This window comes from Nesterenkonia sp. K-15-9-6, from assembly GCF_052656005.1.
In genome coordinates this window covers 1-56,631 of sequence record NZ_JBQYEY010000016.1, presented here as the reverse complement: position 1 = coordinate 56,631, position 56,631 = coordinate 1, and the positions used below count along the sequence as shown (strand labels likewise).

General features: G+C 70.3%; 54 protein-coding genes (1 of these 54 only partly in view). 39 read left to right on the top strand and 15 right to left on the bottom strand.

The annotated features are described in order from the left end of the window. The 4 genes from SD455_RS11125 to SD455_RS11110 all read left to right on the top strand — a co-directional run. Positions 1–91, top strand: the end of a protein-coding gene (locus SD455_RS11125; protein ID WP_445508130.1) for a GNAT family N-acetyltransferase. 938 nt of this gene lie to the left of the window's left edge; only the last 91 of its 1,029 coding nucleotides appear in the window; the start codon falls outside the window, past its left edge; it ends in the stop codon at positions 89–91. Between the two features lie 65 nt (positions 92–156). Further along, entirely contained in the window at positions 157–342 is a 186-nt protein-coding gene (locus SD455_RS11120) for a hypothetical protein (RefSeq protein ID WP_445508129.1), read from the top strand. 71 nt (positions 343–413) lie between these two features. Further along, positions 414–1,136, top strand: coding sequence for a TIGR03085 family metal-binding protein (locus SD455_RS11115; RefSeq protein WP_445508128.1), 723 nt, complete (start codon positions 414–416; stop codon positions 1,134–1,136). 135 nt (positions 1,137–1,271) lie between these two features. Further along, on the top strand, positions 1,272–1,421 hold the full coding sequence (locus SD455_RS11110) for a hypothetical protein (RefSeq protein ID WP_445508127.1): 150 nt from the start codon (positions 1,272–1,274) through the stop codon (positions 1,419–1,421). 79 nt (positions 1,422–1,500) lie between these two features. Here SD455_RS11110 and SD455_RS11105 read toward each other — a convergent pair whose 3' ends face one another. Beyond that, positions 1,501–3,672 (bottom strand): RecQ family ATP-dependent DNA helicase, encoded by a 2,172-nt coding sequence (locus SD455_RS11105; protein ID WP_445508151.1) that lies wholly within the window; start codon positions 3,670–3,672, stop codon positions 1,501–1,503. Between the two features lie 215 nt (positions 3,673–3,887). On the opposite strand from SD455_RS11105, the gene SD455_RS11100 reads away from it, so the two are divergent. From SD455_RS11100 to SD455_RS11080, 5 genes are all read left to right on the top strand, one after another. Beyond that, positions 3,888–5,426, top strand: a complete 1,539-nt coding sequence (locus SD455_RS11100; RefSeq protein ID WP_445508126.1) for a TIGR01777 family oxidoreductase — start codon at positions 3,888–3,890, stop codon at positions 5,424–5,426. 68 nt (positions 5,427–5,494) lie between these two features. After that, the gene (locus tag SD455_RS11095) at positions 5,495–6,289 is read left to right on the top strand and encodes an isocitrate lyase/PEP mutase family protein (protein ID WP_445508125.1); all 795 of its coding nucleotides are present in this window, start codon (positions 5,495–5,497) and stop codon (positions 6,287–6,289) included. Between the two features lie 180 nt (positions 6,290–6,469). Then, positions 6,470–7,768: a M16 family metallopeptidase gene (locus tag SD455_RS11090; RefSeq protein ID WP_311024422.1), complete on the top strand. Its 1,299-nt coding sequence runs from the start codon at positions 6,470–6,472 to the stop codon at positions 7,766–7,768. Between the two features lie 83 nt (positions 7,769–7,851). Then, entirely contained in the window at positions 7,852–8,367 is a 516-nt protein-coding gene (locus tag SD455_RS11085; protein WP_445508124.1) for a PH domain-containing protein, read from the top strand. Further along, positions 8,364–8,960: a hypothetical protein gene (locus SD455_RS11080; RefSeq protein WP_445508123.1), complete on the top strand. Its 597-nt coding sequence runs from the start codon at positions 8,364–8,366 to the stop codon at positions 8,958–8,960. The genes SD455_RS11085 and SD455_RS11080 overlap by 4 nt, the downstream gene beginning before the upstream one ends. A 120-nt stretch (positions 8,961–9,080) precedes the next feature. Here SD455_RS11080 and SD455_RS11075 read toward each other — a convergent pair whose 3' ends face one another. Together SD455_RS11075 and moaA are read right to left on the bottom strand one after the other, a co-directional pair. Further along, complete coding sequence (locus SD455_RS11075; protein WP_344683603.1) at positions 9,081–9,419, bottom strand: MoaD/ThiS family protein; 339 nt, start codon at positions 9,417–9,419, stop codon at positions 9,081–9,083. Between the two features lie 4 nt (positions 9,420–9,423). Then, the gene (moaA, locus tag SD455_RS11070; RefSeq protein WP_445508150.1) at positions 9,424–10,506 is read right to left on the bottom strand and encodes a GTP 3',8-cyclase MoaA; all 1,083 of its coding nucleotides are present in this window, start codon (positions 10,504–10,506) and stop codon (positions 9,424–9,426) included. Between the two features lie 282 nt (positions 10,507–10,788). Here moaA and SD455_RS11065 point away from each other — a divergent pair, with 282 nt between their 5' ends. The 5 genes from SD455_RS11065 to SD455_RS11045 all read left to right on the top strand — a co-directional run bounded on the left by SD455_RS11065 (position 10,789) and on the right by SD455_RS11045 (position 15,748). Next, a complete protein-coding gene (locus tag SD455_RS11065) occupies positions 10,789–12,225 on the top strand; it encodes a molybdopterin molybdotransferase MoeA (protein WP_445508122.1) in 1,437 nt (478 codons plus the stop codon). Next, positions 12,222–12,740: a cyclic pyranopterin monophosphate synthase MoaC gene (moaC, locus tag SD455_RS11060; RefSeq protein WP_445508121.1), complete on the top strand. Its 519-nt coding sequence runs from the start codon at positions 12,222–12,224 to the stop codon at positions 12,738–12,740. The genes SD455_RS11065 and moaC overlap by 4 nt, the downstream gene beginning before the upstream one ends. After that, positions 12,733–13,293, top strand: coding sequence for a MogA/MoaB family molybdenum cofactor biosynthesis protein (locus SD455_RS11055; protein ID WP_344683598.1), 561 nt, complete (start codon positions 12,733–12,735; stop codon positions 13,291–13,293). Before moaC ends, SD455_RS11055 begins: the two co-directional genes overlap by 8 nt. Positions 13,294–13,342: 49 nt before the next feature. Next, entirely contained in the window at positions 13,343–13,774 is a 432-nt protein-coding gene (locus SD455_RS11050; protein ID WP_445508149.1) for a molybdenum cofactor biosynthesis protein MoaE, read from the top strand. 150 nt (positions 13,775–13,924) lie between these two features. Then, positions 13,925–15,748 (top strand): gamma-glutamyltransferase family protein, encoded by a 1,824-nt coding sequence (locus tag SD455_RS11045; protein ID WP_445508120.1) that lies wholly within the window; start codon positions 13,925–13,927, stop codon positions 15,746–15,748. 30 nt (positions 15,749–15,778) lie between these two features. On the opposite strand, the gene SD455_RS11040 is transcribed toward SD455_RS11045, so the two are convergent. From SD455_RS11040 to SD455_RS11025, 4 genes are all read right to left on the bottom strand, one after another. Beyond that, the gene (locus SD455_RS11040) at positions 15,779–17,104 is read right to left on the bottom strand and encodes a hypothetical protein (RefSeq protein WP_445508119.1); all 1,326 of its coding nucleotides are present in this window, start codon (positions 17,102–17,104) and stop codon (positions 15,779–15,781) included. Between the two features lie 10 nt (positions 17,105–17,114). Next, entirely contained in the window at positions 17,115–17,564 is a 450-nt protein-coding gene (locus tag SD455_RS11035; RefSeq protein WP_445508118.1) for a hypothetical protein, read from the bottom strand. A gap of 6 nt (positions 17,565–17,570) precedes the next feature. Beyond that, positions 17,571–18,332, bottom strand: a complete 762-nt coding sequence (dapB, locus tag SD455_RS11030; protein ID WP_445508117.1) for a 4-hydroxy-tetrahydrodipicolinate reductase — start codon at positions 18,330–18,332, stop codon at positions 17,571–17,573. An 85-nt stretch (positions 18,333–18,417) separates the two neighbouring features. Next, on the bottom strand, positions 18,418–19,656 hold the full coding sequence (locus SD455_RS11025; RefSeq protein ID WP_445508116.1) for a heparan-alpha-glucosaminide N-acetyltransferase domain-containing protein: 1,239 nt from the start codon (positions 19,654–19,656) through the stop codon (positions 18,418–18,420). A gap of 19 nt (positions 19,657–19,675) precedes the next feature. On the opposite strand from SD455_RS11025, the gene dapA reads away from it, so the two are divergent. The 13 genes from dapA (at position 19,676) to dapF (ending at position 34,748) form a co-directional block, all read left to right on the top strand. After that, positions 19,676–20,638 (top strand): 4-hydroxy-tetrahydrodipicolinate synthase, encoded by a 963-nt coding sequence (gene dapA / locus SD455_RS11020; RefSeq protein WP_083277424.1) that lies wholly within the window; start codon positions 19,676–19,678, stop codon positions 20,636–20,638. Positions 20,639–20,804: 166 nt separating this feature from the next. After that, complete coding sequence (locus SD455_RS11015) at positions 20,805–22,439, top strand: ribonuclease J (RefSeq protein ID WP_070159488.1); 1,635 nt, start codon at positions 20,805–20,807, stop codon at positions 22,437–22,439. Between the two features lie 125 nt (positions 22,440–22,564). After that, positions 22,565–25,738: a DNA translocase FtsK 4TM domain-containing protein gene (locus SD455_RS11010; protein WP_445508115.1), complete on the top strand. Its 3,174-nt coding sequence runs from the start codon at positions 22,565–22,567 to the stop codon at positions 25,736–25,738. Positions 25,739–25,792: 54 nt separating this feature from the next. Further along, entirely contained in the window at positions 25,793–26,416 is a 624-nt protein-coding gene (pgsA, locus tag SD455_RS11005) for a CDP-diacylglycerol--glycerol-3-phosphate 3-phosphatidyltransferase (protein WP_311023791.1), read from the top strand. A 20-nt stretch (positions 26,417–26,436) separates the two neighbouring features. Further along, the gene (locus tag SD455_RS11000) at positions 26,437–27,210 is read left to right on the top strand and encodes a CinA family protein (RefSeq protein ID WP_445508114.1); all 774 of its coding nucleotides are present in this window, start codon (positions 26,437–26,439) and stop codon (positions 27,208–27,210) included. Positions 27,211–27,346: 136 nt separating this feature from the next. After that, the gene (locus SD455_RS10995) at positions 27,347–27,793 is read left to right on the top strand and encodes a helix-turn-helix domain-containing protein (RefSeq protein ID WP_070159479.1); all 447 of its coding nucleotides are present in this window, start codon (positions 27,347–27,349) and stop codon (positions 27,791–27,793) included. Between the two features lie 107 nt (positions 27,794–27,900). Beyond that, entirely contained in the window at positions 27,901–28,434 is a 534-nt protein-coding gene (locus SD455_RS10990; protein ID WP_070159477.1) for a MarR family winged helix-turn-helix transcriptional regulator, read from the top strand. Between the two features lie 165 nt (positions 28,435–28,599). Beyond that, positions 28,600–28,818: a DUF3046 domain-containing protein gene (locus SD455_RS10985; protein ID WP_070159475.1), complete on the top strand. Its 219-nt coding sequence runs from the start codon at positions 28,600–28,602 to the stop codon at positions 28,816–28,818. Positions 28,819–29,084: 266 nt separating this feature from the next. Beyond that, positions 29,085–30,134, top strand: a complete 1,050-nt coding sequence (gene recA, locus SD455_RS10980) for a recombinase RecA (protein ID WP_070159473.1) — start codon at positions 29,085–29,087, stop codon at positions 30,132–30,134. A 405-nt stretch (positions 30,135–30,539) separates the two neighbouring features. Then, complete coding sequence (locus SD455_RS10975) at positions 30,540–31,022, top strand: regulatory protein RecX (protein ID WP_237089923.1); 483 nt, start codon at positions 30,540–30,542, stop codon at positions 31,020–31,022. A gap of 152 nt (positions 31,023–31,174) precedes the next feature. Next, positions 31,175–32,755, top strand: a complete 1,581-nt coding sequence (gene miaB, locus SD455_RS10970; RefSeq protein ID WP_083277429.1) for a tRNA (N6-isopentenyl adenosine(37)-C2)-methylthiotransferase MiaB — start codon at positions 31,175–31,177, stop codon at positions 32,753–32,755. A gap of 4 nt (positions 32,756–32,759) precedes the next feature. Continuing rightward, the gene (gene miaA / locus SD455_RS10965; protein WP_445508113.1) at positions 32,760–33,710 is read left to right on the top strand and encodes a tRNA (adenosine(37)-N6)-dimethylallyltransferase MiaA; all 951 of its coding nucleotides are present in this window, start codon (positions 32,760–32,762) and stop codon (positions 33,708–33,710) included. Between the two features lie 87 nt (positions 33,711–33,797). Continuing rightward, positions 33,798–34,748 carry a diaminopimelate epimerase gene (dapF, locus tag SD455_RS10960; RefSeq protein ID WP_311023797.1) on the top strand — a complete coding sequence of 317 codons (951 nt, stop codon included), beginning with the start codon at positions 33,798–33,800 and terminating at the stop codon, positions 34,746–34,748. Positions 34,749–34,802: 54 nt separating this feature from the next. Here the strand turns inward: dapF and SD455_RS10955 are convergent, their stop codons facing one another. Then, on the bottom strand, positions 34,803–35,426 hold the full coding sequence (locus SD455_RS10955) for a class I SAM-dependent methyltransferase (protein WP_070159468.1): 624 nt from the start codon (positions 35,424–35,426) through the stop codon (positions 34,803–34,805). A gap of 528 nt (positions 35,427–35,954) precedes the next feature. On the opposite strand from SD455_RS10955, the gene hflX reads away from it, so the two are divergent. Further along, complete coding sequence (gene hflX / locus SD455_RS10950; RefSeq protein ID WP_445508112.1) at positions 35,955–37,667, top strand: GTPase HflX; 1,713 nt, start codon at positions 35,955–35,957, stop codon at positions 37,665–37,667. Beyond that, on the top strand, positions 37,664–39,712 hold the full coding sequence (locus SD455_RS10945; RefSeq protein ID WP_070159466.1) for an ATP-dependent DNA helicase: 2,049 nt from the start codon (positions 37,664–37,666) through the stop codon (positions 39,710–39,712). The genes hflX and SD455_RS10945 overlap by 4 nt, the downstream gene beginning before the upstream one ends. 140 nt (positions 39,713–39,852) lie before the next feature. Here SD455_RS10945 and lexA read toward each other — a convergent pair whose 3' ends face one another. Beyond that, positions 39,853–40,626: a transcriptional repressor LexA gene (lexA, locus tag SD455_RS10940; RefSeq protein ID WP_445508111.1), complete on the bottom strand. Its 774-nt coding sequence runs from the start codon at positions 40,624–40,626 to the stop codon at positions 39,853–39,855. A gap of 265 nt (positions 40,627–40,891) precedes the next feature. On the opposite strand from lexA, the gene SD455_RS10935 reads away from it, so the two are divergent. The 6 genes from SD455_RS10935 (at position 40,892) to SD455_RS10910 (ending at position 45,721) form a co-directional block, all read left to right on the top strand. After that, on the top strand, positions 40,892–41,287 hold the full coding sequence (locus SD455_RS10935) for a LysM peptidoglycan-binding domain-containing protein (RefSeq protein WP_170922561.1): 396 nt from the start codon (positions 40,892–40,894) through the stop codon (positions 41,285–41,287). A gap of 189 nt (positions 41,288–41,476) precedes the next feature. Beyond that, positions 41,477–42,622 (top strand): histidinol-phosphate transaminase, encoded by a 1,146-nt coding sequence (locus tag SD455_RS10930; RefSeq protein ID WP_396954318.1) that lies wholly within the window; start codon positions 41,477–41,479, stop codon positions 42,620–42,622. A 96-nt stretch (positions 42,623–42,718) separates the two neighbouring features. Then, positions 42,719–43,336, top strand: coding sequence for an imidazoleglycerol-phosphate dehydratase HisB (gene hisB / locus SD455_RS10925; RefSeq protein WP_445508110.1), 618 nt, complete (start codon positions 42,719–42,721; stop codon positions 43,334–43,336). Next, complete coding sequence (gene hisH / locus SD455_RS10920; RefSeq protein ID WP_311023804.1) at positions 43,336–43,974, top strand: imidazole glycerol phosphate synthase subunit HisH; 639 nt, start codon at positions 43,336–43,338, stop codon at positions 43,972–43,974. The genes hisB and hisH overlap by 1 nt, the downstream gene beginning before the upstream one ends. 77 nt (positions 43,975–44,051) lie before the next feature. Beyond that, entirely contained in the window at positions 44,052–44,813 is a 762-nt protein-coding gene (priA, locus tag SD455_RS10915; protein ID WP_311023805.1) for a bifunctional 1-(5-phosphoribosyl)-5-((5-phosphoribosylamino)methylideneamino)imidazole-4-carboxamide isomerase/phosphoribosylanthranilate isomerase PriA, read from the top strand. Further along, complete coding sequence (locus tag SD455_RS10910) at positions 44,810–45,721, top strand: SseB family protein (RefSeq protein WP_445508109.1); 912 nt, start codon at positions 44,810–44,812, stop codon at positions 45,719–45,721. Before priA ends, SD455_RS10910 begins: the two co-directional genes overlap by 4 nt. Positions 45,722–45,787: 66 nt before the next feature. On the opposite strand, the gene SD455_RS10905 is transcribed toward SD455_RS10910, so the two are convergent. The 4 genes from SD455_RS10905 to SD455_RS10890 form a co-directional block, all read right to left on the bottom strand. Beyond that, entirely contained in the window at positions 45,788–46,306 is a 519-nt protein-coding gene (locus tag SD455_RS10905) for a MarR family winged helix-turn-helix transcriptional regulator (protein WP_083277420.1), read from the bottom strand. A gap of 82 nt (positions 46,307–46,388) precedes the next feature. Then, complete coding sequence (locus tag SD455_RS10900) at positions 46,389–47,105, bottom strand: PepSY domain-containing protein (protein ID WP_445508108.1); 717 nt, start codon at positions 47,103–47,105, stop codon at positions 46,389–46,391. A gap of 190 nt (positions 47,106–47,295) precedes the next feature. Continuing rightward, positions 47,296–47,958, bottom strand: a complete 663-nt coding sequence (locus tag SD455_RS10895) for a PepSY domain-containing protein (protein ID WP_311023811.1) — start codon at positions 47,956–47,958, stop codon at positions 47,296–47,298. 71 nt (positions 47,959–48,029) lie between these two features. After that, positions 48,030–52,037, bottom strand: a complete 4,008-nt coding sequence (locus SD455_RS10890; RefSeq protein ID WP_445508107.1) for an FtsK/SpoIIIE domain-containing protein — start codon at positions 52,035–52,037, stop codon at positions 48,030–48,032. A 281-nt stretch (positions 52,038–52,318) separates the two neighbouring features. Here SD455_RS10890 and SD455_RS10885 point away from each other — a divergent pair, with 281 nt between their 5' ends. From SD455_RS10885 to SD455_RS10870, 4 genes are all read left to right on the top strand, one after another. Next, positions 52,319–53,545 (top strand): CpaF family protein, encoded by a 1,227-nt coding sequence (locus SD455_RS10885; RefSeq protein WP_445508106.1) that lies wholly within the window; start codon positions 52,319–52,321, stop codon positions 53,543–53,545. Next, on the top strand, positions 53,542–54,402 hold the full coding sequence (locus tag SD455_RS10880; RefSeq protein WP_311023815.1) for a type II secretion system F family protein: 861 nt from the start codon (positions 53,542–53,544) through the stop codon (positions 54,400–54,402). Before SD455_RS10885 ends, SD455_RS10880 begins: the two co-directional genes overlap by 4 nt. After that, the gene (locus SD455_RS10875; protein ID WP_070158665.1) at positions 54,399–55,340 is read left to right on the top strand and encodes a type II secretion system F family protein; all 942 of its coding nucleotides are present in this window, start codon (positions 54,399–54,401) and stop codon (positions 55,338–55,340) included. The genes SD455_RS10880 and SD455_RS10875 overlap by 4 nt, the downstream gene beginning before the upstream one ends. A gap of 135 nt (positions 55,341–55,475) precedes the next feature. After that, a complete protein-coding gene (locus SD455_RS10870; RefSeq protein WP_445508105.1) occupies positions 55,476–55,634 on the top strand; it encodes a hypothetical protein in 159 nt (52 codons plus the stop codon). Between the two features lie 169 nt (positions 55,635–55,803). Here the strand turns inward: SD455_RS10870 and SD455_RS10865 are convergent, their stop codons facing one another. Both SD455_RS10865 and SD455_RS10860 read right to left on the bottom strand, forming a co-directional pair. After that, complete coding sequence (locus SD455_RS10865; RefSeq protein WP_445508104.1) at positions 55,804–56,040, bottom strand: hypothetical protein; 237 nt, start codon at positions 56,038–56,040, stop codon at positions 55,804–55,806. After that, a complete protein-coding gene (locus SD455_RS10860; protein WP_322478070.1) occupies positions 56,037–56,201 on the bottom strand; it encodes a hypothetical protein in 165 nt (54 codons plus the stop codon). Before SD455_RS10860 ends, SD455_RS10865 begins: the two co-directional genes overlap by 4 nt. Positions 56,202–56,631 lie beyond the last annotated feature (430 nt).

Sequence of the window (56,631 nt, the reverse complement as noted above, 5' to 3'; positions counted from 1 at the left end):
CGCGGTCGGCCGGGTCACGGTGGGTGGGCAGCTGTGGGTCGCGCCCAAGGGTCACCCGGGAATGCCAGCGCCGCTGACCCGGCCCTGGTGAGCCGCCCGAGGCGTGGTGGATCGCCGGACGATAAGCTGATCGGCGACGGACGAAAGGAGGCGCTGATGCCGCGCACCACGCCGCTCGCCGCCGTCTGCGGGATCGCGGCGGCCCTGTTCAGCGTCGCTGCGGTCCTCGGATTTCTGGACGGCGCCGTGCTCACCGGGGCGCTGCAGACGCTGGGCGCCGCGCTGTTTGTGGCGTCGGGCGTCTTGGGCCACACCGCACATCGCTCCCGGTGCCCGGCCTAAGACAGATCTCCCGGACGTCACCGCGAAGAGTGACGCACCGATACGTACCCGCTGATCGACAGGAGCCCTGCATGCCCCGAACCTCCACCGCTGCAGCCGAACGTCAGGCCCTGGTCCGCGCCCTGCGGGAGAAGGGCCCGACCGCCGACACCCTCTGCGAGGGCTGGACCACCCACGACCTCGCCGTGCATGTGGCGGCCCGTGACGCGCGGCCCCACCTGGTGTTCGGCCAGGAGCTGCCGGTGGTCGGGGCCAAAGCCTTGGAGCAGTACCACCAGTTCGAGCAGATGAGCTTCGAGCAGCTGCTGGACCGCATCGCGGACGGCGTGCCCTCCTGGCATCCGGCACGGACGCGGGCGGTGGACGACGCGGTCAACACGGTGGAGTTCTTCGTCCACACCGAGGACGTGCTGCGCGCCGACGTCCGGGTGGCCTCCGAGATCACGCCGGGTGAGACCGGGGACGGCGGCACTGCTGACGTCGAACCTGGTGAGAGCGACGCCGCCTCCGACGACGCCGGTTCAGCCGGTGCGGGCACCGCCCTGCAGCCGCGCCGTCGCCGGGTCCCTGAGGAGGTCCAGCGGCGCCTGTGGCGGCAGGCCTCCCGGACCCTGTTCCTTGCCGCCGCGCGGAAGCACCGACGGCGGATCACATTCATCAGCCCCGGTCACGGATCGGTCACCCACGGGTCCTCCAAAGACCCGATGATCTCCTTGGAAGGCGCCCCGGGCGAGCTGATCCTCTGGGCCTTCGGCCGGGAGGATGCCGCCGACGTCGTGCTGCGTCGGCACTGAACCTGCTGGCCCGGCACGGCGATGCCCGGAGAGACGCGAACCGCAGCCCTGACACGTGGGAGAGGTGACGAGTTGTCCCGTACTGACGCCAAGAGCCCAGCGACACGGACATTCTGGGCGACCTGGCAGGCAGTCGTGGCAGTCCCCGGAGTTCTGCTGATCGGGTGGATGTTCGTCGCGCCCGAGGAGTCCCAGCCCACGGGAGGTCAGGCTCTCGGCGTCTGGTCGGCGATCTTCATCGTCGCCACGGTCGCCGGTCTCCTGCGGGCCCGGCGCACCCGGTGAGTCACCGCCAGGCGCACGGCGCTGACAGCCCCCGGGAGTGTTGGGCTCCCCTCACAGGGACCGCGCCCCGGTGACCCCGTCAGCCGCGCATGCCCAGGGCGAAGGGGAGCACCAGCTCGGCCCCGGCACCGCGCAGCTCCCGGGCCGCCACGGTGAGCGTCCACCGGGAGACCACCTCATCGTCCACCAGCAGCACCGCGGCCCCCTGCATCTGGGAGGCCATGTCCTGCGGGACCCGGAACCGGCCCAGCAGTCCCGAGAGCCGGAACGCGCTGTTGGCCTCCGGGGAGCTGGAGGGTCCGCCGTCCACCAGTTCCAAGGAGCCCGCGTAGGGGAGCCGCCCCACCTGGGCCACGCCCCGGGCCAGCGAGTCCACCAGACGCGGATGCCGCCGGGACGGCACGGACACCACCACGTCTGGGCGGCGTGACCAGTCCCATTCGGAGAGCACCCTCACCACGGCGCCAGCCAGCCGGTCCGGGACCTCGGCGTCCTCACCCTGGACGGCCTCCCGGACCGTCGGTCCCCAGCCCAGATCGGACAGCCGGGCCAGCGCCCGACCCTCCTCGGCCACCTCCCCGGGGCCCAACCGACCCTTCAGCGTGATGCCCAGGGCCGCCAGCCCGGTGGGCCACTGCTTCCGCGGAGCGATCTCGACCCCCACCCGGTCCATCGAGGCCCGCGCCTGCGAGACCGTGCTCTGATCCAGAGCGGTCGGGTACCAGGAACCCGCGCACGTGTCGCAGCGCCCACACGGCACGGCCGCGGAGTCATCGAGCGTGGCGGCCAGGAACACCATCCGGCACTGACCGGCCGGCAGCCGCTCATAGTCCAACATCGCCTGCTGCTCATCCCGGCGCAGCCGCAGGATCGTGTCATAGCGCTCGGCGTCGTACCGCCAGCCCGCACCCGTGGTCACCCAGCCGCCGCGCACCCGGTGCACCGCGCCGTCGACTTCCAACACCTTCAGCAGCAGCTCCAGAGGCGACCGGCGGATCTCCACCATCGCCTCCAGCCGACCCACCGAGAGCGGCTCGTCCGGATGTTCGGCCAATGCGGCCAGCACCGCATCCGCCCGCTCCTGCGTGGGCATGGAGGCCTGCGCGAAATGCTCCCAGATCCGCACATCCTCCCGGCCGGGCAGCAGCAGCACATCCGCGTTGTCCACGGCACGGCCCGCACGGCCGATCTGCTGGTAGTAGGACACCGGCGACGACGGCGCCCCCAGGTGCACCACGAAGCCCAGATCCGGCTTGTCGAAGCCCATCCCCAGCGCCGAGGTGGCGATCAGCGCCTTCACCTGGTTCTCCTTCAACGCGGCCTCCAGCTGCTGCCGCTCATCCGGGTCCGTCTGCCCGGTGTAGGCGGCCACCTCGTGGCCGTGCTCCCGCAGATGCCGTGTCAGGTCCTGAGCCTGAGAGACGGTGAGCGCATAGACGATCCCGCTTCCGGTCAGCGAGCCCAGATGCTGGGTCAGCCAGGCGATCCGCTGCTCGGAGTCCGGCAGCATCAGCACCCCCAGCCGCAGCGAATCCCGGCTCAGGCCGCCGCGCAGCACCATGACCTCCTTGCCGCTGGCATCCCCGGCCGGGCTGAGCTGGGCGGCGACGTCGTCCACCACCCGGGAGTTCGCCGTCGCCGTGGTGGCCAGCACCGGCACCGCCGCCGGGAGATTGCGCACGATCTCCCCGATCCTCCGATAGTCCGGGCGGAAGTCATGTCCCCAGTCGGAGATGCAGTGCGCCTCATCGATCACCAGCATCCCCAGCCGCTCCAGCAGCCCCGGAAGCACCTCATCCCGGAACCGCGGATTCGCCAGCCGCTCCGGGGAGATCAGCAGCACGTCCAGCTCATCGGCGACCAGCGCCTCCAGCACCGTGTCCCACTCGTGAGCATTGGCAGAGTTCACCGCCTGGGCCCGCACCCCAGCCCGCGTCGCCGCGGAGATCTGATCCCGCATCAGCGCGATCAGCGGGGAGACGATCAGGCTCACCCCGCGGCCCCGGCGGCGCAGCAGATGTGCGGCCAGGAAGTACACCGCAGACTTGCCCCAGCCGGTCTTCTGCACCACCAGCACCCGACGGCGCTGCTCCACCAGGGCGGCGATGGCCTCCAGCTGGCCGGGGCGGAAGTCCGAGTCTCGGCCGGTCAGAGCGGCCAGGCGCTCGCGGGCCTCGGTGTGGAAGGCCGCGTCCACGGAGACGCTGGACGGGGCCGGACCGACGCCGTCGTCGGGGTGGACAGGGGACATGGCGGGGTCTGTGCTCTGCGTGTTGCTCACGCCGTTCACTCTGCCACAGGGGCCTGACAGGCTCCCGGAGGGCCGAAACCCCGGCAACCGGGTGTGGGACTCGGCCGCCGTCGGGGCATCCCGAGGAAGGGGCGGGCAGTGGTAGATTCACCAAGACGGGGAGCCGCAGCGTCCCGCCGGTGCGCAGGCGGCACGTTCCAGTCCAGGGAGGCACGATGCCGCGCTTCGAGCAGGAGACCTACCTTCCCTTCGCCCGCGACGACGTCTTCGCCTGGTACACCCGCCCCGGCGCGCTGACCCGCCTGGTGCCGCCCTTCGCCGGCGAGGTCCTCGAAGAGCCCGTCGACGGACCCGTCGACGGGGCCATCTCCCGGCTGAGCCTCACCCTCCCCACCCTGCTGGGCACCGGCGCCGACGCCGCCGCGGGCATGCTGGGCACCGTGCTCCCCGGCAGGATCCCCCGCCGAGTGACCTGGGTGTCCCGCCACGAGGACTTCCGCCCGGGCCACGGCTTCACCGACGTGATGGTCTCCGGACCGATGCACAGCTGGCGGCACGAGCGCGAGTTCCACGACGACGGCCCCGGCACGGTCCTCCACGAGACCATCACCTACGAGATGCCCGCCGCGCCACGGCTGCCCGGACCCGTGCGACGCCGGATCCACCGGGTGTTCGAGGCCGAGCTGCGCCGCATCATCGACCACCGCGCGCACCAGAGCGTCCAAGACCTGGCCTTCCACCAGAGCACCGGCCACCTGGCCTCCCAGCAGCGCGAGCGCCGCTCCCACCTGGACTCCGACACCGAGGACGCTACTCCGGGCCCCCAGGTAGTCGCCGTCTCCGGCGCCTCCGGAATGATCGGTACCCAGGTGTGCGCGCTGCTCGGTGGAGCCGGGCTGGAGGTGCGGCGTCTCGTCCGCGGGGCCGGGACCGACCCCGACGATCCCGCCGAGATCCGCTGGGACCCCGACTCCGGTCTGCTGGATGAGGAGGCCTTGGCCGACGTCGACGTCGTCATCCACCTGGCCGGCCACCCTCTGGCGGCCCGCTTCACGGAGGAGCACAAGCGCAAGGTCCGAGCCTCCCGCGTGGACGGCACCACCCTGATCGCCGATGCGCTGGCCCGCCTGGAGGCCGCCCAGCCGCGCGGTCGGACGCTGATCAGCAGCTCGGCGATCGGCTGGTACGGGGCCACCCCGGATGACAGGACCCAGCAGGCCGAGACGCTCACCGAGGACCTGCGCTGCGGCACCGACTTCCTGGCCGAGGCCTGCCGGGCCTGGGAGGAGTCCGCCCGGCGCGCGGAGAGCTCCGGGGTGCGGGTGGTCACGGTGCGCACCGGCATCGTGCAGTCGCCCTCCGGGGGAGCCCTGCAACAGATGCTGCCGCTGTTCGCCGCCGGCCTGGGTGGCCCGCTGGGGACGTCACAGTGGCAGAGCTGGATCAGCCTGGACGACGTCGCCGCGCTCATCGTCCATCTCGCGCTGACCCCGGCGGCCCGCGGACCGGTCAACGCCGTGGCTCCGGAACCCGTCACGGCCCGCGACTACGCCCGGACTCTGGGTGCGGTGCTGCGGCGCCCCTCCGCGGTGCCTGTGCCCAGATTCGGGCCGAAGCTGCTGCTCGGTGCCCAGGGCGCTCGCGAGCTGGTCATGGCCGACCAGCGGGTCAGCGCGGACAAGGCGCTCGAGCTCGGCTACGCGTTCCGTCACCACACCCTGGCTGAAGCGCTGCGCCACGTGCTCGGACGCTGACCCACTGACCTCCCACTGACTACCCACAGACCCCAGACAGACACCAAACACACAGACAGGACCCCTCGATGACCGACCCCCGCACCGCACTCTCCGCCCGCGCCCAGACCCTGCTCGACCTCCACCACCAGGATGCTCCGGTGGTGCTGCCCACGGCCTGGGACGTCTGGTCCGCCCGGCAGATCGCCGACGCCGGCTTCTCCGCCTTGACCGTCGGCAGCCACCCGCTCGCCGACTCCCTGGGAGCGGGCGACGGGGAGCAGATGAGCCTGGCCCAGGCGCTGACGGCGATCGCCCGCATCACCGGCGCCGTGGACCTCCCCGTCTCCGCCGACCTGGAGTCCGGCTACGACACCCCGGCCGGTGAGCTGGTGGAGCGCACCCTGGAGGCCGGTGTGGCGGGCATCAACATCGAGGACATCGTGCACTCCCGCGGAGCCATGCGCACGGCCGAAGAGCATGCCGACTACATCGCCGCCATCCGGCAGGCCGCGGACGCCGCCGGGGTGCACTTGGTCATCAACGCCCGCACCGACGTCTACAAGCATGCCGGGGACTTCGCCGACCCGCTCGCGGAGACGTTGCACCGACTCGCCCTGCTGGAGCAGGCCGGCGCCGACAGTCTCTACCCGGTGGGCCTGCCGAGCGAGGACGTGCTCACCGCGATCCTGGATGCGGTGGACACCCCGGTCAACGTCACCGCGCACCCGCAGCGCGGCGCCATTCCGGACGGGCTCGGTCTGGAGCGGCTCACCGCGCTGGGCGTCTCCCGGGTCAGCTTCGGTCCGCTGCTGCAGGTCGTCCTCGGGGAACACGCCCAGCAGGTGCTCGCCGGCTGGGGCGGGCGCCCAGGGAACGACTGAGTACAGGGCAGGACTGAGCCCAGGACTGCACCGGCGGCCGGCGGGTCAGCCTGGTGCGGTGGGCGCGGGCGCCGTCGTCGTGAGTGCCGTTGGTACGGGCGCCTGCGTTACCCTGGCACCTTGCCGGGCGAGCTCGCCCGGCGTGCCGTGCCGACCACCCACCAGGAGCACTCCCACCCCATGCGCGTGACCATCGAACCCCGGACCGAAGGCATCCTGAACTCCGACGCCGGCTCCACCGTCCGGCGCACCGTGCTGCCCTCCGGCGTGCGGGTGCTCACCGAGGAGATGCCCGGGCAGCGGTCGGTGACCATCGGCTTCTGGATCGCCGTGGGCTCCCGGGACGAGGCCGGGCATCAGCACGGCTCCACCCACTTCCTGGAGCACCTGCTGTTCAAGGGCACCCCCAGCCGCTCCGCCCTGGACATCGCCGCCGCCTTCGACGCGGTCGGCGGCGAGTCCAACGCGATGACGGGCAAGGAGTCCACCTGCTACTACGCGCGGATCCTGGACGCGGACCTGCCCATGGCGGTGGAGGTGCTGACCGACATGGTCACCTCCGCCTCCCTGGACCCCCAGGAGATGGAGACCGAGCGCGGGGTGATCCTCGAGGAGCTGGCCATGGCGGAGGACGACCCCGACGACGTCGTCCACGAACGGTTCGCCGCCCAGGTCATGGACGGCCACGAGCTGGGCCGCCCCATCGGCGGCACGCCCGAGGACATCCGGGCCGCCACCCGGGAGGACGTCCACGCGCACTTCACCCGCTGGTACCGGCCCGACGAGCTGGTCATCACCGCCGCCGGCGGACTCGACCATGACGAGCTCTGCCGCATGGTCGACGCCGCCCTGGACGCCTCCGCCTGGGACACCAGCATCCGTCGGGACCCGGCGCCGCGCCGAGTGGGGCAGGACGTGGAGATCCCGGTCCGCGCCGGGGTCGAGGACCACGTCAAGCCGGTGGAGCAGGCGCAGGTGATCCTCGGCGGGCGGGGCCTCTCCGCCTCCGACGACGACCGCTTCGCCCTCTCCGTCATGCACGCGATCCTCGGCGGCGGCATGTCGTCCCGGCTGTTCCAGGAGATCCGCGAACGCCGCGGCCTGGCCTACTCCACCTACTCCTTCTCCGCGGCCTACACCGACGCCGGCTGCTACGGGCTCTACGCAGGCTGCCTGCCGGAGAAGGTGGACAGCGTCATCGACGTCATGGCCGCCGAGCTCGAGCGCATCGCCACCGAACCGGTCACCGAGGAGGAGCTGAACCGCGCCAAGGGACAGCTGCGCGGCGGCACCGTGCTCGGCATGGAGGAGACCTCCTCCCGGATGTCCCGGCTGGGCCGGGCCGAACTGGTCCGTGGCGAGTTCGTGGACGTCTCCCACACGTTGGCCCAGTTGGAGGCCGTCAGCGCCGAAGATGTGCGTCAGGTGGCGGCTCGGCTGGCAGACTCGCCGCGGGCCACCACCGTGGTGCGGCCCTGAGGTGACCGCTGAGGCGGTGACGTGCCGCGGGTCCGCTCCTACACTGGAGAGTCCCCGCAGCCGAGCACCGGAGAGGAGCGCAGATGACGGCGGACCGCCGCGGCGAGGAGACCCTCATCAGTGACGTCGGACTCTCCGGGCAGCAGCAGCTGATCGCCGGTCTGGCTGCCGTCGCAGTGGCGTTGCCGGCCCTGGCCTGGGGGTGGTCCACGGGCAGTGCGCTGCCCATTCTGGCCGGGATTCTGCTGGGCTGCCTGATCTTCGCCTGGTCCACGGTGCTGCGCGTGCGGCTGAGTGTGACGTCTTCGGGCCTGCGCCTGCGTGCCGGCGTCTGGTTCTCGGAGACCATCGGCTGGGACGCCGTCCGGCAGATCCGCACCGGCGGCCGCACGCGACTCACCGCGCCGCTGGGCCGGAGACGCAACGCCGGCGAGGATCAGTATGTGGTCGGTGGCCCCACCCTGCGCGTGGTCACCGATGACGGTGCCGCGGTGATCAGCGTGGAGGACCCGCGCGCCGCGATGCATGCGCTCAGCGCCCACTGGCCCGGAGAGCACACCTTGCGCACCGTTTCCCCCGAGCCGAGGAGAGCCCCATGAACCTCAAGCACAGCCTGACCCCCGATGAGACCGCCCCTCGCGCTCGGGCGGCCGAGGGTCGCGCGCGCCGTGGCCCTTCTGCGGCGGTGTGGGCATTGCCCGCCCTGGCCGCCCTGCTGCTGACCGGATGCGGCGGGGCAGGGGAGGACACTGATGATGACGCGCCGGAGGAGCCCGACTCCGACATCGCCCAGACGGATCTCGACGAGCCGACCGACGACGGCCAGGCCTCGGGCGACGACGGTGATGCTGACGACGGCGAGACCACCCTGCCGGAGCCCGAGGCGCGGCAGGTGGACGAGGCCCCCGAGCTGGTCGGCGAGGTGCAGGCCACCTGGGAGGACTACGAGGAGATCTCCGAGACCGAGCTGGAGGTCATGTTCTACTCCGGCAATCTGAGCTGCTACGGGGTCCGCTCCGTGGTGGAGGAGGATGCCGAGGAGGTCCGCATCGCCACGATCTCCGGCCGACTGCCCGAGGCGGAGGACCAGCCCTGCACGCAGGAGGCCGTCTATGTCTCCGTGGTGGTGGAGCTGGAGGAGCCGCTCGGTGACCGGGATGTGGTCGAGCTGCAGGACGTCGAGCTCCACTGATCGGGCTCGTGGGGCATCCGGGGGTCAGAAACCCGTACGCCGCGAAGCCCTGAGACGTGTCAGGCTCCCGGAGATGTGCGGGGAACTGACTCCTGGACGGGCACAGGCCTCGAGAGCGACTCAGCCGCCGGCGAACGGCGGCAGCACGTCGAGCTGATCGCCGGGGGCGAGCTCCCGATCGTTCGACGGTGCTCGGACTCCGTTGACCAGGAAGGAACAGCGCCGCAGCACGCGCCCGAGCTGCTCGCCATCACCTGAGGACGCGCTGGCGGGCAGCCGATCGAGCACCGTCCCCAGCGCAGCGGGCTGTTCCAGGGGCAGATGAAGCGTCTCGGCGCCGGCGGCCTCGGCGGCCGCGGCGAAGAGGCGCACCGTCAGCGTCGAGGCGGTGCGTTCTCCGGCGGTGCTCTCTTCGGCGCTGTCCACACGGGCGCGGCTCACCGGTGGGGTGCTGGTCATCGGGTCATCCTCCGATCGCGGACATCGAACGGTCCGGGCGGGTGAAGCTGTCCAGGTCGAAGCCGGGGCGGTCGGTGCCGTGCGCGGCTGGCTTGAGCCACATGGCCTCCGCCCAGCGCCGGGCGACGTCCTCATCACCGGCCGCGGGGTCGCGCAGCAGAGGGGCGAGGTCGAACTCCTCCCGGGAGAAAAGGCAACTCATCACCTTGCCCTCGGCGGTGATGCGGGTGCGTCGGCAGTCGGCGCAGAACGGCTCGGTCACCGAGGCGATCACCCCCACTCGTCCGAGGACGGTCCCGTCGAGGTCGAGCACGTCGAAGCGCTCGGCCGGAGCGCCGTTCCGGGGCAGGGCGTCGGCTCGCAGCTGGAACCTCTCGGAGAGCAGCGCGCGGGTCTCGGCGGCGGAGACGGTGCCCTCCCTACGCCAGTTCTGGTCGCCGTCGAGCGGCATCTGCTCGATGAAGCGCATCTCGAAGCCCTGCTCGAGGGCCCAGGCCAGCAGGTCAGGGGCTTCGTGGTCGTTGATCCCGCGCATCAGCACCGCATTGATCTTCAACGGGGTCAGCCCGGCCGCCGCGGCCCCCTCGACGCCGACCAGGACCTTGTCCAGCGAGTCCCGCCGAGTCAGCTGGGCGAAGGTCTCGCGATGCAGGGAGTCCAGGGAGACGTTGACCCGGTCCAGTCCGGCCCGGGCCAGCTCCTCGGCTTTGCGCTCCAGGCCGATCGCGTTGGTGGTCATGGCGATGGGCAGCTGCGGGTGGTCGGCACGGATCCCGGCGATGATGTCGACCAGATCTGCCCGAACCAGGGGCTCCCCGCCGGTGAGCCGCAGCTCCCGCACTCCGAGGGTGTCCACCCCGATGCGCACCAGGCGACGGATCTCCTCGGCGGTGAGGAGCTGATCGCGGGAGAGCCAGGGGAGTCCCTCGGCGGGCATGCAGTAGGTGCAGCGCAGATTGCACTTGTCGATCAGCGAGATCCGCAGATCGGTGGCGCGCCGTCCGAAGCTGTCCATGAGGCCGCGCGCAGGGTCGGCGGCCTCCGCGCCGGGCAGCGGTTCGCCGCGCCGAGACGGCAGACTCGGCATCCCCAGAGACACCGGCGCCGGAGCGGCCAGGGCAGGCACGGATCCGCCGTCGTCGGGCATCACGGTGGGGCCCAGCGCATCGGCGGCGTCGGGGGCGTCGGCGGCCAGTTCCTCCATGCCCTCCATGCTACGGGTCACAGTGTGTCGTACGCATTGCGGGATCCGCCCCGAGGCAGGCCGGGGAGCGGAGGCTGACGGCGAAACGTCCGCGCCATCGCGGTGAGACGTCCCCGCCATCGCGGGGAGACACCCGTGTCATCGCGGGGCACTAGACTCGCAGGCATGGCGCCCGCCCCCGCATCCTCCTCACCGTCACCCTCCTCACCCAGGCCCTCGTCACGGCCCACCACCGGGTCGGCGACCACCCGTGAGCGCGCCTCCGTCAGCGAGCATGTGGGCCGGCTGCGCACCGTGCTGTCCGCCGCCCTGCAGGACCCGGCGCGACACGGCGGGGAGTCCCTCCGCGTCACCGAACCCGGTCTGGTGGGCCGAGTCGCGGCTGCCGATGTCATCGCCGAGGCCCCGCTGCCGGGCTTCGACAACTCGCAGATGGACGGCTTCGCCGTGCGCTCCGCGGACCTCACCCCGGGCGAGGAACGGTCGCTGCCCCTGGCCGGCGTCGTCCCAGCCGGATCCGCGGCGCCGTCGCTGCCCGAGGGCGCGACGGCGGCGGCGGTGATGACCGGCGCGCCGCTCCCGGAGGGCGCCGACATCGTCATCCCCGTGGAGCTCACCACCGCCGGCAACTTCCAGGATCTGCTGCCGCAGTCAGACCCCGGAGCCTCCGGTCCGCCCAGCGGCTGGACTGCGAGGTCGGTGACGTTCACCGAGCTGACCGCCGAGGATCTCAGCCCGGGACGCTTCATCCGTCCCGCCGGATCGGACGTCGAAGCCGGCGAGACGGTGCTGCGCGCCGGTGAGGCCCTCACACCGGCCCGGCTCGGGCTGCTGGCCGCCCTGGGGCGGGCGACGGTGTCCGTCCGGCCCCGGACGCGCGCCCTCGTGCTCTCCACCGGGGACGAGGTCCGCCGACCGGGCAGCACGCTGCGGCCGGGCCAGCTGCATGATGCCAACACCCCGCTGCTGATGGCCGGATTGGAGAGCCTGGGAGTGGAGGCCCATGCGGCCTCGGCGGCCTCCGACGACGTCGCCACGTTCACCGATGTGGTCGAGGAGCTGATCAGTCAGTACGACCCCCAGCTGCTGGTCACCGCCGGCGGCATCAGCGCCGGCGCCTTCGAGGTGGTCCGCCAGTCCCTGGCCGACCGTGGCATCGAGTTCGGCTCCATCCGCCAGCAGCCCGGCGGCCCCCAAGGATGGGGGCTGATCCCCGCCGACGGGCGGCGACCCGCCGTCGCCGTGGTCTGCCTGCCTGGCAACCCGGTCAGTTGCGCGGTCAGCCTCGAGACCCTGCTCCGGCCGGCGCTCGCCAGCCTCGACGCTTCGTGTCCGCCGCCGCACAGGATCGCCGTCACCCTGGCGGAGGCGGTGGAGTCCCGTCCCGCGGTGACCCAGTACCGCCGCGCCGAGTTCTGCCCCGCCTCCACCGACGACGCCGCCCAGCCGCCGATGGTGCGCCTGGTGGGCGGGCCGAGCTCGCATCTGCTGGGGCATCTGGCACGCGCCGACGTGCTGGTGGAGCTCACCGAAGACGACACCCACGTGCCGGCAGGAGCTGAACGCCACGCCCTGCTGCTCACCGGAAGGAGACTGCCATGAGCCAGCCTGAGAGCTCATCCGCCGAGCCGTCCAGCACCGGACTGACCCATGTCCGCGAGGACGGCAGCGCCCACATGGTGGACGTCTCGGACAAGGACGTCACCGCCCGCACGGCGCGGGCCCAGGCGATCCTGCGCACCCGCGCAGAGGTGACCGCCCAGCTCGCCGACGGGGCGCTGCCCAAGGGGGATGCCTTGGCCACGGCCCGCATCGCCGGGATCATGGGAGCCAAGCGCACCCACGAGCTGGTGCCGCTGTGCCATCCGCTGCCGCTGAGCAAGGTCACCGTGGACCTCGACGTCGATCAGCCCGAATCCGGAGCCGTGCTGATCACCGCCGAGGTGCGTACCACCTCACGCACCGGGGTGGAGATGGAGGCGCTCACCGCCGTGTCTGTGGCAGGGCTGACCCTCTACGACATGATCAAGGCGCTGGACCGCGCCGCTGTGATCACCGACCAGCAGGTGATTCACAAATCCGGTGGACGACATGGAGAATGGACCAGACATGACTGACCATGAGCACCTCTCAGCGGCCACACCCGCCGAGGACGACCGCAGCCGCGAACGGATCATCGCCCCTGTGATCGTCTCCACCCGCGCCGCCCAGGGAGTGCGGGAGGACCACAGCGCGCCGATCATCGCCGAGTTCGCCGACTCCATCGGCTTCGGCTGTCGGCCGCCGGTGATCATCCCCGACGGCGAGGGGGTGCTCGCCGCGCTCTCCGAGCTGCTCGTCCAGGTGGCTCCAGCGGTGATCATCACCTCCGGCGGCACCGGGCTGACCTCTGACGATCTCACCCCGGAGTACACGCTGCCGCTGCTGGACAAGGAGATCCCCGGGATCATGGAGGCGGTGCGCGCCCATGGGCGGGCGCACAATCCGCTGGCGTCGCTGAGCAGGGGAGTGGCCGGCGTCGCGGAGGGCACCGTGGTGGTCAATCTGCCCGGCTCGCCCAAGGCCGTCCGGGAGGGCATGCAGGTGCTGGTGGACATCCTCCCGCACCTCTGTGACCAGGTGGCCGACCTGCGTCAGCACGACGAATGGGGAACTGACGGTGACCGCTGAGCCGCACGCCCCGCTGAGCCGCGAGGGCGCCCCGCACAACGCCGAGGCGCTGCCCGCCGAGGAGCGGGTGGTCCGCGCCGCCCTGAGCGCGCAGCCGCTGGACCCGCGTCAGGCTCACGACGAGGTCTGGGCCGCCACGGCGGGGGCGGTGGTGGACTTCTCCGGCATCGTGCGTGACCACGACGGCGGTCGCTCGGTGGACCGGCTGTCCTACACCGCCCACCCCAGTGCGGACGCGGTGCTGACCCGGGTGGCCCGGGACGTGGCCGCCGCGCATCCGAGCGTGCGGATCTGGGCCGCCCACCGGATCGGCGATCTGCGCATCGGAGACCACGCCCTCGTGGCCGCCGTCGCCTCTGCCCACCGTGCGGAGGCCTTCGCAGCCTGCGCGGAGCTGGTTGAGCAGATCAAAGCGGAGGTGCCGATCTGGAAGGAACAGTTCTTCGCCGACGGTGAGAAGGAATGGGTGGGGATCGCCTGAACCTCCGGGTGTGACGAGGTCCGGGTGTGACGAGCGGCCGCGGTCGCGCCCGATCCGATACTGTTGCGGTGGACAACCAAGGTCGTCCCGCCCGGGCTCCGCGCAGGAGCCGACAGGGCGGCCCCTGACGCCGAAAGGACCTGCTCGCCGATGAGCACCACGTTCACCCACGCCACGGCCGACACCACCCGCCCCACTCTGGAGGGGCGCTTCGGCATGTCGGCCTCCACCCACTGGCTCGCCACCGCCGCCGCTCAGGCCGTGCTGGAGCGCGGGGGCAACGCCTTCGACGCCGCCACTGCGGGCGCCTTCGTGCTGCACGTCGTCGAACCGCACCTCAACGGTCCGGGCGGGGACATGACCGGAGTCTTCGCCACGGCGGAGGAGCCGTCATCTCCGAGGATCCTCATGGGCCAGGGGCCGGCCCCTGCGGCGGCCACCATCGAGCACTACCGCGGGCTCGGTCTGGAGACCGTCCCGGGTGCCGGAGCCCTGGCCGCGGCCGTGCCCGGAGCCGTGGATGCATGGCTGGTGCTGCTCCGCGACCACGGCACCTGGGAGCTGTCCGAGGTCCTAGAGTTCGCGATCGACCTGGCCGAGCATGGCGCGCCGGTGCTGGACCGCATCGCCGCGACCATCCGCAGCGTGGCCGGCCTGTTCACCCAGCACTGGCCGACGTCGGCCGCCCTGTGGATGCCGGACGGCACCGTTCCGTCCGCCGGGACCCTGATGCGCAACCCGGAGTACGCCGGGGTGCTGCGGGGGCTGATCGCCGCCGGCGCCGACACCGGCGACCGCGCCGCCCAGATCGACGCCGCCCGCGCCGAATGGAAGACCGGACGGGTCGCGCAGAAGGCCGCAGCGTTCGCCGCCTCGCCGCACCGGCATTCCGACGGGGGAGAGCACGCCGGGGTCATCACGGCCGAGGACTTCGCCGCCTTCGACGCCGGCTACGAGGCACCGGCCACCGTGGAGTTCCGCGGCCACACGATCGCCAAGACCCCGGCGTGGGGGCAAGGGCCGGTGCTCCTGCAGGCGCTGAAGATCCTCGAGGCCTACGACGACACAGAGCTGGACCCCGGCACCGAGCGTGGAGCTCACCTCGTCCTGGAGGCACTCAAGCTCGCCCTGGCCGACCGGGACGCCCACTACGGACACGACGACGTGGACCTGGACCACCTGCTCTCGGCCGAGCATGCGGCCGCCCGGCGGGCGCTGATCGGCGAGACCGCCGCCGTCGACTTCCGTCCCGGAGACCTGCCCGGACGTGAGACCGTCCTGCCGCCCCTGCGCGAGGCCGGTGACATCACCGGAGGGCCGGCCGGCGTCGGCGAGCCCACCGTCAGCCGGGCGGGAGAACAGACGGTCGGCGCCGATGGGGCGAGCCGCGGCGACACCTGCCACATCGATGTGGTGGACCGCTGGGGCAACATGATCTCGGCGACCCCCTCCGGCGGCTGGCTGCAGTCCTCCCCGGCGATCCCCGGGCTGGGATTCTGCCTGGGCACCCGGCTGCAGATGACGTGGTTGGACGAGCGCTCGCCGTCCCGCCTCGAGCCGGGGCGGCGCCCCCGCACCACGCTGTCGCCGACGTTGGTCCTCACCGACGGACAGCCGGTCATGGCCATGGGCACACCCGGAGGGGACCAGCAGGACCAGTGGCAGCTGCCCCTGCTGCTGCGGCTGCTCATCGGCGGGCACACGCCTCAGCAGGCCATCGACGCGCCCAGCCTGCACACCACCTCCGCACCGGGGTCCTTCTGGCCGCGCACCTGGGAGCCGGGAGGCGCCGTCGTGGAAGACCGGCTCGGCGAGGAGGTCATCCGCGGACTGGAGCGACGCGGCCACCGGGTGACTCGCGCCGGCGAGTGGTCGCTGGGGAGGCTTTCCGTGGTCACCCGGGATCCGCAGACAGGCCGACTGGCGGCCGCGGCGAACCCGCGCGGCGCGCAGGGCTACGCGGCAGGTCGCTGACGGGTCTGGCGAGCGGAACGGACCAGCGCCTCAGCCCAGCATCAGCAGCGGCCAGGCGGTGAGTCGGGCGGTGGTCCAGAGCAGCACGATGCCTACGCAGGCCGCGGCGAGCACCACCCAGGTGCGGACCCGGGCCGGCGTGGGCGGCAGCACGGGGACGGGGCGCGGCAGCCCCGACTCGATCAGCACCGCACCGGTGGCGGCCCGATCGAGGTAGGTGACATGCTCCGCCCACCAGGGACGGTGGGGGTGCTTGGGGACATAGCGCACGCACACCACGGGCAGCTCGAGAGCGCCGGCTCCGGGGGAGGCGGACTCGTCCTGCTCCCTGGCGGCCTCCAGCCGGGCGGGGAACACCGTGCCCCAGGAGACGGGGTCCAGCAGGGACTTCACGTGCCAGATCCGACTCTGCGGGACCTGCCCGACGTCGTCCGGTCGCCGGCGCACCCAACGCACCACACTCGCTGTGATCAGCACGTACAGCAGCGCGACGACGAGCGCCACCACGTCCCCGCTGCGAGAGATCACCAGGTGGACCAGCGCCGGCCAGGCCAGGACCGCGGGCCACACCAGCAGGGTCGGCCAGCCGGAGGCGGCGACGATGCGGACGGTGTTGAGCTGGTGCTCCCCGGAGCCGAGCCAGACGCACCCGGCCGCCGTCGTCTGCAGTGCCACTCGCCTGCTGAGCTCCGCGCCTTGGGAATGTCCCACCAGGACCACACGATCGGCGCGGGCCGAGGCTTCCTCCACGATGCGCCGCAGTCGGGGCAGCACAGTCTCGTCCAGGGCCGCCGACCGGTACAGCCAGGCGTCGCCGATGACCTCGACCATCAGCGGGCGGAGACGACGCCGCCACGCCGGGATGAGCCCGGCCAGGGGCAGCAGCACCAGCAGGACCAGCGCCGCCGGCGGAACTGCGGCCAGCATGGCCGCTGAGGTCACCAGGGCGCCCACCCGGCGGCCCGCGGTGCGCAGCGGTCCCGCCACCGTCTGGGGCCGGGCCCCGTCGCCCGCCTCCCTCCAACGGTCGCCGCACCAGCCGCCGACGCCGCTGATCAGGGCGAAGGGTGCGACCTCCAGCAGCCACATCAGCACCGCCCAGAAATGTGGGGCTCGCGTCCCAGAGTCCCACCAGCCGTCGTAGAACTCGGCGATGAACGGCTCGCGTCCGGGAAGCTCCACGCGTGCCCGGTGGCTCAGCTCTGCTGGAGCGGCGGCGTCCACGGGCAGGTCGGTGAGGGTCCCACCGGCGGCCTCGGCGCCGCGGCGCGCAGAGTCGTGGGTCTGGGCGGCCAGATGACCGGACTCGTGGACCCCGATGCCGTGGACGCAGACGTAGGCGGTGGTGCTGGTCACCGGGCGAGCCTCAGCTGCGGGACTCGGACCGCTGCATCCGGATGGCCCGTCGCATCATCTTTCGTGCCCGGCTGCGATCTGAGGCGACGTCATAGGCCACCGAGAGTCGGAACCAGCTGCGCCAGTCCTCGGGGTTCGCCTCAGCCTCGGCGGCATAGCGGCCGAACTGCTCGTCGGCCTGCTGGCGGTTCGGCCGGCCACCGGGGGAGCGCTCCACCGTGTCCTCCGGCAGGCTGCCCTCCGCGTCGAGGATGCGCCCCAGCCGCTCGGAGCCGAGGCCGAAGAGCAGCTCACGGACCAGCACCCAGGCGCCCAGGGCGATGACCAGCACCGCGCCGACGCCGATGAGCTGCGCGGCGGTCTCCTCCGCGGTGAGCAGTCGCCAGGCGTTGTACCCGGCCGCGCCGAGGAAGATGATCAGCAGCAGGATGACCAGCGAGGTCCAGATCTTCGCCTTCACCGCGGCCTACAGCCCCAGGTCCAGGTAGCTGTCCAGGCCGTGGGTGAGCCCTGGTCGGGAGGCGACGGTGCGCAGCCCCAGCAGCACGCCCGGCATGAAGGACGCCCGGTCGAAGGAGTCGTGGCGGAAGGTCAGCTGTTCCCCGGCGGAGCCGAGCAGCACCTCCTGGTGGGCCACCAGCCCGCGCAGCCGCACCGCATGGACGTGGATGTCCTCCACCACGGCGCCGCGAGCGCCGTCGGGGTCCTTGACCGTGGCATCGGGGGAAGGTGCGACGCCGGCGTCGCGGCGGGCCCGCCCCATCAGCTCCGCGGTGCGCACCGCCGTGCCGGAGGGGGCGTCCACCTTGTCCGGGTGGTGCAGCTCGATGATCTCCGCCGACTCGAAGTACCGGGCCGCCTTGGCGGCGAATGCGGTGGCCAGCACCGAGCCCAGGGCGAAGTTCGGGGCGATCAGCACCCCGGTCTCCGGGCGCTGGGCGAGCAGCTCCTCCAGGCGGGACAGGCGCGGGGCGTCCCAGCCGGTGGCGCCCACCACGGCGTGGATGCCGTGCTCGACGGCGAAGCGGACGTTGTCCTCGGTGGCGTCGGGGACGCTGAGGTCCACGACATGGGTCGCACCGGCCTCGCGGATCTCCTCCAGTGCGTCGCCCCGGCCCAGCTGGGCGACCAGCTCCATGTCATCGGCTCCGTCGACCGCCTTCACCGCTTCGGTGCCCATGCGCCCTCGGGCACCGAGCACCGCCACACGCATCTCAGTTCGGCTCATGGACACCAGCGTATCGTCCACCAGCGACGTCGACGGCATGCGATGACGAGCCGTCCGGCGGCGGGTCTCAGGACACCCGTGCACCTCACGCGGGGCGGGGCCCTGCCGCCGCGGCTCCGGCCGCATGCGTGACCGCTTCCAAGGGGCCGCGCCGTCCCAGCGCGTGCTTCAGCAGCCCGCCGGCCAGGGCCAGGACCGTGAGCAGGACCATGATCACAGGCCCGCTGACCTCCGGGGAGTTCAGGGGGCCGTCGTCGTCCCGCCACAGGTGCAGCACCACCAGGTGCCCCACATACAGGGTCAGAGGCATCGCGCCGGCGCCCACCACGGGGGCGGCCAGAGCGCCGAGCCGATCCGTGACCAGCAGGCAGACGCCCAGCACCGCCAGGGAGGTGCCTACGGTGTGGAGCACGTCCAGGGAGCTGCCCGAATGCGGCGTGGCCAGCAGGTGCCAGCGGAGATCCTCGATGAGGGGCAGCAGCGTGCCGGTGAGCAGCTCGCCGCGCACCACCGGCTCCGGCATGCCGGTGGCCGCGGAGAGGTCCGGCACGATGTCGCTGACCACCAGCGTCACCCGTCCCACCAGGTAGGTGCCGGCGGCCAGCAGCGCGCCGACGACGGCGATCCGCACCGCCACCGCCGTCTCGGTGAGCCGCAGGCGGCCGATCGCCAGACCCGTGAACAGGTAGGCCGGCCAGATGATGAGCGGGTAGTAGCCCGACACCGCCAGATCCATCGCCAGCAGACCCGGCTGCGCCAGATCGCTGAACTCGGGGGAGTGCCACAGCCGCCAGGACTCCGCGAAATGGTCCAGCTCGGCGCTCAGCGCGAGGTAGACCAGCCGGTACGCCACCGGCGCCAGCACCACCCATATGGCGGCCAGCATCAGCAGCGGACGGGCCTGCAGCGCGAGGAACGGCAGCGCCAGGAGGAACAGCAGCCCGTAGTGGACCAGGATGATCGCCACCGAGGTCTCCAACATCGCCACAGCCAGACCGATCACCAGGATCAGCACGGCCCGGACCGCCACCGCCTTCCGGTTCCAGGTCATGCGTTCCCGCGTGCCCGGTCCCGCGGCTCCGCCGCAGAGCAGCGCCAGCCCGACCCCGGCCAGCAGGGCGAACAGGGCGGAGGGCCTGCCCGTGAACAGCCACCCCGCGACGGTCGGGTCACCGGTGAACTCATCGGTGGTGGAGAGCACGTGGACGGCCATCATGCCCAGCAGGGCCAGACATCGGGCCGAGTCGACCCCGGAGATGCGGGAGGGGGAGCGGAGGGCGCGGCGGCGACGCGGGGCCGAGCCGGCGGTGCTGGGGCTGTCCACAGACGGTAGGCTACGTGCTATGGCGAGCGACAACGAGCTGACACACGAGTTCGACCTTCACCTCACCGAGGGCGAGGTCAAGCACCCGGATCAGACCGATCCGCACTTCGGGCATCTCATCACCGCGATGGTCACCCCGTTCACTTCGGATGACCGCGTCGACTACGAGGCCTTCGAGGCGCTCGCCGTCAAGCTGGTGGAGGAGGGCAACGACTCGCTCGTGGTCTCCGGAACCACCGGGGAGACCTCCACGCTGGAGGACCATGAGAAGGAAGGCCTGGTCCGGGCGGCGAAGTCCGCCGTCGGGGACCGTGCCAAGGTCATCGCCGGCACCAGCACCAACCACACCTCGCATGACCTGGAGATGGCCCGGCGTGCCGAGCGGGCCGGGGCCGACGGCCAGCTCGTGGTCACCCCGTACTACAACAAGCCCAGCCAGGACGGCGTGCTCGCCCACTACGAGGCCGTCGCCAATGCCGCCGACCTGCCGCTGATGATCTACGACATCCCGGGCCGCTCCGGCATCGCCATCGAGACCGAGACGATCCTCAAGCTCGCCGAGCACCCGCACATCATGTCGCTCAAGGACGCGAAGAACGACATCACCGCGACCACCGAGGTGCTCACCAAGACCGAGCTGGAGGTCTACTCGGGCGACGACCAGAACGTCCTGGCCTGGATGGCCATGGGAGCGGTCGGCGTCGTCTCGGTGACCTCGCACGTCGCCAGCCCGCACTTCCGCCGGATGATCGACGCGGTGCTGAACTACGACCTCAAGGAGGCCCGCATCGTCCACGGCGAGCTGGGCCCGGTCATCCGCGCCATGATGACTCGTGTCCAAGGTGCGGTCTCCTCGAAGCTGGTCCTGGACTGGCTCGGCTTCCCCATCGCCCCCGACGTGCGGCTTCCGCTCGTACAGGCCAATGAGACCGAGAAGGAGCTGGTCCTGGCCGACCTCCGTGAGGCCGGCTGGAACCTCTGACCCACTCTCGCCACCGGGGCCGGTCTGAGGGACTGCCTAGGTGAGGAGGACCAGGAGCACGTAGGCTCGAAGGCACGCATATCGCAGACTTGACACCCGACCCAGGAGGTCCATCACCTTGGCAGCACAGCGCCTGATCACCCCGCCGAAGCTCAAGAAGGGCACGATGCGCATCGTGCCTCTCGGTGGTCTTGGAGAGGTCGGGCGCAACATGGCGGTGTTCGAGCTCGACGGCAAGATCCTCATCGTCGACTGCGGCGTCCTCTTCCCGGAGGAGGAGCAGCCCGGCGTGGACCTCATCCTGCCGGACTTCAGCTACATCGAGGACCGCCTGGACGACGTCGTCGGGCTGGTGCTCACCCACGGGCACGAGGACCACATCGGTGCGGTGCCCTACCTGCTGCGCAGGAAGCCGGACATCCCGCTGATCGGCTCCACCCTCACGCTGGCGCTGATCGAGGCGAAGCTCGCCGAGCATCGCATCAAGCCCTACACCCTGGCGGTCAAGGAGGGCGACGTCGAAGAGCTGGCGCCCTTCGAATGTGAGTTCGTCGCGGTCAACCACTCCATCCCTGACGCGCTGGCGGTGCACATCCGCACCGAAGCCGGCTCCGTGCTGCACACCGGCGACTTCAAGATGGACCAGCTGCCCCTGGACGGACGGATCACCGACCTGCGGCACTTCGCCAAGCTCGGCGAAGAGGGCGTGGACCTGTTCATGACGGACTCGACCAACGCCGACGTCCCGGGCTTCACCACGCCGGAGAAGGAGATCGGCCCCACCCTGGACCAGCTCTTCGGCACGTCCAGCCGGCGCATCATCGTGGCCTCCTTCTCCTCCCATGTCCACCGCGTCCAGCAGGTGCTCGACGCCGCCCACGCGCACAACCGCAAGGTGGCCTTCGTGGGGCGTTCGATGGTGCGCAACATGGGCATCGCCGCCAAGCTGGGCTACCTGGACGTGCCGGAGGGCATCCTGGTGGATATGAAGAAGGTGGACAGCTACCCCGACTCCGAGGTGGTCCTGATGTCCACAGGCTCGCAGGGCGAACCGATGGCGGCGCTCTCGCGCATGGCCAACGGCGACCACCAGATCCAGGTGGGGGAGGGCGACACCGTCATCCTCGCCTCCTCGCTGATCCCCGGCAACGAGAACGCGGTCTTCCGGGTCATCAACGGGCTGCTCAAGCTCGGCGCCGAAGTGGTGCACAAAGGCACCGCCAAGGTGCACGTCTCCGGCCACGCGTCGGCCGGTGAGCTGCTCTACTGCTACAACATCGTCCGGCCGAAGAACGTCATGCCGGTGCACGGCGAGACCCGGCACCTGATCGCCAACGGTCGGCTCGCGGAGTCGACCGGGATCGACCCCGAGCGGATCCTGCAGTGCGAGGACGGCACCGTCGTGGATCTGCGCGACGGCGTCGCCCGCATCACCGGGCAGATCGAATGCGGCTACGTCTACGTGGACGGCTCCTCCATCGGGGAGATCACCGACGCCGACCTGAAGGACCGCCGAACCCTCGGCGAAGAGGGATTCATCTCGGTGATCACGGTGGTGAACCGTCAGACCGGTCAGATCGTCTCCGGCCCGGACATCCATGCCCGCGGCGTGGCCGAGGAGGAGAAGGTCTTCAAGGACATCAAGGAGAAGATCGCCCGGGCGCTGACCGAGGCCATCCAGGACAACAAGGAGCACACCACCCATCAGCTCCAGCAGATCGTCCGGCGCACCATCGGCTCCTGGGTCAACCGGAAGCTGCGTCGCAAGCCGATGATCGTCCCGGTGGTCGTGGAGACCTGATCCCGACAGCGGCCGGCCGCCGGGTCGACGTCGGGGCTCCCGCCGTGGTCCCGGGGCCGGCCGATCTGGGCCCAAAGGTGTGGCCATCACCGTGATCCCGGCGCTTCCGGGGTAAGTTGGCGGGTATGGCGACACGTACTTCCCCCTCGCGCGCCGCCAGCACGGACGGACGCAAGAAGACATCCGGCACCGGCGCTGGCAGCCGCGCGAAGACGTCGAAGAAGAGCACCACGGCCCAGGACCCGGAGCGGGGCAACCTCGTGGCCTCCGCGCTGCGCGGCCTCTGGATGGCGTTCGCCACCCCGGTCGCCTCGGCGATCCGCGGCATCGGGCGCCAGGTGAAGATCCATCCGGAGGACCGACGCGACGGCGCGGCGCTGGTGTTCATCCTGCTGGCCCTCGTGACGGCCGTCGTGGACTGGTGGGGCGTGCGGCAGCACGACCACTGGACCATCGACATCGTCCACAACGGCACCGCCGGCACCTTCGGCTGGGCCTCGGCTCTGCTGCCGGTGGTGCTGCTCATCACCGCGGTCCGCTACATCCGTCACCCCCAGGAGCATGAGGGCAACAGCCGCGTCGCCATCGGGCTGACCCTGATCCTGTGTTCCTCTGCCGGGCTGGCGCACCTGGCCCACGGCATGCCGGCCCTCAACACAGCCTTCGAGAACATGCTCGCCTCGGGCGGCATCATCGGATACCTGGTGACCGTGCCCCTGGCCACCCTCATCACTCCTTACCCCGTGTGGGGGATCCTGTCTCTGACCCTTCTGGCGGGCATCCTGGTTCTCACCGACACTCCGCTGCGACGCATCCCCCAGCGGGTCGCCGTCGCCAAGGCCTATGTGGTGGGGGAGAAGCCCGAGCCCCTGCCGGAGACCAAGCCGCTGGAGGAGGACACCGCGGCCCCCGCGGCCGCGGAGAAGCCCGCTCGGAAGCCTCGGCGGTCCCGAGCTCAGCATGCCGCACCTGCCGACGCCGGCGCTGAGGACGTCTTCGAGGACAGCCCGGAGCCCGGGAAGAAGGGCCTGCTCGCCAAGATCCTCGGGGCCAAGGCGGAACCGGAGGAACCGACGCAGGAGTTCGGCTCAGCGGACCACGACCAGGCCGCACTCGCCGGCGAGGGCGCCTATGACAGCCCCGTGCTTGAGGAGGGGACGGAGGCCTCCGCACCGACGGTCCCACCCGGAGTGCGCCGCCCCACAGCCCAGGAACTGGCCATCCAGCGGGCCCGGGAGAAGGCCGCCGAGTCCGGCCAAGTGCCGGGCGCGACCAGCGCCGCGGACGTCGCCGGGAGCGCAGGAAGCGCTCACGCGGGCGCGTTCGAAGGGACTCCTGCCCAGCCGGACCCCCAGCCGTCGACACAGCCGGCCGCGACGGCCCGGCCCGCCGTCGTGCCCTCCGCCCCTGCGGAGACCCCCGCCCCGGTCAGTGACCTTCCGGTCCGCTCGGAGCAGCTGGAGCTCGCCGGTGATGTCACCTACACCCTGCCCGATCAGGGCATGCTGCCGTCCGGTCCGCCGCCGAAGGAGCACACCAGCGCCAATGACGAGATCGTCGACGCGCTGAACCAGACGTTCTCGCAGTTCAAGGTGGACGCCCAGGTCACCGGGTTCTCCCGGGGACCGACGGTGACCCGCTACGAGGTGGAGCTGACACCGGGCACCAAGGTGGAGAAGGTCACCTCCCTGGAGAAGAACATCTCCCTGGCGGTGGCCTCCAACGAGGTTCGCATCCTCAGCCCCATCCCGGGGAAGTCCGCGATCGGCATCGAGATCCCGAACAAGGACAAGGAGGTCGTCGCCCTCGGCGACGTCCTGCGCTCCAACGCCGCGCGTAAGACCGAGCACCCCATGATCATGGGCGTGGGCAAGGACATCGAGGGCGGCTATGTGGTGGCCAACCTCGCGAAGATGCCGCACCTGTTGGTCGCCGGCGCCACCGGGGCCGGAAAGTCGGCGTTCGTGAACTCCATGGTGACCTCCGTGCTCATGCGTGCCACTCCGGACGAGGTCCGGATGGTCATGGTGGACCCGAAGCGCGTGGAGCTCACCGCCTACGAGGGTGTGCCGCACCTGGTCACCCCCATCATCACGGATCCGAAGAAGGCCGCCGAGGCCCTGCAGTGGGTCGTCAAGGAGATGGACAACCGCTACGACGACCTCGCCCACTTCGGGTACAAGCACGTCGACGACTTCAACAAGGCGGTGCGCAACGGGAAGATTCAGCTGCCGCCGGACTCCAAGCGGGATCTGCGCCCCTACCCGTATCTGCTGGTGATCGTCGACGAGCTCGCCGACCTGATGATGGTCGCCCCGCGCGACGTCGAGGACTCGATCGTGCGCATCACCCAGCTGGCACGTGCCGCCGGCATCCACCTGGTGCTGGCCACCCAGCGGCCTTCGGTCAACGTGGTGACCGGACTCATCAAGGCCAACGTGCCGTCCCGCATGGCCTTCGCCACCTCCTCGGCCACGGACTCCCGCGTGGTGCTGGACTCGGTGGGAGCGGAGAAGCTGCTCGGCCAGGGTGACGCCCTGTTCCTGCCGATGGGCATGAACAAGCCGATGCGTGTGCAGGGTGCCTGGGTCAACGAGTCCGAGGTCCATGGGGTGGTCGAGCATGTGAAGTCGCAGCTGAAGGCGCAGTACCGCGAGGACGCGGTCGCCGCGATGGAGCCCAAGAAGCGGGAGATCGACGCCGACATCGGTGACGACCTCGACCTGCTGCTGCAGGCCACCGAGCTCGTGGTCACCACGCAGTTCGGCTCCACCTCGATGCTGCAGCGCAAGCTGCGCGTCGGATTCGCCAAGGCCGGACGCCTGATGGACCTCATGGAGTCCCGCGGGGTGGTCGGTCCCTCCGAAGGGTCGAAGGCTCGGGACGTGCTCGTCTCGCCGGAGGAGCTTCCCGGCGTACTGGCCACCATCCGCGGCGAGGACCCGCCCACGGCGGCGCCCTCGGAGGATGCGCCGGGCGCCTATGAGGGTGCCCCGGTGGATCTGGATCCCGCCTCCGGTGTGCCGACGGGAGCTCCTGCCCAGACCGGGCCCACTGAGGCGGCGCCGCAGGCGGAGCATCACGGCGGCGGGGGGCGCTCTGACGCGGTGCCGACCCGCCAGCCACGGGGCCAGGGGGCGCCGCCGTCGGGCGGTGCGACCATGTCCGGCATGAGTTCCGCGGACCTGATCGCTCGCGACCTGGCCGAGCGCACTGCTGCTCTGCCGGAGGCGAGGGACTATCATGACGGACACGACTCCACCGCCTCGGAGGACGCCTGGCAGCTCACCGGTCGATGAGCTGCTCAGACCGAGCCCCGGGCCGCGCCCTGACCCGCCGAGAAGAGGAGCCTCGTGAGCCCGTCCACCCCTGAACCGGCGAACGCCGCACAGCCTCCGCTGCTGAACATCGCCAATGTGCTCACCATGCTGCGCATCGCGTTGGTGCCGCTGTTCGTCTGGTTCCTGCTGCTGGATGCCGACGGCGGTGCCGCCGGCGGGATCGAGGCCACCAACGGGGGGTGGCGATGGGCCGCCGCCGGAGTGTTCGCCGTCGCGATGATCACGGACAAGATCGACGGCGACCTCGCCCGGGCGCGCAACCTGGTCACCGACTTCGGCAAGATCGCCGACCCGATCGCGGACAAGCTGCTCATCGGCGCGGGGCTCGTGATGCTCTCGATCCTCAGTGAGCTGCCCTGGTGGGTGACGATCGTGATTCTGGCCCGGGAGCTGGGCGTCACCGTGCTGCGCATGGTGGTCATCCGCTACGGTGTGATGCCGGCGTCCCGGGGTGGGAAGCTCAAGACGGTCCTGCAGTCGGCCGGTCTGCAGCTGATGCTGCTGCCGCTGGTGGTGATCGCCGGCTGGCTCTCCGACGTCGCGTTCTGGATCATGATGGCCGCGCTGGTCGTCACCGTGGTGACCGGCATCGACTATGTGTTCTCGGCCATCAGGCTGCGCCGTGAGGCCCGCTGATCCGCACAGGAGGCGTGACCATGGCAACAGGAGCTGAGCGCGGCCCCGGTGGTCCGGGGACTCGAGGCCCGGACCGCGCGCAGGAACCGGCACCGGTCCGAGAGCATCGGCCGGATCCCGCCGTGGCCCATGAACGGTGGGCCGATGACGGCCGGAGGGTCTCGGGTGGAGCGCGGCAGATCGCGGGAGAGGCGGAGCGGCGCACGGACCCGGTGGAGATCATCCAGCGCTGCGCGCATCGTGGTCTGACCGTGGCCACGGCTGAGTCGCTGACCGCCGGGTCGCTCGCGGCGCGCCTGGCCGATGTGCCCGGCGCCTCCGCCGCGCTGGTCGGCGGAGTCGTCGCCTACTGCAATCCGGTGAAGCACCAGCTGCTCGGCGTCGACGAGAATGTGCTCGAGGAGCGCGGGGCGGTCGATCCTGCCGTGGCCGCTGCGATGGCCCGAGGTGCGGCCGGGGCCACAGGGGCCGCGCTGGGCGTCGCGACGACCGGCGTCGCCGGGCCCGAGCCTCATGAGGGCAAGGACGTCGGCACCGTGTATGTGGGGCTGGCCTGCAGGAAGGGCGACGCTGAGCGGCTCGGGCTCCGCCTTCCGGAGTCCTGTGAACCCGACGAGGGCGGCTCCTGGGCTGCCGACGCCCCTGGTGCGGAGGAGTCCTGGATCGCCGGCTCCCTGCTGCTCGATCTCGACGGCGACCGGGCGGCCATCCGGGATGCGAGCGTCGAGGGGGCGCTGAAACTGGTGGAGGAGCTTCTGCTCTCCGAGCCGCCCGGATTCGGCGATCCCCGCTAGAGTGGGGAACAAAACCGGGCCCGACCGAGTTGTCGTCCGGTGAAGCGTCTGCATCGCACCGTTCCTGGTGAGGTCCAGCACCTGACCGAGGAGCAGACGCAGTGAGGGCCATCGGAGTCCACGAAGGAGAAAGCCCATGGTGAGACAGCCAGTCACCGTCAACGGCGTCACCCGTTGGAAAGACCTGGACGTCGACGCCGCCCCGGCCGCTGAGTCCAAGGAGGCCAAGGCTGTGGTCCTGCGTCAGGAGATCGGCGATGTCCTGCGCAGCATCCGCCAGGCCGAAGGCCGCACGCTGCGCGATGTCTCGCACGGCGCGCGGGTCTCGCTGGGCTACCTGTCCGAGGTCGAGCGCGGCCAGAAGGAGGCGTCGTCTGAGCTGTTGGCGTCGATCTGCGCCGCCTTGGACGTGCCGCTGTCGGCGATGCTTGGTCAGGTGGCCGAGCGGGTCGCCGTCGCGGAAGGGCTGCACGTGCCGGACACCGTGCCCACCGAGTTCCAGCGGGAGTTCGGTCACGGGGTGGTGCCCGACGGCATCCCCGAGGAGTTCACCCACGAGGAGTTCGCCCGCACCTGCGGCTGAGCCTCCCCTGACAGCCGAGAGGGCCGCCCCGCTCCGGGGCGGCCCTCTCGTGTCTTCTCGCGCGCCCGGGTCCGTGATCCGACTCTCCACCCCTTAGACTGAGGCGCATGGATACGCCCGACCGCCCTGCCCTGGTCCGAGAGCTGGAGCGGGAGTTCAACCGGCTCTTCGTACGACGCCGGTTCAACGCCCTGCAGCTGGCCCGACGGATCGACCCGGAGATCGAGCCCGCCTCCTACTCCGTGCTGGCCACCTTGCAGAACGAAGGCCCGGCCCGGATGACGTCGATCGCACGGTATCTGGGGATCGGCAAGCCGACGCTGTCCCGCCAGCTGACGACGCTGGTGTCCCGTGGATGGGTGAGCAAGGAGACCGATCCTGCCGACGGCCGGGCGCAGACCATCACGCTGACGTCCGAGGGTCGCCGCCGCCTGGAGGCCGCCCAGCAGGAGCGCGCCGAGCGCTACCTGACGATGCTCCAGTCCTGGAGCGAGGACGAGATTGAGACGCTGTACTCCCTGGTGGCCAAGCTCAACCGTACCTATGCGGAGCTGGACCCCACCGGTGCCGGAGCGTCCGCCGCCGCCAGTGCTGAGGAGTCGGAGGGCGACGACGTCGCGTCTCCCGCCTCCCCGGACTGATCGGATCCGGACTGCACTGTTCCGGATCGCACTGTTCCGGATTGCACTGTGCGGGGCTGTGCTGTGCCGAGCCACGGCCCCGCGGCTGCCGGGCTGGAGACGGGTGACGCCCATTCGACATGACATGACCTGACCGGCCACTGCGCCGACGGAGAGGACGCGCCCATGCGGCTGAGCAGATTCTGGTTCCTCATGGAGGAGGAGTTCGGCTCCGGCTATGCCCATGTGCTGGCCGGTTCGCTGGTGCTCAGCGACTATCAGAAGACGGCGCTGCAGGCCCTCGACGCCGGCGTCAGCCCTCGTGACGTGTGGGAGGCGGTCTGCGATCAGCAGGACGTGCCCGCCTCACGGCGCCTGGGCCGGGACCTTCCGCCCAAGCGCTGAGCGTGGTGCGCTCCCGAGGGTGACGCGCGGCGGCCTCCGGATGACCTCACAGCGAGGACCGACACGCGCGCCGGGTTCGAAGCTGTGTTCGATGCAGTGCGGTAGTGTTCTCCACAGAAGGTGCTGCAGACGACGAGCGCCACGCCCGGCCGTCCACAGGATGGCTTGACCGTCTCGGATGTGTCAGAGGTGGTGCGTAGTGTCAGAGAAGTCAGCACCGCACAGGTGCGAGTCCATCAGCACAGACGACGTCACAGAGGTGAACCATGGCAGTCAGCCCCGACCGGGAGAAGGCTCTCGAAGCCGCCCTGGCCCAGATCGACAAGCAGTACGGCAAGGGCTCGGTGATGCGCCTGGGGGACGAGACCCGGGCGCCGATCGAGACCATCTCCACCTCCTCCATCTCGATGGATGCCGCGCTCGGCATCGGGGGCTTCCCTCGCGGTCGTGTCGTGGAGATCTACGGTCCGGAATCCTCCGGAAAGACCACGGTCGCACTCCACGCGGTGGCCAATGCGCAGAAGAACGGCGGCATCGCGGCGTTCATCGACGCGGAGCATGCGCTGGACCCGACCTACGCGGCCAAGCTCGGAGTGGACACGGACGCGCTGCTGGTCTCCCAGCCGGACACCGGCGAGCAGGCGCTGGAGATCATGGACATGCTGGTCTCCTCCGGATCCCTGGACATCGTCGTCATCGACTCGGTGGCGGCGCTGGTGCCGCGCGCTGAGATCGAGGGTGAGATGGGGGACAGCCACGTCGGGCTCCAGGCCCGCCTGATGTCGCAGGCGCTGCGCAAGATCACCGGACGCCTGGCCCAGACGAAGACGACCGCGATCTTCATCAACCAGCTGCGTGAGAAGGTCGGAGTCTTCTTCGGCTCCCCGGAGACCACCTCAGGAGGCAAGGCGCTGAAGTTCTACGCCTCGGTCCGGGTGGACGTGCGCCGCATCGAGACCCTCAAGGAGGGCACCAATGCGGTGGGCAACCGGACGCGCGCCAAGATCGTGAAGAACAAGATGGCCCCGCCCTTCAAGCAGGCTGAGTTCGACATCCTCTACGGCGAGGGGATCTCTCGCGAAGGAGGCCTGATCGACGTCGGCGTGGAGAACGGACTGGTCAAGAAGTCCGGAGCCTGGTTCACCTACGACGGCGACCAGCTCGGTCAGGGCAAAGAGAAGGCGCGGCAGTTCCTCAAGGACAATCCGGATCTTGCCGATGAGATCGAGCGACGCATCAAGCAGAAGCTCGGCATCATCGCCCCGGACGCCGACGAGGACGGGCCGGCCCTGAAGGCCGTCGACGGTCCCGCCTGATCCTGGCCGATGAACGCCAGCCCGGACCCTGTCAGCCCACACCCTGCGAGCCCAGACCCCGCGAGCCCGGACCCGACCCGTGCCTCCCGTGAGGACACCATCGCGTCACTGCGGAAGGAGCTGACGCGCCTCGAGACGGGGGAGACGACCTCGACCCTCTTTCAGGAGGGGCCTGGCGACGCCCCCGTCTCGTCCGCGGACGTGTCCTCCGATGCTCCCGTCGCGCCGCGATGGCCCGATCAGGCGGGTTCGGCTCAGGCGGGTACGGCGGAGCCGACCCCGCCGGCAGCGTCATCCCCACCGGCGGAGACAACTCCGTCAGCAGAGACAACCCCGTCAGCAGAGCCCGTAGGCGCGATCGGCGGCGATGGTCCCAGAGACGATGACCACGAGCGGGCACGCGCTGTGGTGCTGCGCAAGCTCACCGGCTCGGCCAAGAGCCGCCACCAGCTCTCGGAGACTCTGCGAGAGAAGGGGTTCTCCGAGAGCGTCATCGGGGCGGTCCTGGACCGTCTCGAGGAGGTCCAGCTCATCGACGACGCCGCATTCGCACGCATGTGGGTGCGGACCAGGCATGAGACGCGCGGCCTCGGGCGTGCCGCCCTGCGGCGTGAGCTGAAGGATCGCGGCATCGCGGAGGCACTCGCCGAGGAGGCCCTCGAGCAGCTCAGTGTCGCGGACGAGGATGCGATGGCCCGGGAGCTGATCGGCAAGAGGCTGCGCGGGGTCGCTCTGCCTGCCGGCCATGACGCCGCCGCCCGGAAGGAGCGGGACCGTCAGACTCGTCGCCTCGTCTCGATGCTGGCTCGCCGAGGACACAGCCCCGGGGCGGCCTTCCAGCTGGTGCGTGAGGCACTGGAGGAGCACACTGCCGAGGGGATGTCCTGAAGGCGGCGCTCGTGTCTCGAGGGGCAGTGGCTGAGCCGCAGCACCGACGTCTGGCCGCAGCAGATTGCCTGGACGCGTAGAATTGACCGGCACCGCGGCTCAAGACCGCGCCCGAGTCCGAGACCGCCCCCGTGAGATCTGCGAGCGTGACCATGACCGAGACGACGTTGGACCGCACCGACCCCGCCCACCCGGCACGAGGCTCCGCAACGGCTTCTGCTGTGGATGCGGGCCTGGACCTGGCATCCCAGAGCCGCACCTATGAGGTCCGCACGTTCGGCTGCCAGATGAACGTCCATGACTCTGAGCGCATCTCCGGGCTGCTGGAGGATGCCGGCTACGTGGCGGCGGAAGAGGACGCCACCCCGGATCTGGTGGTCTTCAACACCTGTGCCGTGCGGGAGAACGCGGACAACAAACTCTATGGACACCTCGGCATGCTGCGCGGCACCAAGCGGGAGCACGCGGGCATGCAGATCGCCGTCGGCGGCTGTCTGGCGCAGAAGGACCAGAACACGGTGCTGGAGAAGGCGCCCTGGGTGGACGTCGTCTTCGGCACCCACAACATCGGCTCGCTGCCTACTCTGCTGGAGCGTTCGCGCCACAATCAGGACGCCGAGATCGAGATCCTCGAGTCGTTGGAGACCTTCCCCTCCACGTTGCCCACCAAGAGGGACGCCGTCTACTCCGGCTGGGTGTCGATCTCCGTGGGATGCAACAACACGTGCACGTTCTGCATCGTTCCCTCGCTGCGGGGGAAGGAACGTGACCGGCGCCCTGGCGACATCCTCGCCGAAGTCCAGGCGCTCGTCGCCGACGGCGCTGTGGAGGTCACCCTGCTGGGGCAGAACGTCAACACCTACGGAGTCGAGTTCGGAGACCGTGGGGCCTTTGCGAAGCTTCTGCGTGCCTGCGGTGACATCGACGGCCTGGAGCGGGTCCGGTTCACCAGCCCGCACCCGGCCTCCTTCACCGACGACGTCATCGAGGCCATGGCCGAGACTCCCAATGTGATGCCGCAGCTCCACATGCCCCTGCAGTCCGGTTCCGACACCGTGCTGAAGGCCATGCGACGGTCCTACCGCTCGACGAAGTTCCTGGGCATCCTCGACAAGGTGCGGGAGCGCATGCCCCATGCCTCGGTCACCACCGACATCATCGTGGGCTTCCCCGGGGAGACCGAGAAGGACTTCGAGGACACGCTGCGGGTGGTCGAGGCCTCTCGCTTCTCCTCGGCGTTCACCTTCCAGTACTCGCCGCGGCCGGGCACGCCGGCGGCGACCATGGAGGACCAGATCCCCAAGGCGGTCGTCCAGGAACGCTTCGAGCGACTCGTGGAGCTGCAGAATCGGATCACCGCGGAGGAGAACCAGCGCCAGATCGGCACCACGCAGGAGCTGCTGGTCACCGCCGACGCCGGGACCAAGGGGTCGGAGACCGGCCGCCTCTCGGGCCGCGCAGCGGACAACCGGCTGGTGCACTTCTCGGTCCCCGCAGGTGCCGAGTCGCCCCGCCCAGGGGACTTCGTCTCCGTGACGATCACCGACGCCGGATCCCACCACCTGCTCGCCGATCCCGCCTCCGCCCAGGAGTACCATCTGCGCCGGTCCCGGGCCGGCGACGCGTGGGATCGTGCGCAGGCAGAATCCTGCGGAGTCGGCACCACCCAGGTCGGAGGCGCCCAGCCCGGGGCTGTCTCCCTGGGCATGCCGACGCTGCGCTCGGACGGCTGAGCCGGTGGCGAGTTCCTCCCGTCCGCCGTTGATCGCTGTCGTTGGGGCGACCGCCACCGGGAAGTCCGCCCTCGGCGTGGAGCTCGCCCGTCGGCTCGACGGTGAGGTCATCAACGCCGACTCGATGCAGCTCTACCGCGGCATGGACATCGGCACCGCCAAGGTGACGGCGGACCAGCGGCGCGGAGTCCCCCACCACCTGCTCGACGTCCTCGACGTCACCGAGGAGGCCTCCGTGGCCGTCTATCGGGACCGGGCGCGGGAACTGGTCCGTGAGATCCGGTCGCGCGGCCGTACGCCCATCCTCGTCGGGGGCTCCGGACTCTACGTGCGCGCCGTCGTCGACGTCATCGAGTTTCCGCCCACCGAGCCGGGAGTGCGCAGCCGGCTCACCCAGCGGCTGGAGGACGAGGGTGCGGGCGCGCTGCGGGAGGAGCTGCGCCGGGCAGACCCGGAGTCGGCCGCCGTCATCAAGGACGACCGTCGGCTGGTGCGCGCGTTGGAGGTCGTCTCCATCACCGGGCGGACCTTCTCCTCCTTCATGCCGCGACGGATCCACGAGCCCACGGTGGAGCCGGTGGTCCAGCTGGGCCTCAGCCTTCCCCGGGAGACCTTGCAGTCCCGCATCGCGGCCCGCGTCGAGGAGATGGCCGCCCACGGTCTCCTCGAGGAGGTCCGGGCGCTGGAGGATCGAGGCCTCCGCGAGGGCCGCACCGCCTCGCGGGCCATCGGCTACCAGCAGTTCCTCGACGTGCTCGACGGCAGGATCAGCCAGGAGGAGGCGGTGGAGGACACCACCGTGGCCACCCGTCGTTTCGCCAAACGTCAGGACACCTGGTTCCGCGCCGATCCACGGATCCGCTGGCTTCCCGTGGACCTGGAGGCCGACGACGTCGCCGGATCCCTCGCCGACCAGGCTGAGCCCGCGCTGCGGGAAGGACCGGAGTCCTCCTGACGTTGTAGCCTGCAGCGCAGTTGCAGCCTGCAGCGCACCCGCCGCATCTCACCCCCCCCCCCCCACCCCTTCAGGAAGGCAGCCCCTGTGGCCCACCACCTCTCCGCCCTCGACGCGCTGCGTGGCGCCCCCTTCACCAAGGCCCACGCCACAGGCAACGACTTCGTGATGTTCGCGGACCCCGACGGCACGCGGCACATCACACCCGAGGTGGTGAAGGCCCTGTGCGACCGGCACCTGGGCGTCGGCGGCGACGGGCTCATCCGCGCCGTCCCGGTCCGGCACGTCGCGGAGGCGCGCGACATCGCTGCCGCTGATGAAGACCTCTCGGCGCATGGCGGCGAGGACCTGTGGTTCATGGACTACTGGAATGCCGACGGCACAGTGGCCGAGATGTGCGGCAACGGTGTGCGGGCGTTCGCTCATTTCCTGGTCTCCGAGGACCTCGTCCAGCTCGAGGAGGAGGAGCAGCTGCCGGTGGTGACGCGGGCCGGAGCGCGGACCGTACGACGTGTCCCGGAGGGCTATGCCATCGGCATGGGCATCTGGTCTTTCCTGGATCCCGAACTCGCCAGCTCCAACGCCTCCGACTCGTTGGTCATCGCCCAGGGGCTCACCGACCCGCGGCCCGCGCTGAGCATCTCGATGGGCAACCCGCACACGGTCGTCGCACTGTCCGCGGAGCAGGCGCTCGAGGACCTGGACCTGAACCAGGCGCCCCAGGTGGACCCGGTGCCGCCGGACGGGACCAATGTGGAGTTCGTCGTGCCGGCCGATCCTCTCGTCGTCGACGGCGAGGGACAGGTCCGCCTGCGCGTCCACGAGCGCGGCGTGGGAGAGACGCTGTCCTGCGGCACCGGTGCATGTGCGGCGGCCGCCGCCGTGCGGGTCTGGGCGGCCGAGGACGGCGTCGACACCTGGACCGTCCAGGTCCCCGGAGGGCGGCTGCGTGTGCGCTTCCTCTCCCGTGCCGACGGGGCGGAGGACGTGGAGCTCTCGGGCCCGGCAGAGAACGTCTACCGCGGCACCATCATCTGATCGTGCGGACTCGGGACGCGGGGGAGCGAGAAGGATGAGCGCTCACGGGAAGGCTCAGCCGCCGGTCCGCGTCACCCGCAGGAGGCGGAACCCCTTGTCCGTCTCTGGCCGGTCCGCGTCGAAGTCGTCGCCCACGGCGGCCAGCATCGAACGGATCCAGGTCAGCAGCGAATCGGCGCCGAGGTTCTTCTGCACGACCAGCCAGGCTTCGGCATCATCGGCCAGCCGGGGAAGCCACAGCTCCAGCAGTTCGTGCAGCACGGCCTTGCCCACCCTGATCGGGGGATTGGACCAGATGGTGTCGAACCGGACGCCCGCGGGCACCTGGTCAGGGGAGAGGACCTCCACGTTGTCCAGCCCGAGCCGCCGCGCGTTCTCCGCGCACAGCTCACGGGCCCGCTCGTTGACGTCCACAGCCCAGACGGCCGCCTCCGGCGAGCGGAGCGCCATCGTCAGGGCGATCGGCCCCCACCCGCAGCCGATGTCCAGCAGATGCCCTGCGGGAGCAGGGTCCGGGACGTGCTTGAGCAGTACGGCGGTGCCCTTGTCGATGCCCTCGGGAGAGAAGATGCCGCCGGCGGTGACCACCGAGACGGCACGGCCTGCCAGATCGACGTCGATCTCGCGCCGCTTCAGGGGGCCCGAGGGTGTGGAGGAGAAGTAGTGCTGTGAGCTCACCCGTCGATGCTATCTCCTGCACGGTCCAGGATTCGCTGTCCACCGTCAGAACCCGTAGAATGGAGCACCATGTGGATTATCTACCTCTGATGCTCCCGTGAGAGGCGGCCTGGCCGCCCACGGTCGAGCACGCGGACGACCCGGCACTCTGCGCTGACGCGGACAGTCGGCCCAGCCCGCGACCATCCGCCAGCATGATCATCCGCCCGGCCCCTCGGCGAGCTCCGTCGCGACGGCCCGGGACCACCACCTCTCGAATCCGCGCCCCACCAGCCGTCCCCGTGGTCGGCCCGCCGCAGGCGAACCCGCCGGGCGGCCCGGTCCGGGCGACCCTTCCACTGAGACGCCTCCACGACGACGGCTGCCCTGCGAAGCGACCAGGGCCTCGTCGTCCACAGATGGCACTGGTCGCTAGTGCCCCTGCACGGCCGCGCCGTAGGATGGAAGGACCCTCTGACGAGGGTGCGCCGGAGCCGAGATCCGGCATCGCGGGATCCGCCGCTGACCGGCGATCCCCTTGAGGAGACTATGACGAACACGCACCATGACAGCATCACACCCAGCACGGGCGACGAGGACCTGCAGCCCCAGGACCAGGCGGGCTCCGGCTCGGCGGCCGAGAGCGGGGACCAGGCATCCGTGGACGCCACCATCGAACGGATCCTGGCCGCCGACCAGGCACGCGCCGAGACGGTCGCCCGCTCGGGGCGGACCCGCTTCGTCGCCGACCCTGGGCATCGACGCGAGGACCAGGATGCGGAGCGGCGCCGCCGCTCCGTGCTGGAGGAACAGGCCCGTGAGCTCTCCGATCTGAGGACCGAGCACACCGGGGCCGACGGCGACCAGTTCGACCTGCTCGAGCGCCGGTCGCTGCGCCGCGTCGAGGGTCTCTCGACGGAGCTCGAAGACGTCACTGAGGTCGAGTATCGCCAGCTGCGCCTCGAACGCGTCGTGCTGGCAGGACTGTGGACTGAGGGCCCCATCGCCGAGGCGGAACACTCGCTGCGGGAGCTCGCCGCACTGGCGGAGACCGCCGGTTCCACCGTCCTGGACGGCTTCGTCCAGCGCCGCTCCACCCCGGACCCGGGGACATTCTTCGGCTCCGGCAAGGCAGAGGAGATCCGTCAGGCCGTCGCCGAACTGGGCGCGGACACCGTCGTCGTCGACTCCGAGCTCGCCCCCTCGCAGCGTCGTGGCCTCGAGGACATCGTCAAGGTCAAGGTCATCGACCGCACCGGCCTGATCCTGGACATCTTCGCCCAGCATGCCAAGTCTCGGGAGGGCAAGGCGCAGGTGGAGCTCGCCCAGCTGGAATACCTCCTGCCGCGTCTCCGCGGCTGGGGCGAGTCGATGTCCCGGCAGGCCGGTGGTCAGGTCGGCGGCGCCGGGGCCGGCATGGGCTCTCGCGGACCCGGTGAGACCAAGATCGAGCTGGACCGGCGCCGCATCAACACGCGCATGGCCAAGCTGCGCAAACAGATCGCTGGCATGAAGCCGGCCCGTGAGGCGAAGCGCGCCAATCGGAAGCGGCATGCCGTGCCGTCGGTGGCGATCGCCGGCTACACCAACGCCGGCAAGTCGTCCCTGCTGAACCGGCTCACCGATGCCGGCGTGATGGTGGAGAACGCCCTGTTCGCCACCCTGGACCCCACCACCCGCAAGGCCGTGACGCCGGACGGCATCGGCTACACGCTCTCGGACACGGTCGGGTTCGTGCGTCAGCTGCCCACTCAGCTGGTGGAGGCGTTCCGCTCCACGCTGGAGGAGGTCGCCGACGCCGACCTGATCCTCCACGTGGTCGATGCCTCGCATCCTGAGCCGGAGAGCCAGATCAGCGCGGTGCGCACCGTGCTTGCCGAGGTGGACGCCCACGAGGTCCCCGAGATCATCGTGCTGAACAAGGCAGACATGGCTGACGACGTCGTCGTCGACCGCATCCGACGGCGCGAGCCGCGGACCGTGCTGGTCTCGGCCCACACGGGTCAGGGCATCGATGAGCTGCGGCAGCTGATCAGCGAGTCGATCCCGCGGCCGGACGTGTCCCTGGAGCTGCTGGTGCCGTATGCAGCAGGAGACGTGGTCTCTCGACTGCATGAGGCGGATGCGGAGATTCTGAGCACCGAGTACCTGGCTGAGGGCACGCGCATGAGCGTGAAGGTGCGCCCGAGCCTCGCCGCGGAGCTGCAGGAGCATGTCATCGGCGGTGCCTCCGCGGCGACCGACGAGCCGGGCGCCGCGTGAGTCCGGAGGCGCCGACGACACAGTCCACCGGGCACCTGCGCTCCACGGAGCTGCTGGATCATGTGGTCTCCGCGATGGGCGGCGTGCACCGCGAAGGGCAGATGGACATGGCGCGGCACGTGAGCCACGCCCTGCGCCGGCGTCGTCACCTGCTCGTGCAGGCGGGCACCGGGACCGGCAAGTCGCTGGCCTACCTGGTGCCCGCTGTGGTGCACGCGTTGGAGGCGGACCGTCCGGTGCTGATCTCCACCGCGACGTTGGCGCTGCAGGCACAGATCATGGGCCGTGATCTGCCCCGACTGTTGGACCATCTGGGGGAGGAGCTGGAGGAGGAGGTCTCCATCGCCCTGGTCAAGGGACGGGCGAACTACCTGTGCCGGCACAAGCTGGACGGCGGGTTCCCCGACCAGGACGACGAGCAGGCGCTCTTCTCCTTCGGCGACGAGCCTGCCGTGGACTCCGTGCCGGAACCGGGTTCACGGCTGGGGCGTGAGATCGTGCGGCTGCGCGAATGGGCCGAAGAGACCTCCACGGGAGACCGAGACGACCTGCCTGAGGGCGTCTCGGACAAGGCGTGGCGTCAGGTCTCCGTCAATGCCGTCGACTGCATCGGTCCGCGGAAGTGCCCCATGGCGGCTGAGTGCTTCTCCGAGCTTGCGCGGGAGCAGGCTCAGGAGGCCGACATCGTGGTCACCAACCACGCCATGCTGGCCATCGACGCCTTCGAGGGGCTGCAGGTGCTGCCCGAGCACGACGCGGTGATCATCGATGAGGCCCATGAGCTGGCTGATCGCGTCACCTCGGCGGTCACAGCACAGCTCTCCGTCCAGATGATTCAGACGGCCGCGGCCACGCTGCGGCGTCACACCGCGCTCAGCGGCGAGGACCTGCAGGCGGCGGCCATCGCCGTCGACGCTGCCTTCCACGGCAAGGAGTCGGGGCTGCTGGCACGCGGCCTGGACGCCCAGCAGAGCCAGGCGTTGGAGATCACCCGCAACGCCGCCCGCACCGCGCTGTCTGACAGCAAGCCGTCCGGCGAGGCCGAGGCCGACACCGGACGCTCCACCGCACGGGCACGGGTCCAGGCGGTGCAGGAGACCGCTGAGCGCATGCTGAACTCCCGGGAGACGCCGGACGTCATCTGGCTGACCCGCCCGGGCAGCTTCAGCCCGGGCGTGGGATACCGCGAGGCAGACATCACGGAGCCGCCGATCCTGAACGTCGCACCGACGTCGGTGGCGGGTCGCCTGCGGGAGGGCCTCTTCGGAGAGCGCACGGTGGTGCTCACCTCCGCCACGCTGACCATCGGCGACAGCTTCGACCCGGTGGCGGGGTCACTCGGGCTGGGCGGGGAGAATGCCCCCGCCTGGGACGCCATCGACGTCGGCAGCCCTTTCGACTACCCGAAGCAGGGCGTGCTCTATGTGGCCAAGGACCTCCCCGCGCCGTCCTTGAAGACCGCTGATCGGCAGCGGGACGAGCTCGCCGGGCTCATCGAGGCGTCACGGGGCGCGACGCTGGCCCTGTTCTCCTCGCGCCGCGCCGCTGAAGAGGCCGCCGAGGAGCTGCGGGAACGCCTGGAGGTGCCGATTCTGTGTCAGGGTGACGCCACCATGTCGGCCCTGGTCCGCCAGTTCGCCGAGGATGAAGAGTCCTGTCTGTTCGGGACGATGAGCCTCTGGCAGGGGGTGGACGTCCCGGGCCGATCGTGCCGACTGGTGGCGATCGACCGCATCCCGTTCCCCCGACCCGACGATCCGCTGATGAGCGCCCGCACCCAGGAAGTGGCGCGCAACGGTGGAAACGGCTTCATGCAGGTCGCGGCCACGCACGCCGCCACCCGGCTGGCTCAGGGGGCTGGGCGACTGATCCGCAGCGCCGAGGACCGGGGCGTGCTGGCGATCCTGGACTCTCGCCTGGCCACCGCACGGTACGGCGGCTTCCTGAAGAAGTCCATGCCGGAGTTCTGGCCCACTGTCGACGGAGACGTCGCGCGAGGGGCACTGCGGCGGCTCGCCGGCCAGGGGCTCGATCCGAGCGCCTGACTGGCGTCCTCGTGCGCAGAAGGACACAGAAGGAGGTCGCCGACCGTACGGTCGGCGCCCCTCCTTCTGTGCGGGCCTGCCGGATGGTCTCCGGGCGGCGCTGGGGGCCGTGAGGGTGCCTGGTCTCGAGGCTGCGTGGCTCAGAGGCTCCGCAGTACGGTGACGACCTTGCCCATGATGGTGGCCTGATCCCCGAGGATCGGCTCATAGCTGCGGTTCTGCGGGAGCAGCCACTGATGCCCGTCGCGCCGCCGGAGAGTCTTCACGGTCGCCTCATCATCGAGCAGGGCGGCGACGATGTCTCCGTTCTCGGCCGTGTGCTGGCGACGCACCACCACCCAGTCGTCCTCGAAGATGCCGGCCTCGATCATCGAGTCGCCGCGTACCTGGAGCATGAACAGCTCACCTTCGCCGGTGAGCTGGCGAGGCAGCGGCATGACGTCCTCGACCTGCTGCTCGGCCAGGATGGGACCACCTGCAGCGATGCGACCGACCACCGGAATGTCGGTCGTCCGGCTGTCCGTCTGCTCGCGGTAGGCGTCGAGATCGACGACCGCACCGTCATCGGAGGCCTGACGTGCCGGGGAAGAGCTCGGGGGAGGGAACGCCGGCTCGTCCGCAGCGATGAGGCGGCCTGAGGAATCACGGATGACTTCCATGGCGCGCGGCTTGCCGGGCACCCGACGCAGGTAGCCCATCTGCTGCAGGCGGGCGAGCTGATGCGTCACAGAGGACAGCGAGGCGAGCCCGCAGGCGTCGCCGATCTCACGCATCGACGGGGGGTATCCACGCTCTGCGAGGGCCTCCTGGATGACGTCGACGATGCCGCGCTGCCGGTCGGTGAGCCGGGGCGCGGCGTCCCCCGGTGTCTCCGTCGGCTGGGAATCCTCGGCTGGTCGCTTGTCCACGGCCATCTCTCACGCCTCTCTCCGCAGGGTCTGGTCCCGTCGTCCGCTCGTCATGTCAGAGGGTCCTGGTGGAATCTCCTGCATGGACATCCGGTCGAACATCGCATCCGAAACTCGGTTCGAACATGTGTCTCAGGCTACGGGATCCGGACGGCCGAGACCAGCATATTCGAACGCATGTCTGGTGCCCGGTCGAACATCTGTGCTAGAAATAGAAAACATCTTCGAATCCATGCCGAGACGAGATTCCGCACGAGAGAGGTCCTTCCCCATGCGTCACTCGCACACCTCCTTCACCACCTCCGCGGCCGGACAGGCCTACGTCGCCTCTTCCGCCGGTGCACCAGGACGTCTCAACCTCACCCGGCGAGGCCGCCTGGTGATCCTCGGGGTTCCCGCGCTGACGCTGCTCGTCGCCGCCTTGGTGGGCGTGGCGCTCTTGGTGGGCAGCTTCGTCAACATGGCGCAGGCCACCAGCCATGGGGCGCCGGGAGTCGCCGCTGTCGAAGTCACGGTGGCACCCGGGGACACCCTCTGGAGCGTGGCCTCGGGCCTGGGTACCGGGGAGGACACCCAGGTGCTGATCACGCAGATCGCTGAGCTCAATGATCTGACCAGCTCCGAGATCCATCCCGGGCAGACGCTGTACGTTCCGGTGGCGGACTGAGGTCGCGCCCGGTGGACGCGTTCTGCTCCGGCGGAGATCACTCGCGGCTCCGTGGGCGATCAGAGCCGAGCGGGACGGAGCAGGTCGGAGCAGGACAGTGCGGGTCGGAGCAGGACAGAGATGACGCGGTGGGACGGGAGCGCCGTGACGGCGCCGCAGCGCCACGGCTCCGATGAGTAGGATAGACGCGTGATTCCTCCCCAGAACGGCGTCGGCGGATCCACGTCGACGGCCGGCCTCAGCAGATCAGAGCGCCTGGCGCGCCTGCCGCTCCGCGAGGAGCTGCGCGGCCAGGAGCCCTACGGCGCGCCGCAGCTGCCGGTGTGGGCCATGCTCAACGTCAACGAGACCACCTATGACGTCCCCGCTGATGTCGTGGACGCCATCACCAAGGAAGTCAGGCATGCGGCTCAGACGCTGAATCGATACCCGGATCGGGAGTTCACCCGTCTGCGGGAGAAGCTCGCCGAGTACCTGGCCCATGGGCTGACCGCCGAGCACATCTGGGCGGCCAACGGCTCCAATGAGATCATGCAGCACATCCTGCAGGCCTTCGCCGGTCCGGGTCGCTCCGTGATGGCCTTCCCTCCCACCTATTCGATGTACCCCCTCTATGCGCGAGGCACCTACAGCCGGTACATCGCAGGGACCCGGGGCGAGGACTTCACCCAGGGCGCGGAGGACGTGGCCCGGCAGATTCGAGAGCACCGGCCTGACGTGGTCATCCTCTGCTCGCCGAACAATCCCACGGGCACGGCGCTGGGGCTCGACGTCGTCGAGGCGGCCTACGATGCCGCCGTCGAGGGTGGCACCATGGTGGTCGTCGACGAGGCCTACGGTGAGTTCCGGCAGAGCGGCACTCCGTCCGCGCTGGAGCTCCTGCCCGGGCGTGAACGGCTCATCGTCTCCCGCACCATGTCCAAGGCCTTCGCCCTGGCCGGCGGGAGGCTGGGTTACCTGGCCGCGGCCGAGGAGGTCACCGACGCGCTGCGGCTGGTGCGCCTGCCCTACCACCTGTCGGCGATCACCCAGGCCGCGGCCGAGGCGGCCCTGGATCACAGCGAGGCGCTGATGGCCAATGTGGAGCGGATCAAGACTCAGCGTGATCGCATCGTCGACACGTTGACGCGGTACGGGCTCAGCCCCGCCCCGTCAGACGCGAACTTCGTGTTCTTCGGCGGGCTCGAGGACGAGAAGGCCGCGTGGCAGCATCTGCTGGACGACGGCATCCTCATCCGCGATGTCGGCATCCCCGGCCACCTGCGGGTCACCGCGGGCACCGAGGAGGAGACCACCGCCTTCCTGGAGTCCCTGGCTCGGCATCTCGGCCGCTGAGACTCCGCCCGAGGCCGCTGAACGCCGTGAAGGCCGGTGCGTAGACTGGTCCACGGCGTCATCAGACCCTTCACCCCGTACCCACGAGCAGGAGCCATGGGAGCAGAACTGATCTCGGGCCGCGCGGCCCAGATGGAACGAGTCACTTCCGAGTCCAGCGTGCGCGTGCGCATGGACCTCGATGGAACAGGCACCTCGGAGATCTCCACCACGGTGCCGTTCTTCGACCACATGCTCACCGCTCTGGCGAAGCATTCGCTGATCGATCTGACGGTCGAGTCGACCGGGGACACCCACATCGATGTGCATCACACGGTGGAGGACACCTCGATCGTCCTCGGCGAGGTGCTGCGTACCGCGCTGGGTGACAAGGCCGGCATCCGCCGTTTCGGAGAGGCGACCGTCCCGCTCGACGAGGCCCTGGCGCACGCCGTCGTCGACGTCTCCGGACGTCCCTACCTCGTGCACTCCGGCGAGCCGGAGGGGCAGCAGTATCACCTGATCGGCGGTCACTTCACCGGCTCCATGACGCGCCACGCCTTCGAGGCCATCACCTATCACGCCGGCATCTGCCTGCACATGCGTGTGGTGGCGGGCCGCGACCCGCACCACATCGTCGAGGCCCAGTTCAAAGCCTTCGCCCGTGCGCTGCGCGCCGCCGTCGAATCGGACCCGCGGGTGGAGGGCATCCCCTCCACGAAGGGAGCGCTCTGATGGCCAAGCCCGACGTCGTCGTCCTTGACTACGGCTCCGGCAACGTCCACTCGGCCGTCCGTGCCCTGGAGCGTGCCGGTGCCCAGGTGACTCTGACCCGCGAGACGGTCCGGATCCAGGAGGCCGCCGGCCTGGTGGTTCCCGGGGTCGGAGCCTTCGCCGCTGTGATGGACGCGCTGACGGCGATCGACGGGCCACGCTGGATCGGACGCCGCATCGCCGGAGGCCGGCCCGTGCTGGGCATCTGCGTGGGGCACCAGATCCTCTTCGAACGTGGAGTGGAGCACGGCATCGCGGCCGACGGCATGGGGGAGTGGCCTGGTGAGGTGACCGCTCTGCCGGACGACGTCGTGGTGCCGCACATGGGGTGGAACACGGTCCGGGCCCCCGAGGGCACCGTGCTGTTCGACGGCATCGAGGATGAGCGGTTCTACTTCGTGCACTCCTACGCGGTGCAGTCCTGGGACTTCGACCAGACCGTCGAGTCGATGGCTGCGCCGAAGGTGACCTGGTCCCACCACGGCGCGGACTTCATCGCCGCGGTGGAGAACGGCCCCCTGTCGGCCACGCAGTTCCACCCGGAGAAGTCCGGCGACGCCGGCATGCAGCTGCTGAAGAACTGGATCGACAGCCTCTGAGAGCCCGGGCCGGCCGCCATGGCCCCGATCCGCTGACCACCGACCCGACCCTGTCCCAGGAAGAGAGACCCGACCCCATGGCTGAGAACGCCCCCGAGATCGCCACCGTGCCCGCCCTGGAGCTGCTGCCCGCCGTCGACGTCGCCGACGGTCAGGCCGTTCGTCTGGTGCAGGGCGAGGCCGGCTCCGAGACCAGCTACGGCGACCCGCTGGACGCGGCGCTGACCTGGCAGCAGGACGGCGCCGAGTGGATCCACCTGGTGGACCTCGACGCCGCCTTCGGTCGCGGCCACAACCGCGAGGTCCTGGCCCGAGTGGTCCGCGAGCTGGACATCAAGATCGAGCTCTCCGGCGGTATTCGGGACGATGAGTCTCTCGACCGCGCTCTGGAGTTCGGGGCGACCCGCGTGAACCTGGGCACCGCCGCACTGGAGGATCCGGAGTGGACCGCCCGGGCGATCGAACGCCACGGAGAGGCCATCGCGGTGGGGCTCGACGTCCGGGGGGAGACGCTCGCGGCCCGCGGCTGGACCAAGGAGGGCGGCAACCTCTGGGAGGTCCTGGAACGACTGGAGGATGCCGGGTGTCCGCGCTACGTGGTCACCGACGTGACCAAGGACGGGACCCTCCGTGGACCGAACACCGCGCTGCTGGCCGAGGTCTGCCGCCGCACCGCCAAGCCCGTGGTGGCCTCCGGCGGGATCTCGTCGCTGGAGGACGTCTCCGCCCTGGCGCAGATGGTCTCCCACGGCGTGGAGGGTGCCATCATGGGCAAGGCCCTCTATGCCGGAAAGTTCACCTTCCCGGAGGCACTGAAGGCGGCCGCCGCGTCGGCATGAGTCACCACGGCGACCACCACGGCGCAGATGCCGCCGACCGTCGGGAGCTTCCGGCCCACATCGCGAACCTGCTGCAGCGGCAGGCCCACTCGGCGGACGGACGAGCCGCGGACTCGGCGGGCGTCCCCTGGGAGGGGCGGGACCTCTCCGGCGGGGGAAACCCGCTGCACACCTTCGACGGAGACGACGGGCTGATCGCCCCGCAGATCCAGGAGGCCCAGGACCGTCTGCTGGCCGGAGACCTCGATGAGGCAGGCTTCGTCGAGTCCCTGCAGGGTCAGCGCCTCTTCGTACCGGTGATCGCCACCGTGGCCGAGCACGGTCATGCCCCCTCGGGCGGACCGGCCGGGGACAAGGAGGCGGACATCGCCCTGGTCACGATCACCTCGGCGTCGGGGCGTCCCACCATGCCGGTGTTCAGCTCAGTGGAGTCGATGACCGCCTGGCACGCCGAAGCGCGCCCGGTGGCCGCCGAAGCGGAGCGCGTCATGCTGGCCGCGCTGGCTGAGGGAGCCGAGCTCGTCGTCCTGGATCCAGGGGCGGAGCTCACCTTCGTGGTGCGCAGCCCGGCCGTGGCGGCCTTGGCTCAGGGCCGGCTGTGGACGCCGTCCTACCGCGACCCGCAGGTGGCTGATGCCTTGCAGGACGTGGTGGACCAGTGCCTGGGCGTGGTGCGGCTGGTCGTGGCGCCGGGGAAAGGTGTGGCCACCGCGACGGCCTCCGGAGCGCCCGTGGCCGGCGGCGGCAGCGGACCCGAGCTGAGCATCGGTGTGGTGCTGGAGCCGGGTGTGGACGCCGTTGATGCCCGCCTGGCGCTGGCCAGCGTGCAGGCCTGCCTGCAGGATGTTCCGGCGCTGCAGGAGAAGGCCGATTCGGTCGAGGTGGTCCTGGCGCGCGACGTCGGGTGATTCACAGACGTCGGCGCTGGGGCGACGGGACGTCTGGCGTCCGGCGCAGGGTGCTGCCGCAGGAGTTCAGGTCAGCTCGGTGTCCTGGGCGGTCTGCAGCAGTTTCATGCAGGTGCGCTGCAGGGCGAGGGCCTCGTCGTCGTCGAGCGTCTCATGGAAGATCTGCCGGATGTGCCGGGCGTGGACCTGTGAAGCGTCCCGGAAGACCCGCCGTCCCTCGTCGGTGAGCTGGGCCGTCATGCCGCGCCGATCGCTGGGGTCGGCGCATCGAGTGATGAGCCCCCGGGTCTGCAGCGACTTCGCCTGGTAGGACAGGCGTGACGGCGAGAAGATCATCCGCTCGGCGAGTTCCCCCATGCGCAGCTGGTTGCCCTCCGCCTCGGCGAGGACCAGCAGCAGGTTGTAGTCCGAGAGCCGAAGACCGGTGGCGGCGTGGAGGCCCTTCTCCATCGTCTTGCTGACGATGGCGGAGGTCTCCAGGAACGTGCGCCACGCCTTCGCCTTGGGCGACGTGCCGGTGAGGTCCCGTGCCGGAGGGGCGGCGTCCTGAGGTTCCTGGGCGTCTTCGCCAGCGACGGCGTCCACGCGGCCACCTCCTGCGTCCCCTGATCGTGCGACTGATTCGAGCTCGTCCAGTCTACGGCACCGGGGACTCAGGCGGGTCGGTTCAGTCGTCCACCTGGACCAGGTCGCCGGTGACGACGTCCACAGCGATCTCCTGGCCGTTGTCGAGTTCGATCTCCCAGACGACGGTGCCCGACTCGGAGTCGAGCTGCGCCTCGTCGACGAAGGCGCCGGAGGGGTCGCCGACCCGGTCTTCGACGATCCGGAAAGCCTCGGCGATATCGATCTCGGTCGAGTCGATCTCTCGCAGGTCGTCGCTGTCCGGGGCGTCGTCGTCCTCGGTGTAGACGATCTCCAGACTGGACTTGTCGGTGTGCACCTCTCGCTCGATGCCGTCCACGAGCACGTGCCACTCATAGCGGCCGTCATCGGACTCCACCTCGAAGACCACACCCTCCGGGTACTCGGCCTGGACCGTCTCCAGACCCCCGTACAGCGGGTGGTCGTCGGAGTCCGCGGGCGAGGTCTCCGCGGCGGCGTCCGTCGCGGTGTCGTCGCTCGGGTCCGTGCCTTCACCCTCGGCTGAGGCGTCGTCCTCCGGGCGTGAAGTCTCGGAGCCGCCTGCATCGGCCGAGCCGTCCTCCGAAGCGGCCGCGTCGTCGTGAGCCGCGTCGTCGGCGCTGATCGTCACCGCGGTGCTGGGCTCCCCGTCAGCGGAGGTGTCGAGCGTGTCATCAAGGCCGCAGGAGGTCAGTGCCAGGGAAGCCAGAGCTGTGACCGACAGGGCGGTGGCGGTGGGGCGGGACAGGGTTCGGGTCATGGTGTTCTCCTTCAAGGAGCCGGCCCGCGCGGTGCTCGGGGCCGACAGGATGTTGTCGTGCTGCATGACCATCATTCTCAGAACCCCAGATGAGAAGGCCATGAGAGATCGGTGAGATCTCGATGAGAACCGACTCGTGGAGAGCCGAGCCGGCGGCGCGGCAGCCGGCGACGCCGTAGCCGGAGGATCCTCAGTCGGACTCGTCATCGTCGAGCGTGTCAGGATCTCCGCCGATGTTGTTGTCCTCCACCGGGTTGTCCCCGACCGGCACGATGGCGCTGTTGCGGGCGTCGATGATCACCGTGTTCTCCGAGGCGGCGCCCTCGATGGTGACGTTCCACACCAGCAGGTCATCGTCGCGGGTCTCCAGCTCGGCGGCAAGGATCACCCCGGTGGACTCCGTCTGGGCGATCTGCAGGGCGCGCAGCAGCGGGACCTGGACCTCTTCCGCCGCCTCCTGCATCCAGTCCTCGGCCTCACCGGAGTCCCGGCTGTCCACCTCGGAGGCGCCCTCCTGGTCGACCACGACGGTCTGCAGGTCCTGGCCGTCCACCAGCAGCTGCACCTCCATCCCGGCTTCCTCGTCGGTCTCCTTGTCGAAACCGACGGCCATGCCGCCGTCTTCGCCGAGCGCCGTATTGACCGCCCGCAGCGCGACATCGGTGGACAGGTCGACGTCGTCGGCGTCGTAAGGGTTCTCCGCCGACGGTTCGTTCGACGGTGTGGGCGCTTCGCCCTCGGTGTCCTCGGGTGCGGCGGCGTCCTCGTCGATGGGGGAGCCGCACCCGGCCAGAAGACTCGCCGAGACGGCGATCGCGACCAGTGCTGCAGAGCTGCGGGAAGAACTGAACATGACTCCATCCTTATCGTGGAGACCTCCATGGTCCCTGGATGTTCCCTCCAGGAGCAGAGCTGCGCCGACGATCATCCGGGGAGGGCCCACTGGATCATGCGGGGCCCCTCCGCTCGCAGCTGCACCGCCCGTCCGGGGATGGGCCGATCCAGCACCGGCACGCTCGTGGCGAAGAAGCCTCCCTGCGACCGATGCGTCGGGCTGAGCAGGATGTTCCCGGGGGCCGACCGGGCATGATGCGACCACGGTATCTGCGAGTACAGAGACCCGCTCGGCTGTGCGGCGCCGACCACCTGGATCCCGGACTGGATCCAGCGATCGACGCTGCGATGCCGCTGAGCATCGAGCTGGTCTGCATCGTCCAGCAGCACGGTCGTGGTCTCCGGCTCCTCAGTCCAGGTTCCTTGCGGAGAGAGCAGCGTCGCGTCCGGCAGCACCTGGCGCAGGACCTCCAGGCACGTCGACCGACCGGTGCCCGGGGCTCCGAGGACCAGCGTGGCGGGACCCCGCCTCCAGAGGACCGGGGCCTGGGTGAACTGAGCGACGCCGATCACCGGATCCCCGGGTGCGTCGGGAGACCGGTGCTCCTGAGCTGAGGACAGCAGATCGTGGAGGCGGACCTTCTGGGGCAGCGGCCGGACCGAGACGCTCGGCGTGTCGACGGCGCCAGGGGCCCCCTCATCGGCGGGATCCGTCTCCGCAGAGGTGGGTGAGGACGCCAACTGGACCTCCACGCCGGGGGAAGGGTGCCCGGGACTGATCAGCACCCCGCGGCCGGGGAGAGGGTCCACCGGACGCAGACGGGGCCAGAGCATCTGGGTGTCCTGCGAGACGCCGTGCGGCAGGTAGATCCGGCGGGGCAGCCGTGAGCCCACCCGTCCGCTCGCCAGCTCGCGCCCCCCGGAGAGCAGCACGGAGATCCCGACGTCGGCACCGTCGCTGATCAGCGTCCCCAGCAGGTGTTCCAGCATGCCCCCGCTGGGGCCCTGAAGGGACTGATGCCACTGAGGGTAGCCGCTGACCAGCACGACGATCTCGGGGACCTCGGTGGTGCGGAGGGACGGGTCGGTGCGCCGGGAGGTGAGCTCGTCGACCAGCAGTTGCAGCAGGTGGACGACCTCCGGCATGTCCTCGTCCGTCAGCAGGCTCGCCACGCGGGCGTCCGCGGCGAAGGTCTGCAGCGAGCGGTCGCCGTCGAGGAGGTGGACCTGCCACGCCGGGGCGTCGGCCGTCGACGGTGGCCGCAGCAGCTGCGCGGCCAGGGCCGCCACGGCCTCCCGCCCACCGGAGCCGCCTTCGCCGATGAGGCCCAGACTGCCGTCCTGCCGGGGGGACCACAGCAGCGGGAGCTGATCCTGCTCGGCCGGAAGGTCCAGTCTCCCCAGGGCAGGCGGCCCCGAACGGCCGCCACGGGCGGCGTCGGCGTCGATGGTCTCCGGCAGAGACGGCAGCAGGGGAGTGTGCCGGCGGGTCAGCCCTCCGGCGTCGACGGCCCGGCCCAGGGCGGCGACGACGTCGAGGGCGGAGGCCCCTGTGGCCGACACCGTCCGGGACAGCGGCCGGTGGTCTGCCGGTCGGAGGGCCACTGGGGCTTCGGCGGTGGAGAGCAGCCCGGTCTGGAAGACCACGGGCTCGTCTCCGGGGCGGCGCAGGATCCCCCGGCCGGGGAGGTTCCGGGGGATCCTGCCTGCCTCCACCGTCCCGACGAGGTCCCGTGATTCGTCCTCGCTGCGCAGCCTCAGTGTGACGATGCTGCCGATGTTTGCCCGGATGTCTGCGGTGACGACTCCCTGAGGGCGTTGGGTGGACAGCACCAGGTGCAGGCCCAGGGAGCGGCCGAGCGTGGCCAGGCGCATGAGCTCGTCCATCGTCTCGGGCAGTTCGTGGGAGAAGATCCGGAACTCGTCGATGACCACCAGGATCCTCGCCAACGGGTCATCCGGCCGCAGCCGCCGGTACTCGGGATAGTCTCCGGCCCCGGCGTCGAGGAAGAGCCTCTCCCGACGCACCAGCTCGGAACGAATGCCTTCCAACGTGCGCTCCGCCTGCGCCTGTGAGAGATCGGTGATCAGGGCCAGCGAGTGCTCCAGCTCGGTCAGATGCTGGAAGGTCGCGCCACCTTTGAAGTCGAAGAGCACCAAGGACAGCTCTGTGGGACTGTACCGGGCGGCCCAGCCGAGCAGCAGAGCCTTGAGCAGCTCCGACTTCCCCGACCCCGAGGTCCCTGCCAGCAGGATGTGGGGACCGTCCTCCACCAGATCCAGGTGCTCCTCACCAGTGGCGCTGCGTCCCAGGACCGACGTCAGGGAGGTCGAGGCGCTGCGGGACATCAGGTCGGCGGGAAGCGGCATCTCGAGCCGCTCCGGGACCTGCCCGGTGCCCTCGATGGGGCCGCCTCGAGGCAGCGCCAGACGCAGCAGCTGGTCCAGGGTCTGGCGGGAGACCCCGTCGGCCACCAGGTCGTGGGCTCCGGCGGTCAGCGTCGGGTCAGCGTCATCCGTGGACCGGTCTGAGGGGTCGTCGGCGGCGGAGGCCGGCGCGGCGCCGGCGACTCGACGCAGGTTCCGGGTGGTCAGGTCGATCTCCCAGCCGGGGACCTCCCCGGCCGGGTACGGTCCCGGAGGCTCGTCGACGTGGACCACGCACCAGCCGTCGAGGAGAGCCGCGTCGATGAGCTCCGTGGGCACGGGAACGTCCACGAGCAGCACTGCAGGGCCACCGACTGTGGGCAGGTCCGCGACGTCGGCCTGCTCGCCGGGAGTCAGACCCACTCCGTGGTCGTCGAGGAGGACACGAGGCCACTGCGACGGCTCCGCGAGAAGGTGGATCTCGGGTCTGTGCGGACGAGGGCGGATGACCAGCTGGGCCAGGAACCAGCGCAGGAGACGACGAGTCAGTCGCCTCGGACCGGCCAGGTGGACCACCTCTCCAGGGCGCAGTGGGGCTCCCACCCCGCTGTGCACCGACACGGCGTCGACCCGTCGTGTCGAGGCTGGGGTCTCGACGGCGGGGCGCGTGATGCCGTGCCCCAGACGGACCACCGGGACACGACGGGCCGCTGCCGAGTCCTGGGCCCGGGCCGCAGCCGACGGGTTCGCCGCGTCGTGTGGTGCCGCGCTCGCCGGGCCGGGGCTGAGCCCCGGAGGCTCACGCAGGCGCCTGATGAGGTCGCCCGGGGTGTCCAGGAGCGCGTCACTGCGATCGGCCCAACGGCCGGCGGCGGCGTCGACGGCCGCCCGGAACTTCCGACGACGGCGGGCAGCGTCGACGACTGTCGCCGCGGCCACCAGCGCGGAGACCGCGGAGAACAGGAGGAAGAACCACATGCCGGTGACCAGGACCAGGACGATCCCGACGAGCAGGGGGACGCAGGCCATCACGAGCATCATCCGGTGCTTGCCTTCGGGAGGGCCCTCGTCGACCGCCACCGGCGGGGGCGGCCAGCTGCCCTGAGACGCCGGAGGCGGACCGTCGGTGAGCAGGCGCAACGTCGAGTCCCCCACCTGCAGCGGCTCAGAGTCGCTCCAAGGGACAGCGCCTCTCCCGCCCTGTGGCTGATCGGGCGAGGACACAGTGACGGCGCGCTCGCCGACATCGATCACACAGTGTTCCCGCGCGATGTCCGGATCCGCCACGGCGATGTCGACCGAGCCTCGCCCGACGGTGTACCGGCCCCGCAGCAGGGGCACCAGCCGCCCAGCGTCGGGCCCTTCGTCGAGACACAGCTGCAGCGCGGGTGCGGCTCCGCCGGGCTGTGCAGCGAGGGACCCATGTCCCGGGCCCGCGGGAGGCGTGTCGCCAGGATGGAGCACCACGACCATTCCCGGATGGATCTGGCGGGCCCCTCGAGGCAGAGACGCCAACGGGATGCCGTCGACGACACCGGTCACCGGAGCGTCGCAGCGACCCATCCAGGTGGCCAGTGCTTCGGCGAGCTGCGCACCGGAGGGCTGAGAGGTGCCGTCGACACGCAGGCGGATGTCATGTACGCCGTGTCCGGGGGACTGATCGCGCAACTCGCGCCATCGCGCCTCTGACAGTGCACCGGGAGCGCGCACCACGGTCAGCGACATCGACATCGGTCCTCCTCAGCGGCGTCCGGATCATGGTTGAAAGCTTCAGCCTAGGCATCAGGAGCATCACAGAACAGCGACCTGCGGCAGGCTGTGGAGAACCGCTGTGCCGTCCCCAGGGATGGTTGGGTTTCTCCACAACCTGCGTCATCTGCGTCGCCGACGTCGCCCCTGCTGGCTAGGGTGTTGCACTGTGACACCGACCGGAGCCGGTCGGCGCACATCCTCGTCGACCGGAGAGTCGCTGGGGGATGGCACGAGGAACATGTCATGGAGGGGGAAGGCCCGTGGAGGCCCTGACGATTGTCGAGGACGAGGTTCGGGAACAGATCCGGCGACGGGGACTGGATCCGGCCGAGGATCTGGCGGAGCTGCGGGACATGGTCGAGGCGGCGGTCTCCGAGTATGACCGACGGTCTCTGGTGAGCTCCCTCCCACTCGTCGGCGAGCTCGACGCCGCCGTCAAGCATGTGCTCGATGCGGTGGCCGGCTTCGGGGAGCTCCAACCGCTGCTCGACGACGGCTCTGTCGAGGAGATCTGGATCAATGGGCCGCAGGAGGTCTTCCTTGCCCGCGGCGGACGATCGGAGCTGACGTCGATCACGCTCACCGAGGACCGGATCCGGGACCTCGTCGAGCGGATGCTGAAGACCTCCGGCCGCCGCCTCGACCTGTCCTCGCCGTTCGTCGACGCCGCGCTGCCGGACGGCTCGCGGCTCCACGTCGCCATCCCCGACATCACCCGGCGCCACTGGGCTGTGAACATCCGCAAGTTCATCGCCCGGGCCGCGAGCCTCGACGATCTGGTGAGACTGGGCTCCCTCTCGACGTCGGGTGCGCGGTTCCTCGAGACCTGCGTGGCCGCGGGCATGAACGTCCTGGTCTCCGGAGCCACGCAGGCGGGGAAGACCACCATGCTGAACTGCCTCGCCTCGGCCATCGGAGCCAGAGAACGCGTCATCACGGTTGAGGAGATCTTCGAGCTGAGGCTGCCTCTGCGCGACGTGGTCGGCTTGCAATGTCGACAGCCGAACCTCGAGAACGAGGGCGAGATCCCGTTGCGGCGACTCGTGAAGGAGGCGCTGCGTATGAGGCCCGACCGACTGATCGTCGGAGAGGTGCGTGAGGCCGAGAGCCTCGACATGCTCATCGCCCTGAACAGCGGTCTTCCGGGGATGGCGACCGTCCATGCCAACGGCGCCCACGAGGCGCTCACCAAGATCTGCACGCTTCCGCTGTTGGCGGGGGAGAACATCGGCCGAGGGTTCATCGTGCCCACGGTGGCCTCCTGCGTGGACCTCGTCGTCCACTGCGGACGGGATCGCTCGGGTCACCGCCACGTGGAGGAGATCCTGGCCGTGGGCTCCCGCGTCGAGGAGGACCGGATCGAGACCTCTACTCTGTTCCACCGGGTCGATGGTGAGCTGCAGGTCAGTCCCAGCGCGGTGTTCGACCTTCCGAAGCTCTCCGAGGAGGAGCGTGGACAGCTCACCCGGGCAGGTGTGCTCCGATGAGTCTGCTGCTGGGGACGGCCCTGGGGATGGGGCTGATGCTGGTCTGGTGGTCCTTCTTCCCACGAACGGCGACGACGCGGAGCCGCCGGGGTCGCCGCCCGGGACGGATCCACCGGCTGCTCGCGGAGGCGGGGCACCAGAAGGTCGGAGCCTCAGGCGTCGTCGCGGCGATCGCGGCCTGCGCCGTCACGGCGTTCCTGCTGGTGATGCTGCTGACGACGGCGGTGCCGGTGGCCCTGTGCTTCGCTCTGTTCGCCGCCACGCTGCCGGTGGTGGTCCTGCGCTGGCAGGCGGCGCGACGGCGGGCAGTGCTCCGCGAGATCTGGCCGGATGTGGTCGACCACCTGCGGTCCGCCGTGCGGGCCGGGATGTCGCTTCCTGAGGCCATCATGCAGTTGGGCACATCCGGTCCGTCGCAGCTGCGTGAGCCCTTCGTGGAGTTCACCCGCGACTACCGGGCCGGCCAGAACATGGAGACGTCCCTGCGCCGGCTGAAGGAGAGACTGGCCGATCCGGTCGGGGACCGCATCATCGTCGCTCTGACCATCACCCGCGAGGTCGGCGGATCGGACTTGGGCCGCCTGCTGGGGACCCTGGCGGAGTTCCTCCGGGACAACGCCCGGACTCGCAGCGAACTGGAAGCTCGGCAGTCCTGGACCGTCAATGCCGCCAAACTGGCGGTCTCGGCCCCCTGGATCGTCGTCCTGCTGCTCTCCACGCAGCCGGAGGCGGCTGAGGCCTACCGCGGCATGACAGGGCTGGCGGTCCTGGCGGTCGGCCTGGTCGTCTCTCTGGTGTGCTACCGGCTCATGCTGCGGATCGGGGCGCTCCCGGAGGAAGAGCGGGTGCTGCTGTGACGGTGACGACCACCTGGGCGGTCATCGCAGGTCTCGGACTCGGACTGGGCCTGGTGACCGTAATCTTCTCCCTGCCGGCGATGAACAGGACCCGATTCGTGGACAGAGTCGCTCCGGCCCTGCGTTCCACCGGGATGGACTCGGGACTCTTCACCACGGACCGGCACCCGGTGATGCCCCTGGGGGCAGTGGGGAGACTCTTCGCACCGTTGCTGAAGGCCGCCGTGGCCCACCTCGACCGGTTCAGCTTCGACACGGCGGCTCTGCAGCGTCGCCTCGAGCAGGCAGACTCCTCGATCTCGCCCACCGAATATCGCCTGCAGCAGGTCGCCATGGCGGCCGCGGGCGCCCTGCTCGGTGCAGGACTGAATCTGGTGGCCTTCGTCTCGGGGCAGTTCCATGGACTGTTGGCCGCCCTCAGCGTCCTGGTGCTGGCGGTCCTGGGGTTCGCCCTGCGGGACAATCTGCTCTCCGCCCAGATCCGCAGACGTCAGCGTCGCATGCTCTCGGAGTTTCCGACCGTGGCGGAGATGATCGCGCTCGCCGTGAGCGCAGGGGAGAGCGCCCCCGGGGCGTTCGAACGGGTCAGCCGAGTGTCCCGAGGTGAGCTCAATGTCGAGCTCACGCGTGTGCTGCACGACACCCAGGCGGGGCACGGCTTCTCCCAAGCGTTGAAGGCGATGTCACGGCGGGTCCAGTCGCCGCCCATCTCTCGTTTCCTGGAGGGCATCATCGTGGCCATGGAACGCGGCACCCCGCTCGCCGACGTGATGCGGGCCCAGGCCCAAGACGTCCGGGACCTCTCGAAGCGGGACCTGATGGAGACCGCCGGCAAGAAGGAGATCTCGATGCTGGTGCCGCTCGTCTTCGGGGTGCTGCCCCTGACCGTGATCTTCGCCGTGTACCCGGGCCTCGAGCTGCTCTCGATCGGCATATGACTGGCATCAGCCGAGACCGCCGGCCGCGCCGGGCGCCGCCGCTCCTCGTCTCGACCTCCCACCACAGGACGACCTCGCACCACGTGTCGACCCTCCCATTCCTGAACGACCCATCCACCACAGAGAGGAACCCCCATGAAGAATCAGCACCCTGCCTCAGTCCGTGCCGGCCGCCCCGGCCGCGCCGCCCTCACCGCTGGAGAGGGCCTGACGTCGCTGCTTCGACGCCTGCACACCGAAGAACGCGGAGACGTCCCGGGCTGGGTCATGATCACCTTCGTGAATGATGCCTGATCTCACCCCATCCAGGTAGTGGCCAGTGCGGCACAGGGTTCTTGTCAGGGGTGGGTTCTAGGCTGGTTCTGCCTCATCAAGGTGCGAGTGATTCGGACCCCCGGGTCTGGCCGATACAGCGTCCCCCTCACGCTAGCCAGCCCCGGGGGTCTACTCATGTCCGGCTGGATCACTCGGCGCGCAGGGCGTCCAGGTGGGCGTGGAAGTCGTGATGGACGACCAGGTGCCGTACTTCGACCAGGACACCGCATACGGGGCACTGCTGGGTTCGCCATGGCCCGGAACGGCGGTATCCAGCTTCGTCATGATCAGGGCCTGGAACTTCCATCATGGGGCCCCAGGCGGCCTGCAGCTGGCCGTCGAGTCGCAGATATGCGGCGAGGCTGCGGTGTGCGTGCCATCTCATGGGCCGGTCTCGATCCACTCGCCCGAGCTGGCCCAGAGACCGTGGCTGCTGGTCGGGGTCTCGAGCTCCGGGTCGATGGTCGCGTGCCAACGCAGGTGGTCGAGGCGGCGGCCCCAGTCGATGAGCGCACCGCAGTACCGGCAGGGGCGGAGGTCAGGCATGGGCCCAGGGTAGACGCACCCTCCATCACGCACCGCAGCTCTCGGGCTGGCGCCCAGCGACGCGGGTTACTATCCGGTCATGATCATCCGATACCTTGCCATGAAGGTCGGCCGCTTCCTCTTCCGGTTTGTGCGTCGACGCTTCGGCAACCAACCCACCGATCAACATCCCGGCCGCCGCCGGCGGCAGTAACGCGGCGAGAGGGTCCGCGTTGGGTGAACCGCTGCCCCCTCCAGTATTGGCAAGCAATCATGCCCCGCTCGTAGTCTGCCCCGGTCAGACCATGGGCGTGGACTGTTGTAGGCTCACGTGCAATACTCGGTTCTACTCGGAAGGTCGAGATGGGGTACTGGCCTAGGGCATGTCTGACAATTATGTAGCGCCCGTCCTGCGAGACTGAGTAGATGTCGAGGTTCCAGGTGCTCTCCG

Excerpts from the sequence above, each read along its gene's own strand:
- SD455_RS10880 (WP_311023815.1), top strand. The coding sequence starts at position 53,542 with ATGAGTCTGCTGCTGGGGACGGCCCTGGGGATGGGGCTGATGCTGGTC.
- SD455_RS11090 (WP_311024422.1), top strand. The coding sequence starts at position 6,470 with ATGCGCGTGACCATCGAACCCCGGACCGAAGGCATCCTGAACTCCGAC.
- hflX (WP_445508112.1), top strand. The coding sequence starts at position 35,955 with ATGACGAACACGCACCATGACAGCATCACACCCAGCACGGGCGACGAG.
- SD455_RS10935 (WP_170922561.1), top strand. The coding sequence starts at position 40,892 with ATGCGTCACTCGCACACCTCCTTCACCACCTCCGCGGCCGGACAGGCC.
- SD455_RS10910 (WP_445508109.1), top strand. The coding sequence starts at position 44,810 with ATGAGTCACCACGGCGACCACCACGGCGCAGATGCCGCCGACCGTCGG.
- priA (WP_311023805.1), top strand. The coding sequence starts at position 44,052 with ATGGCTGAGAACGCCCCCGAGATCGCCACCGTGCCCGCCCTGGAGCTG.
- SD455_RS10900 (WP_445508108.1), bottom strand. The coding sequence starts at position 47,105 with ATGACCCGAACCCTGTCCCGCCCCACCGCCACCGCCCTGTCGGTCACA.
- SD455_RS11080 (WP_445508123.1), top strand. The coding sequence starts at position 8,364 with ATGAACCTCAAGCACAGCCTGACCCCCGATGAGACCGCCCCTCGCGCT.
- SD455_RS11120 (WP_445508129.1), top strand. The coding sequence starts at position 157 with ATGCCGCGCACCACGCCGCTCGCCGCCGTCTGCGGGATCGCGGCGGCC.
- SD455_RS11065 (WP_445508122.1), top strand. The coding sequence starts at position 10,789 with ATGGCGCCCGCCCCCGCATCCTCCTCACCGTCACCCTCCTCACCCAGG.
- SD455_RS11105 (WP_445508151.1), bottom strand. The coding sequence starts at position 3,672 with ATGTCCCCTGTCCACCCCGACGACGGCGTCGGTCCGGCCCCGTCCAGC.
- SD455_RS10995 (WP_070159479.1), top strand. The coding sequence starts at position 27,347 with ATGGTGAGACAGCCAGTCACCGTCAACGGCGTCACCCGTTGGAAAGAC.
- dapB (WP_445508117.1), bottom strand. The coding sequence starts at position 18,332 with ATGAGCCGAACTGAGATGCGTGTGGCGGTGCTCGGTGCCCGAGGGCGC.
- moaC (WP_445508121.1), top strand. The coding sequence starts at position 12,222 with ATGAGCCAGCCTGAGAGCTCATCCGCCGAGCCGTCCAGCACCGGACTG.
- dapA (WP_083277424.1), top strand. The coding sequence starts at position 19,676 with ATGGCGAGCGACAACGAGCTGACACACGAGTTCGACCTTCACCTCACC.
- SD455_RS10990 (WP_070159477.1), top strand. The coding sequence starts at position 27,901 with ATGGATACGCCCGACCGCCCTGCCCTGGTCCGAGAGCTGGAGCGGGAG.
- SD455_RS11085 (WP_445508124.1), top strand. The coding sequence starts at position 7,852 with ATGACGGCGGACCGCCGCGGCGAGGAGACCCTCATCAGTGACGTCGGA.
- SD455_RS11095 (WP_445508125.1), top strand. The coding sequence starts at position 5,495 with ATGACCGACCCCCGCACCGCACTCTCCGCCCGCGCCCAGACCCTGCTC.
- SD455_RS11010 (WP_445508115.1), top strand. The coding sequence starts at position 22,565 with ATGGCGACACGTACTTCCCCCTCGCGCGCCGCCAGCACGGACGGACGC.
- SD455_RS10860 (WP_322478070.1), bottom strand. The coding sequence starts at position 56,201 with ATGCCTGACCTCCGCCCCTGCCGGTACTGCGGTGCGCTCATCGACTGG.
- SD455_RS11055 (WP_344683598.1), top strand. The coding sequence starts at position 12,733 with ATGACTGACCATGAGCACCTCTCAGCGGCCACACCCGCCGAGGACGAC.
- SD455_RS10865 (WP_445508104.1), bottom strand. The coding sequence starts at position 56,040 with ATGAGATGGCACGCACACCGCAGCCTCGCCGCATATCTGCGACTCGAC.
- SD455_RS10870 (WP_445508105.1), top strand. The coding sequence starts at position 55,476 with ATGAAGAATCAGCACCCTGCCTCAGTCCGTGCCGGCCGCCCCGGCCGC.
- lexA (WP_445508111.1), bottom strand. The coding sequence starts at position 40,626 with ATGGCCGTGGACAAGCGACCAGCCGAGGATTCCCAGCCGACGGAGACA.
- SD455_RS10895 (WP_311023811.1), bottom strand. The coding sequence starts at position 47,958 with ATGTTCAGTTCTTCCCGCAGCTCTGCAGCACTGGTCGCGATCGCCGTC.
- moaA (WP_445508150.1), bottom strand. The coding sequence starts at position 10,506 with ATGCCGAGTCTGCCGTCTCGGCGCGGCGAACCGCTGCCCGGCGCGGAG.
- recA (WP_070159473.1), top strand. The coding sequence starts at position 29,085 with ATGGCAGTCAGCCCCGACCGGGAGAAGGCTCTCGAAGCCGCCCTGGCC.
- SD455_RS11015 (WP_070159488.1), top strand. The coding sequence starts at position 20,805 with ATGCGCATCGTGCCTCTCGGTGGTCTTGGAGAGGTCGGGCGCAACATG.
- SD455_RS11045 (WP_445508120.1), top strand. The coding sequence starts at position 13,925 with ATGAGCACCACGTTCACCCACGCCACGGCCGACACCACCCGCCCCACT.
- miaB (WP_083277429.1), top strand. The coding sequence starts at position 31,175 with ATGACCGAGACGACGTTGGACCGCACCGACCCCGCCCACCCGGCACGA.
- hisH (WP_311023804.1), top strand. The coding sequence starts at position 43,336 with ATGGCCAAGCCCGACGTCGTCGTCCTTGACTACGGCTCCGGCAACGTC.
- SD455_RS11100 (WP_445508126.1), top strand. The coding sequence starts at position 3,888 with ATGCCGCGCTTCGAGCAGGAGACCTACCTTCCCTTCGCCCGCGACGAC.
- hisB (WP_445508110.1), top strand. The coding sequence starts at position 42,719 with ATGGGAGCAGAACTGATCTCGGGCCGCGCGGCCCAGATGGAACGAGTC.
- SD455_RS10985 (WP_070159475.1), top strand. The coding sequence starts at position 28,600 with ATGCGGCTGAGCAGATTCTGGTTCCTCATGGAGGAGGAGTTCGGCTCC.
- SD455_RS10890 (WP_445508107.1), bottom strand. The coding sequence starts at position 52,037 with ATGTCGATGTCGCTGACCGTGGTGCGCGCTCCCGGTGCACTGTCAGAG.
- SD455_RS11115 (WP_445508128.1), top strand. The coding sequence starts at position 414 with ATGCCCCGAACCTCCACCGCTGCAGCCGAACGTCAGGCCCTGGTCCGC.
- SD455_RS11000 (WP_445508114.1), top strand. The coding sequence starts at position 26,437 with ATGGCAACAGGAGCTGAGCGCGGCCCCGGTGGTCCGGGGACTCGAGGC.
- SD455_RS11075 (WP_344683603.1), bottom strand. The coding sequence starts at position 9,419 with ATGACCAGCACCCCACCGGTGAGCCGCGCCCGTGTGGACAGCGCCGAA.